This window comes from Corynebacterium sp. NML98-0116 (assembly GCF_001767255.1).
GTDB classification, from domain to species: Bacteria; Actinomycetota; Actinomycetes; order Mycobacteriales; family Mycobacteriaceae; genus Corynebacterium; species Corynebacterium pseudogenitalium.
Genome location: NZ_CP017639.1, coordinates 634,386 through 691,342 on the forward strand (window position 1 = coordinate 634,386; position 56,957 = coordinate 691,342).

At 61.9% G+C, this 56,957-nt stretch carries 54 protein-coding genes (2 of these 54 cut by a window edge); 39 read left to right on the forward strand and 15 right to left on the reverse strand.

Features of this window, described 5'->3' with window-relative positions; translation table 11 throughout:
• Positions 1-371, reverse strand: the 5' portion of a protein-coding gene (locus tag BJP05_RS11115; RefSeq protein ID WP_070362072.1) for a MalY/PatB family protein. The gene continues 751 nt to the left of window position 1, outside the view; only the first 371 of its 1,122 coding nucleotides appear in the window; its start codon is at positions 369-371; its stop codon lies off the left edge, out of view.
• Between the two features lie 52 nt (positions 372-423).
• Positions 424-2,286: an ABC transporter ATP-binding protein gene (locus BJP05_RS02730; RefSeq protein WP_070362073.1), complete on the reverse strand. Its 1,863-nt coding sequence runs from the start codon at positions 2,284-2,286 to the stop codon at positions 424-426.
• Between the two features lie 149 nt (positions 2,287-2,435).
• Here BJP05_RS02730 and BJP05_RS02735 point away from each other — a divergent pair, with 149 nt between their 5' ends.
• Both BJP05_RS02735 and idi read left to right on the forward strand, forming a co-directional pair.
• Entirely contained in the window at positions 2,436-2,906 is a 471-nt protein-coding gene (locus BJP05_RS02735) for a hypothetical protein (protein ID WP_240492791.1), read from the forward strand.
• Positions 2,906-3,463, forward strand: a complete 558-nt coding sequence (idi, locus tag BJP05_RS02740) for an isopentenyl-diphosphate Delta-isomerase (protein ID WP_070362075.1) — start codon at positions 2,906-2,908, stop codon at positions 3,461-3,463. The genes BJP05_RS02735 and idi overlap by 1 nt, the downstream gene beginning before the upstream one ends.
• 1 nt (position 3,464) lies before the next feature.
• Here the strand turns inward: idi and BJP05_RS02745 are convergent, their stop codons facing one another.
• Positions 3,465-4,709, reverse strand: coding sequence for an alpha/beta fold hydrolase (locus BJP05_RS02745; RefSeq protein ID WP_070362076.1), 1,245 nt, complete (start codon positions 4,707-4,709; stop codon positions 3,465-3,467).
• 107 nt (positions 4,710-4,816) lie between these two features.
• Between BJP05_RS02745 and BJP05_RS02750 the strand changes: the two genes are divergently transcribed.
• From BJP05_RS02750 to BJP05_RS11270, 4 genes are read left to right on the forward strand one after another with little or no spacing between them, the layout of a single operon-like run.
• The gene (locus BJP05_RS02750; RefSeq protein WP_070362077.1) at positions 4,817-5,557 is read left to right on the forward strand and encodes a class I SAM-dependent methyltransferase; all 741 of its coding nucleotides are present in this window, start codon (positions 4,817-4,819) and stop codon (positions 5,555-5,557) included.
• 27 nt (positions 5,558-5,584) lie between these two features.
• Positions 5,585-7,552, forward strand: coding sequence for a M3 family metallopeptidase (locus BJP05_RS02755; protein WP_070362078.1), 1,968 nt, complete (start codon positions 5,585-5,587; stop codon positions 7,550-7,552).
• A complete protein-coding gene (locus tag BJP05_RS11525) occupies positions 7,545-7,673 on the forward strand; it encodes a hypothetical protein (protein WP_255364707.1) in 129 nt (42 codons plus the stop codon). The genes BJP05_RS02755 and BJP05_RS11525 overlap by 8 nt, the downstream gene beginning before the upstream one ends.
• An 11-nt stretch (positions 7,674-7,684) precedes the next feature.
• Entirely contained in the window at positions 7,685-7,825 is a 141-nt protein-coding gene (locus BJP05_RS11270) for a hypothetical protein (protein WP_168156168.1), read from the forward strand.
• A 4-nt stretch (positions 7,826-7,829) separates the two neighbouring features.
• On the opposite strand, the gene malQ is transcribed toward BJP05_RS11270, so the two are convergent.
• Positions 7,830-9,968 (reverse strand): 4-alpha-glucanotransferase, encoded by a 2,139-nt coding sequence (gene malQ / locus BJP05_RS02760; RefSeq protein ID WP_205634843.1) that lies wholly within the window; start codon positions 9,966-9,968, stop codon positions 7,830-7,832.
• Positions 9,969-10,052: 84 nt separating this feature from the next.
• Between malQ and BJP05_RS02765 the strand changes: the two genes are divergently transcribed.
• The 14 genes from BJP05_RS02765 (at position 10,053) to BJP05_RS02830 (ending at position 25,031) form a co-directional block, all read left to right on the forward strand.
• The gene (locus tag BJP05_RS02765) at positions 10,053-11,891 is read left to right on the forward strand and encodes a long-chain fatty acid--CoA ligase (RefSeq protein WP_070362080.1); all 1,839 of its coding nucleotides are present in this window, start codon (positions 10,053-10,055) and stop codon (positions 11,889-11,891) included.
• 96 nt (positions 11,892-11,987) lie between these two features.
• On the forward strand, positions 11,988-12,656 hold the full coding sequence (locus BJP05_RS02770) for a hypothetical protein (protein ID WP_083290858.1): 669 nt from the start codon (positions 11,988-11,990) through the stop codon (positions 12,654-12,656).
• Between the two features lie 259 nt (positions 12,657-12,915).
• Entirely contained in the window at positions 12,916-14,067 is a 1,152-nt protein-coding gene (gene hemW, locus BJP05_RS02775; RefSeq protein WP_070362082.1) for a radical SAM family heme chaperone HemW, read from the forward strand.
• Between the two features lie 32 nt (positions 14,068-14,099).
• Positions 14,100-15,116: a heat-inducible transcriptional repressor HrcA gene (gene hrcA / locus BJP05_RS02780; protein ID WP_070362083.1), complete on the forward strand. Its 1,017-nt coding sequence runs from the start codon at positions 14,100-14,102 to the stop codon at positions 15,114-15,116.
• Between the two features lie 28 nt (positions 15,117-15,144).
• Complete coding sequence (gene dnaJ / locus BJP05_RS02785) at positions 15,145-16,275, forward strand: molecular chaperone DnaJ (RefSeq protein ID WP_070362084.1); 1,131 nt, start codon at positions 15,145-15,147, stop codon at positions 16,273-16,275.
• The gene (locus BJP05_RS02790; protein WP_070362085.1) at positions 16,276-16,995 is read left to right on the forward strand and encodes a 16S rRNA (uracil(1498)-N(3))-methyltransferase; all 720 of its coding nucleotides are present in this window, start codon (positions 16,276-16,278) and stop codon (positions 16,993-16,995) included.
• 11 nt (positions 16,996-17,006) lie between these two features.
• Positions 17,007-18,011, forward strand: coding sequence for a PhoH family protein (locus tag BJP05_RS02795; RefSeq protein ID WP_070362086.1), 1,005 nt, complete (start codon positions 17,007-17,009; stop codon positions 18,009-18,011).
• Positions 18,008-18,574 (forward strand): rRNA maturation RNase YbeY, encoded by a 567-nt coding sequence (gene ybeY / locus BJP05_RS02800; protein ID WP_070362087.1) that lies wholly within the window; start codon positions 18,008-18,010, stop codon positions 18,572-18,574. The genes BJP05_RS02795 and ybeY overlap by 4 nt, the downstream gene beginning before the upstream one ends.
• Positions 18,575-19,915 (forward strand): hemolysin family protein, encoded by a 1,341-nt coding sequence (locus tag BJP05_RS02805; RefSeq protein WP_070362088.1) that lies wholly within the window; start codon positions 18,575-18,577, stop codon positions 19,913-19,915.
• A 25-nt stretch (positions 19,916-19,940) separates the two neighbouring features.
• Positions 19,941-20,792, forward strand: a complete 852-nt coding sequence (gene pdxY, locus BJP05_RS02810) for a pyridoxal kinase PdxY (RefSeq protein WP_070362089.1) — start codon at positions 19,941-19,943, stop codon at positions 20,790-20,792.
• Between the two features lie 328 nt (positions 20,793-21,120).
• On the forward strand, positions 21,121-22,035 hold the full coding sequence (locus BJP05_RS02815; RefSeq protein ID WP_168156169.1) for a DUF559 domain-containing protein: 915 nt from the start codon (positions 21,121-21,123) through the stop codon (positions 22,033-22,035).
• 527 nt (positions 22,036-22,562) lie between these two features.
• Positions 22,563-23,555, forward strand: a complete 993-nt coding sequence (gene era, locus BJP05_RS02820) for a GTPase Era (protein WP_084028550.1) — start codon at positions 22,563-22,565, stop codon at positions 23,553-23,555.
• Positions 23,545-24,282 (forward strand): DNA repair protein RecO, encoded by a 738-nt coding sequence (gene recO / locus BJP05_RS02825; RefSeq protein ID WP_070362091.1) that lies wholly within the window; start codon positions 23,545-23,547, stop codon positions 24,280-24,282. Before era ends, recO begins: the two co-directional genes overlap by 11 nt.
• Positions 24,283-24,290: 8 nt before the next feature.
• Positions 24,291-25,031 carry an isoprenyl transferase gene (locus tag BJP05_RS02830; protein WP_240492792.1) on the forward strand — a complete coding sequence of 247 codons (741 nt, stop codon included), beginning with the start codon at positions 24,291-24,293 and terminating at the stop codon, positions 25,029-25,031.
• Here BJP05_RS02830 and BJP05_RS02835 read toward each other — a convergent pair.
• A complete protein-coding gene (locus tag BJP05_RS02835) occupies positions 25,028-25,444 on the reverse strand; it encodes a Fur family transcriptional regulator (protein WP_070362093.1) in 417 nt (138 codons plus the stop codon). The two genes, BJP05_RS02830 and BJP05_RS02835, sit on opposite strands and share 4 nt — an antisense overlap.
• A 114-nt stretch (positions 25,445-25,558) precedes the next feature.
• Between BJP05_RS02835 and BJP05_RS02840 the strand changes: the two genes are divergently transcribed.
• From BJP05_RS02840 to BJP05_RS02850, 3 genes are read left to right on the forward strand one after another with little or no spacing between them, the layout of a single operon-like run.
• Positions 25,559-26,941 carry a glycine--tRNA ligase gene (locus BJP05_RS02840; RefSeq protein WP_070362094.1) on the forward strand — a complete coding sequence of 461 codons (1,383 nt, stop codon included), beginning with the start codon at positions 25,559-25,561 and terminating at the stop codon, positions 26,939-26,941.
• 12 nt (positions 26,942-26,953) lie between these two features.
• Entirely contained in the window at positions 26,954-27,460 is a 507-nt protein-coding gene (locus tag BJP05_RS02845) for a hypothetical protein (RefSeq protein WP_070362095.1), read from the forward strand.
• Positions 27,460-27,885, forward strand: coding sequence for a hypothetical protein (locus tag BJP05_RS02850; RefSeq protein WP_070362096.1), 426 nt, complete (start codon positions 27,460-27,462; stop codon positions 27,883-27,885). Before BJP05_RS02845 ends, BJP05_RS02850 begins: the two co-directional genes overlap by 1 nt.
• A gap of 4 nt (positions 27,886-27,889) precedes the next feature.
• On the opposite strand, the gene BJP05_RS02855 is transcribed toward BJP05_RS02850, so the two are convergent.
• Positions 27,890-29,911, reverse strand: coding sequence for a TPM domain-containing protein (locus BJP05_RS02855; protein ID WP_070362097.1), 2,022 nt, complete (start codon positions 29,909-29,911; stop codon positions 27,890-27,892).
• 4 nt (positions 29,912-29,915) lie between these two features.
• On the opposite strand from BJP05_RS02855, the gene BJP05_RS02860 reads away from it, so the two are divergent.
• Positions 29,916-31,229 carry a deoxyguanosinetriphosphate triphosphohydrolase gene (locus BJP05_RS02860; RefSeq protein ID WP_145945237.1) on the forward strand — a complete coding sequence of 438 codons (1,314 nt, stop codon included), beginning with the start codon at positions 29,916-29,918 and terminating at the stop codon, positions 31,227-31,229.
• A gap of 119 nt (positions 31,230-31,348) precedes the next feature.
• Here the strand turns inward: BJP05_RS02860 and BJP05_RS02865 are convergent, their stop codons facing one another.
• The 5 genes from BJP05_RS02865 to BJP05_RS02885 all read right to left on the reverse strand — a co-directional run bounded on the left by BJP05_RS02865 (position 31,349) and on the right by BJP05_RS02885 (position 35,941).
• Positions 31,349-32,290 carry an ArsA family ATPase gene (locus BJP05_RS02865; protein ID WP_205634844.1) on the reverse strand — a complete coding sequence of 314 codons (942 nt, stop codon included), beginning with the start codon at positions 32,288-32,290 and terminating at the stop codon, positions 31,349-31,351.
• A complete protein-coding gene (locus BJP05_RS02870) occupies positions 32,281-32,544 on the reverse strand; it encodes a cory-CC-star protein (RefSeq protein ID WP_070362099.1) in 264 nt (87 codons plus the stop codon). Before BJP05_RS02870 ends, BJP05_RS02865 begins: the two co-directional genes overlap by 10 nt.
• Positions 32,528-34,222 (reverse strand): carbon starvation protein A, encoded by a 1,695-nt coding sequence (locus BJP05_RS02875; RefSeq protein ID WP_070362100.1) that lies wholly within the window; start codon positions 34,220-34,222, stop codon positions 32,528-32,530. Before BJP05_RS02875 ends, BJP05_RS02870 begins: the two co-directional genes overlap by 17 nt.
• A 250-nt stretch (positions 34,223-34,472) precedes the next feature.
• The gene (locus BJP05_RS02880) at positions 34,473-35,474 is read right to left on the reverse strand and encodes a hypothetical protein (RefSeq protein WP_145945238.1); all 1,002 of its coding nucleotides are present in this window, start codon (positions 35,472-35,474) and stop codon (positions 34,473-34,475) included.
• A gap of 71 nt (positions 35,475-35,545) precedes the next feature.
• Positions 35,546-35,941 carry a ribonuclease domain-containing protein gene (locus tag BJP05_RS02885; RefSeq protein WP_083329387.1) on the reverse strand — a complete coding sequence of 132 codons (396 nt, stop codon included), beginning with the start codon at positions 35,939-35,941 and terminating at the stop codon, positions 35,546-35,548.
• Between the two features lie 36 nt (positions 35,942-35,977).
• Here BJP05_RS02885 and dnaG point away from each other — a divergent pair, with 36 nt between their 5' ends.
• On the forward strand, positions 35,978-37,891 hold the full coding sequence (gene dnaG, locus BJP05_RS02890; RefSeq protein ID WP_070362102.1) for a DNA primase: 1,914 nt from the start codon (positions 35,978-35,980) through the stop codon (positions 37,889-37,891).
• On the opposite strand, the gene BJP05_RS02895 is transcribed toward dnaG, so the two are convergent.
• Positions 37,888-38,487, reverse strand: coding sequence for a MazG nucleotide pyrophosphohydrolase domain-containing protein (locus BJP05_RS02895; RefSeq protein WP_070362103.1), 600 nt, complete (start codon positions 38,485-38,487; stop codon positions 37,888-37,890). The two genes, dnaG and BJP05_RS02895, sit on opposite strands and share 4 nt — an antisense overlap.
• A 20-nt stretch (positions 38,488-38,507) precedes the next feature.
• Here BJP05_RS02895 and BJP05_RS02900 point away from each other — a divergent pair, with 20 nt between their 5' ends.
• A complete protein-coding gene (locus tag BJP05_RS02900) occupies positions 38,508-39,161 on the forward strand; it encodes a hypothetical protein (protein ID WP_070362104.1) in 654 nt (217 codons plus the stop codon).
• A 9-nt stretch (positions 39,162-39,170) separates the two neighbouring features.
• On the forward strand, positions 39,171-39,635 hold the full coding sequence (locus tag BJP05_RS02905) for a hypothetical protein (RefSeq protein ID WP_070362105.1): 465 nt from the start codon (positions 39,171-39,173) through the stop codon (positions 39,633-39,635).
• Positions 39,636-39,868: 233 nt separating this feature from the next.
• On the opposite strand, the gene BJP05_RS02910 is transcribed toward BJP05_RS02905, so the two are convergent.
• On the reverse strand, positions 39,869-40,297 hold the full coding sequence (locus BJP05_RS02910; RefSeq protein ID WP_070362106.1) for a hypothetical protein: 429 nt from the start codon (positions 40,295-40,297) through the stop codon (positions 39,869-39,871).
• Between the two features lie 122 nt (positions 40,298-40,419).
• On the opposite strand from BJP05_RS02910, the gene BJP05_RS02915 reads away from it, so the two are divergent.
• From BJP05_RS02915 to BJP05_RS02945, 7 genes are all read left to right on the forward strand, one after another.
• Positions 40,420-41,232, forward strand: coding sequence for a lytic transglycosylase domain-containing protein (locus tag BJP05_RS02915; RefSeq protein WP_070362107.1), 813 nt, complete (start codon positions 40,420-40,422; stop codon positions 41,230-41,232).
• 239 nt (positions 41,233-41,471) lie between these two features.
• A complete protein-coding gene (gene eno / locus BJP05_RS02920) occupies positions 41,472-42,746 on the forward strand; it encodes a phosphopyruvate hydratase (protein WP_070362108.1) in 1,275 nt (424 codons plus the stop codon).
• Between the two features lie 90 nt (positions 42,747-42,836).
• Positions 42,837-43,436, forward strand: a complete 600-nt coding sequence (locus tag BJP05_RS02925) for a septum formation initiator family protein (protein WP_070362109.1) — start codon at positions 42,837-42,839, stop codon at positions 43,434-43,436.
• A gap of 509 nt (positions 43,437-43,945) precedes the next feature.
• Positions 43,946-45,130, forward strand: coding sequence for an ImmA/IrrE family metallo-endopeptidase (locus BJP05_RS02930; RefSeq protein WP_070362110.1), 1,185 nt, complete (start codon positions 43,946-43,948; stop codon positions 45,128-45,130).
• A gap of 96 nt (positions 45,131-45,226) precedes the next feature.
• Entirely contained in the window at positions 45,227-46,243 is a 1,017-nt protein-coding gene (locus BJP05_RS02935) for a DUF3644 domain-containing protein (protein WP_070362111.1), read from the forward strand.
• A gap of 252 nt (positions 46,244-46,495) precedes the next feature.
• Positions 46,496-47,041: a DUF501 domain-containing protein gene (locus BJP05_RS02940; RefSeq protein ID WP_070363454.1), complete on the forward strand. Its 546-nt coding sequence runs from the start codon at positions 46,496-46,498 to the stop codon at positions 47,039-47,041.
• Positions 47,038-48,003: a Ppx/GppA phosphatase family protein gene (locus tag BJP05_RS02945; RefSeq protein WP_070362112.1), complete on the forward strand. Its 966-nt coding sequence runs from the start codon at positions 47,038-47,040 to the stop codon at positions 48,001-48,003. Before BJP05_RS02940 ends, BJP05_RS02945 begins: the two co-directional genes overlap by 4 nt.
• A gap of 21 nt (positions 48,004-48,024) precedes the next feature.
• Here the strand turns inward: BJP05_RS02945 and BJP05_RS02950 are convergent, their stop codons facing one another.
• Positions 48,025-48,273, reverse strand: coding sequence for a hypothetical protein (locus tag BJP05_RS02950; protein ID WP_070363455.1), 249 nt, complete (start codon positions 48,271-48,273; stop codon positions 48,025-48,027).
• A gap of 137 nt (positions 48,274-48,410) precedes the next feature.
• Between BJP05_RS02950 and BJP05_RS02955 the strand changes: the two genes are divergently transcribed.
• From BJP05_RS02955 to BJP05_RS10925, 5 genes are all read left to right on the forward strand, one after another.
• Entirely contained in the window at positions 48,411-49,751 is a 1,341-nt protein-coding gene (locus BJP05_RS02955; RefSeq protein WP_070362113.1) for a glycosyltransferase family 4 protein, read from the forward strand.
• A 9-nt stretch (positions 49,752-49,760) separates the two neighbouring features.
• Positions 49,761-51,284: a glycosyltransferase family 4 protein gene (locus tag BJP05_RS02960; protein ID WP_145945239.1), complete on the forward strand. Its 1,524-nt coding sequence runs from the start codon at positions 49,761-49,763 to the stop codon at positions 51,282-51,284.
• 96 nt (positions 51,285-51,380) lie between these two features.
• Positions 51,381-52,274 (forward strand): ABC transporter permease, encoded by an 894-nt coding sequence (locus BJP05_RS02965; RefSeq protein ID WP_070362115.1) that lies wholly within the window; start codon positions 51,381-51,383, stop codon positions 52,272-52,274.
• Complete coding sequence (locus BJP05_RS02970) at positions 52,258-53,067, forward strand: ABC transporter ATP-binding protein (protein ID WP_168156170.1); 810 nt, start codon at positions 52,258-52,260, stop codon at positions 53,065-53,067. Before BJP05_RS02965 ends, BJP05_RS02970 begins: the two co-directional genes overlap by 17 nt.
• Positions 53,068-53,166: 99 nt before the next feature.
• Positions 53,167-56,487 (forward strand): CDP-glycerol glycerophosphotransferase family protein, encoded by a 3,321-nt coding sequence (locus tag BJP05_RS10925; RefSeq protein ID WP_168156171.1) that lies wholly within the window; start codon positions 53,167-53,169, stop codon positions 56,485-56,487.
• Here the strand turns inward: BJP05_RS10925 and BJP05_RS02980 are convergent.
• Positions 56,484-56,957 carry the end of a glycosyltransferase gene (locus BJP05_RS02980; RefSeq protein WP_084028555.1) on the reverse strand. The gene runs 1,581 nt beyond the window's last position, so only the last 474 of its 2,055 coding nucleotides appear in the window; its start codon lies off the right edge, out of view; the stop codon is at positions 56,484-56,486. The genes BJP05_RS10925 and BJP05_RS02980 overlap by 4 nt on opposite strands.

A 56,957-nucleotide genomic window follows, 5' to 3' on the forward strand; every position in this document is an offset into this window, starting at 1 on the left:
GCGGTTGAGGCGATCTCGAGGAAGGGGAAGTACGCCGGCACGGGCACGATGACGTCGCCTTCGGTGAAGTGCTCGATGGCCAGCAACACGCCGCGCACCACGTCGGGGACAGTAAAGATGCGTGCAGGGTCCGGGCGCCAGCCGTAGCGCTGGACGTAAAACTCGGAGACGTTCTTTGCCAGGCACTGCGCGCGAGGTGCGGGCGTGTAGCCGAGGCATTCGCGCTCTACGGCGTCGAGCACCGCAGCTTTGACAGGCGGGGCGGTGGGGAAGTCGCTTTCGGCGATAAACAGCGGCAGCACGTGCTCGTCGTGCACGGTCCACTTGCGGGTACGGCGGTCGCGGAGGGTGGAAAGGTCTGGGAACTTCATGTCCCACGACTGTAGTCAGGCCACCCTCACACGCCACAGGCCCGCGAGGTTGCTACTCCTCGTCGCTGTCGTCGGTGTGGAAGCCGAAGGCCTGTAACCTGGCACGATCCGCCGCCGAGGAGGACGCGGTGAGCCGCAGTAGCTCTGAATAAATACCGCCGGAGACCGCAAGCTCCGCAGGGGTGCCAATTTCGTCGATGCGGCCGTCGCGCAGGGTGATAATGGTATCGACCTCCGCGATGGTGGATAGTCGGTGCGCGATCATGATGGTGGTGCGGTCCTCCATCAGCGCGTCGAGTCCTGCCTGCACGGCGCGCTCCGCCTTGGTGTCGAGGGCGGAGGTTGCTTCGTCGAGAATCAAGATCGGCGCGTCCTTCAACATCGCGCGCGCGACCGCGACGCGCTGGCGCTGCCCGCCGGACAGGCGCAGGCCGCGCTCGCCGATGACGGTGTCATAGCCTTCGGTGAACTTCATGATGAAGTCGTGCGCGTTGGCGCGCTTAGCCACCGCGACCACCTCGTCCATCGTCGCGTCTGGCTTGCCGTAGGCGATGTTCTCAAACACCGTGCCCGAGAACAGCGCCGCCTCCTGGAACACCACGCCCGTGGTCGCGCGCAGCTTTTCGACGCCCAGCTCCGCCAGATCCTGCCCGCACACCTTCAGGGTGCCTTCCTGGATGGGGTAGAGGCCCAGCAGCAGGTTCACGATGGTGGACTTGCCACCGCCGGACTCTCCGACCAGGGCGACCTTCTCCCCAGCGTGGGCGCGAAAGCTCATGTCGTGGATGACGGGCTCGCCAGGCTCGTACTCGAAGGTGACCGAGTCGAACTCCACGACGGGTTCCTGGACCGGCAGCGGGCGGTGCTCTTGAACGGTGAGTTCCGGCACGCCTGAGGTTTGGGTCGCCGCAACGAGTTCGCGGTTCGCGGTTGGCTCTACCATCTCGTCCATGACATGGAAGTAGTCGCGGGAACCTGCGACGGCTCGCTGGGCGCTGTCGACGATCCAGCTCAGCATCATGACCGGCTGGCGGGCCATCGTGACTAGCTGAATGAGCATGACCATGTCACCGATACTGAAGTGGCCCTGAATGGTGCGCACGAACAGGATCATGTAGATGCCCATGAAAATCAGCGACATCGCCAGCCCGCGCAGGGCGTCCATGGAGTGCCACCAGCGCGACTGCGGGCGGGTGATGCTCACCGTGTTGTTGTAGTGGTTGCCGAACTTGTCCAGCTCGCGGACCTCCGCCACGTATGACTTGGTCACCTTGACCTGGCCGACGACCTCCGCGAAGCGCCCGTTCGCTTCGTCGATCTGCGCGTTCTTCTCCGCCTCCCACTTCTGCCACCGCTTCGAGGTCAGCGCCGTCAGCCACGTGTAGATGGGGAAGAGCGCCAGCAGCAGCAGGGTCAGCGGCCAGTAATAAAAGGAGGTGATGATGAGGATGGCGATGATCTGGATGATCATCGGCAAGAAGTTGTTGGAGAAAGACTGGATGAACTGTGTCACCGAGGCAATCGAACGATCCAGCCTGGCAATGATGGTGCCGGTGACCTGGGTGTCGAAGTAGCGCTGCGGCAGCGAAAGCAGTTTGGCGAAGTAGCGGGTGGACAGGATCTGCCGGATCCTCGCCGCCATGACGTCGCCGAGGTAGCCGGAGACATTTTTCGCCAGCCCGCTGAGCGAGGTCGCAATAAACAGCGCGAACGCGAGCCACAGCACGGTGCGCACTGGGTCGGCGGGCGCGTTGTCGGAGTTATTGATGGCGTCGACAATTGTGTCGGTTGCCTCGCGGACGATAAATGGCGAAATGAGCCCGAGGCCTGCCACAACCGTCGAGATCACAACGATGGCGAGGTAGAACGGCCACAGGGCGGAAGCGCTTTGTAAAACACGGGTGAGAGATTGCATAGGTGGCCCAGCGTAGCGCGGCCGGGTGAAACTCGTACAATAGTGACCAATTGTTTTCGCTTGAACCATATGAAAGGGCACCGATGCGCCACCACACACTGTCAGCTGCGGTCTTGCTGCTCGTTACTACTCTCACGCTGGGCGGGTGCGTGTCTGAGGATGACACCGCAACATCCACTGACATCGAGGTGACGACGCCCACTGGCGCCCCACAGCCGGAGTTCCACCAAGAGCAGGTGGACCCGGTGACCTCCACGGAGATCACCGGCGAGCGCGTCGATGACCCGAAGATGGAGCTGTCCTACAAGTGGCAGGGCAGCAGCTACGGCACCGGCGCCGGCAGCATTATCGTCGTGGCAGTGACGAACAAGAGCGACGTGCCAATGCCCGTTGACGTGCTCAAGCCGAAGCTGCGCTACAACACCGGCAACAACAAGTTTGTCGACGCCAACCCGATCAGCGCCGAGCAGGCAGGGGTAGACATCCTCGGCGTGGACCGCCCGCTGGGTCCGGGGGCAACCACGAACGCGAAGTATGCCTTCGACGTGACCCCGGATGGCCTGTGGGATGCGGAGTTTACGATCGGCAACGTGAAGTTCAAGGGGAACCTGAATAACTAATGCGCGAAGAAGTAATCCTGCTCAGTGAGGACGGCGCGCCGATCGGCTCCGCGGACAAGGCCGCAGTTCACACCGGGGACACCCCGCTGCACCTGGCGTTTTCCTGCTGGCTGTTCAACGAGGACGGCCAGCTGCTGCTCACCCGGCGCGCGTTGGGGAAGAAGACGTGGCCCGGTGTGTGGACCAACTCCTTCTGCGGCCACCCCGGCCCCGGAGAGGACGTGCCGGCGGCGATCCTGCGCCGCTCGGTCGAGGAACTGCGCTTGCCGGAGGGGGCTGTGCTGGACGTGACGCCGGTGCTGCCGGAGTTCCGCTACCGTGCGGTGGATTCCTCCGGCATCGTTGAGTACGAAGTCTGCCCGGTGTACTCCGCGCGCCTGGCGCCGGGCCACGAGGCTGTGGACCCGAACCCGGACGAGGTGGACTCGTTGCACTGGGCGGACCCCGCCGACGTTGTTCGCGCGGCGGACGCGACCCCGTTCGCGTTTTCGCCGTGGCTGGTCGAAGAGCTGGCGGATAAGCGGCTGCGTGCTGTGCTGGAGCGCGCCGGGCGCTAGCCTACTGGTTGAACGCCTCCCGAACGCTGCGCAGCGGATCCTCCACGACCGTCGTCGTGTCGGCGTTGAGCGAGGCGCGCAGGACGTTTCGGCCCGGGCGGTAGGTGGGCCAGTCGGCCTGCCCGCTGCAGATGTAGCCGTAGATGAGCTGGCCGATGTAGGTCGTGGGCTCCCCGAAGAGTGCCTCGAGCTCGTAGCTGTGGCCGAGCGGGGTGTCCGCGCAGAACTCGATCTGGCGGATGTCGGCGGGGCCGTGCTCGCAGGCGTCGTCGACCCAGCGGCGGACCAGCGCGTCCGAGAAGAACCTGCCCGCGAGTTTGCCGGGGTCCGTGGTTCGTGCGGCCTCGATGTAGTTGCGCCGGGCTGCCGCGCTTTTGGCGCCGAAGAATCGGCCGAAGCAGCGGATGAACGTGGCGCCAAAGGCGTTGAAGCCCTCGCCGGACTGGTGGAACTCCTCGCGGGTGGAGGTGACCACGATTGGTACCTCGGCGAGCTCCGCAGGCTCGAAGGGTGCCGGGCCAAGCGCGATGTCGTGGAAGTACTGGGTGCGGAAGCGCTGGTAGGCGCGCTCGATGGCGTCCGGGCGGCGCTCGGCCAACCAGTTGAGGTCGAGGCGCGTCAGCGGCGTGCCGAGCGCCCCGCGCGCCGCCCACTTGCGCTGCGCAAAGGGCACGCGCGGAAACGCGGGGGACAGCGCCAGCACGCGCCGGAACGCTCCCTGGTAGTGGTCGCGGCGCGCCAACCAGAGCGCCAGCGCCGCCCCCGCCGAGTGCCCGACCAGCGTGACGTTGGTTGGGTCGCCGCCGAAGTGCTCGATGTTGCGCAGCACCCACCGCAGCGCCTCCTGGCAGTCCTCCACCGCGCGGAACGACGTGTCATTGGTGAAGGGGAGCAGTCCAGGGAATTTTCGACGGTACCCCACCCGCACCTGCACGACGCCTTGCTTCGCGAACGCCTCCGGCTGGGAGGTGGTCTCGCAGTGGTTGCCCTCCTCGAAGCGGCCGCCGTGCAGGTAGACCATCACCGGGTAGTCATCCAGGGCCCGCGCTGTTGCCGGGGTGGTGATGCTCAGCCCGATGGTGTCTGGGTGCGGCGTGGTGGCGTCGATGAGATGGCCCTCGGGGGCGGGACGTGGGGGATCGAAGGGGACGTCGATACGCGAGTAGGGGATGGAGTAGAACTCGCGGGTGGCTGTGGTGGCGGTGCCGGTGATCGCGCCGGCGGGGCAGGTGATGGTGACGTCCATGACAGGCCAGTGTAAACGCTCCCGCCAAGTTCCTCGACGAGCTGCCGAAGGTGACTTATGCTAGTGAGTGATTATTGTCTTTCTTCTGTAGGAATGAGTTGTCCCAAATGACAGATACCCAAGCACGCATCACCGAGTACTGGGCAGGCCGGGCTGAGGCATACCACCGCGAACACAGGACAGCAGAGCGCGCCAAGGCAGACCGCGCAGCGTGGACTGACATCTTCAAGCGCTACATGCCGCAGGACGCGGTTCGCGTGTTGGACATGGGCACGGGTGACGGCTACATTGCCCACATCATTGCGGAGCTCGGCTACGCGGTTGTTGGCGTGGATGCGTGCGAGCCGATGCTCGACGAGGCCCGCGACGAAGCGGAGCTTCGCCAGGAAGAAGGCATTAATACCCCACTGTTCGCCGAAGTCGACGTGACGGACCTGCCTCCGTCCTTCTTCGACTTCGACGTCGTTGTGAGCCGCTACCTGCTGTGGACGCTGCGCGAGCCGACGGAAGCGATCCGTGGCTGGGCCGAGGCGCTGAAGCCTGGCGGTCTGATCATCGCCGCGGACGCGACCTGGTTCCCGAACGGGATCTCGAAGGACACGCAGGTCATCTCCGATAACGGTCCGGACTCCTTCGTGCTGACCTACACCGACGACGTACTCGAGGAGCTGCCACTCGCGACGGCCGACTCCCCGGAGGCATACGCAGAGGTCTTCCGCGCCGCTGGCCTGGAGGACGTCGAGGTTGTTGAGCTGCCGGAGATTACCAAGATCGACGAGGAGTTCGGCGCGCCGCAGGGACATGAGTCGCGCCCGACCTTCCTGGTGATTGGCCGCAAGCCAGCCTAACTCACACCCCAAGTAGGATGGGGTGCCATGACTGACAATCCGTTGTTGCACCCGTCCGAACTGCCTTACGGGCTGCCTGATTTCCAGGCGATCCGCCTTGAACACGTACTGCCCGCTTTCGAGCGGGCGCTCGTGCTGCATGAAGAAGAAATTGCCCGCATTTGCGCCGAGGACACCCCGACGTGGGAGAACACCGTCGAGGCGCTGGAGCGCGCGGGCAGCGACTTAGAGCGAGTCTTGGCATGGTTTTTCAACCTGCAGGGCACCGACGGTTCGCCTGAGTTTGACCAGGTCGCGGACGCGATCGTGCCGCGCCTGTCCGCGCATACGGACGCGATCTACCAGAACCAAGAACTTTATGGCCGCCTGCGTGCAGTGGAGGCCCCGGCGGACGAGGAGTCGCGCCGCCTCTACGACCTGCTGCTGCGCCGGTTCACCCGCCGTGGCGCGGAGCTCGACGAGGCAGGCAAACAGCGCCTGCGCGAGCTGAATCAGCGCCTCTCGGAGCTTTCCGAGCAGTTCGGCCGCAACCTACTCGCGGACACGACGAAGCTCGCGGTGCGCATGACCCGTGAGGAGCTCGCGGGCTTGAGCGAGGAGGAGCTCGCAGCCTACCGCGACGCCGATGACCCCGGTGTTTACGTCGTGCCGATCGAGCTGCCGACGACCCAGTCGCTGCAGGCCGAGCTCGAGTCCAGCAGCGCGCGCCACAAGCTGTTCGACGCCTCCCGCCAGCGCGGCCGTGACACCAACAGTGCGCTCGTGGTCGAGTCGGTGCGGCTGCGCCAGGAGCGCGCGAAGCTGCTCGGCTTCGACACGCACGCCGATTACGTCATCGCGGAGGAAACCGCGGGCAGCGCTGCCGCGGCCCGCAAGCTCATCAGTGACCTCGCGCCCGCGGCCGCGTCGAACGCCGCCGCGGAACGCAAGCTCGCAGGTGAGCTGGCCGGGATGGAACTGGACGGCGCTGACTGGCCGTACTGGGAAGCGCGCCGCAGGGAGGAGGCCTTCGCGGTGAACGACGCCGAGCTGCGCAAGTACTTCCCGCTGCAGCAGGTGCTGCGCGACGGCGTCTTCTACGCTGCGAACCTGCTCTACGGCATCACGGTTACTCAGCGCGAGGACCTGCACGGCTACCGCGACGACGTACACGTGTGGGAGGTCAAGGAGGAAGACGGCACCGGCATTGGCCTGCTGCTGACGGATTACGGGGCGCGGCCGTCGAAACGCGGGGGAGCCTGGATGAGCTCCTTCGTGGACCAGTCGACGCTGACCGGCACGAAGCCCGTCGTGGTGAACGTGATGTCGCTGACCTCCGACCTGCTGACGATCGACGAGGTTACGACCGTGTTCCACGAGTTCGGCCACGCGTTGCACGGACTGCTGTCCAACGTGCGCTACCCGACGCTCTCCGGCACCAACGTGCCGCGCGACTGGGTGGAGTTCCCCTCCCAGATCAACGAGAACTACGCGTTCGCGCCGGAGATCATCCGTAACTACGCGCGCCACGTGGACACCGGCGAGGTCATCCCGGATGCGCTGCTGGAGGCCGTGCGCCAGTCCCGGACGTTCGGGCAGGGCTTCGCCACCGCGGAGTACCTGGCGGCCTGCGCGATTGACCTGGCGTGGCACTCGCTCGACGGCGAGGTGCCCGAGGACATTGACGCCTTCGAGCAGCGGGCACTCGAGAAGGTTGGCCTGGACGTCGAAGGCCTCGAGCCGCGCTACCGCTCCACGTGGTTTAACCACATCTTCGCGGGCGGCTACTCAGCGGGCTACTACTCCTACCTGTGGGCGGAGGCGTTGGACGCCGACGGCTACCAGTTCATCGAGGAATCCGGTATCAACCGGGACAGCGGCCAGCGGTTCCGGGACACGGTGCTCTCGGTTGGTGCCGCGCGCGACTACGCCGAGGCCTACCGCGCCTTCCGCGGCCGCGACAAGGACACCCGCGCTCTGCTGGTCCGCCGCGGGCTCGAGGGCAGCGATGTTTGATCTGTCGCCATGGCTGCAGACGCCACTGATCCTGCTGGTGGCGCTGCCGCTCGCGGGGGTGGCCTCGTGGGCGATGCTGCGTTTGAGTGACTGGATCGCGTACAAAATTTCGAAGAAGTAAGGTGGTCAACTATGGCCAACCCTGAAGAACTCCGCAAGCGCGATCAGCAGCTTCCGAAGCAGAAACGCAAATACCCACAGTCCCGTGTCACACAGGCACTGTGGGTGATGATTGCGCTGGTCATCGTCGCGGCCCTGGCCGGGCTGCTCTAGCGCGCTAGCGTTTCGACGCCTCCGCGACCCGACCGAACAGCTCGATACTCGGCAGGTCCTCGATGAGGACCGCCTTGCCGTTGTTGTCCGTCAGCGGGATGCACCAGTTGGAGTACTGCTCCGCGTTGGTGCCCGGCTGGTTCTGGATGCGGGTATCGCCGACCATGTCCACCAGGTTCGTCACCGTCATCGCCGATGGGGTGGCGGCGATGAAGCGGGTAAGGCCGACGAGCAGGTCCTCCACGTCGACGTCGCGGGCGAACTCCTCGGCGCTCAGCTGCGTGAACTCGGTGTGCTCAAGGGAAGTGCCGTGGAAGTGGCCGTCCTCGCGCACGCGGTCAAGCACGCGGGCCTGCCACTGGTGGTCCTGCTCGTTGAGCTCCTCGAGCGGCTCCTCGATCAGGCCGAGCTCGTCGCGCAGGATGTTGTGCGCGAACCGCAGGTAGCCAGCGGTCGGCGGCAGGTCATGCGTGCCGACGGCCGACAACGCCAAGCGGCGGTAATCCCAGGTGTGGAGCGGGGAGCCGTCGTCGTACGACTCGAACCACAGCACCGTCGTGCCAAGGATGCCCTTGTCCTGCAGGACGTCCTGGACCCACGGCTCAAACGTGCCCAGGTCTTCGCCCACCACCACGGCGTTCGCACGCTGCGCCTCGAGCACCAGGGTGCCCACCATGGCCTCGTGGTCGTAATTCATGTAGGTGCCGAACATCGGGGAGACGTTTCGTGGCATCCAGAACAGGCGGAAGAGACCAAGGATGTGGTCGACGCGGATACCGCCGGAGTGGCGCAGCACGGTGCGCAGCAGCTCACGCCACGGCTCGTAGCCGGCCTCGGCGAGCGCCTGCGGGTGCCATGGCGGCTGCGACCAGTCCTGGCCCTGCTGGGAGTACTGGTCCGGCGGGGCACCGACGGACGCCTCGGGGACGAGCACGTTGGCAAGCGTGTTGGCGTCGGCACCATCGGGGTGGATCCCCACCGCGAGGTCGGTCATGATGCCGACCTTCATGCCCGCTGCCAGCGCCTTGTCCTGGGCGCGGCGGCGCTGCTCGTCGGTGATGAACTGCAGCCACATGTAGAAGCGTGTGAGTTCCTCGAGTTCCTCGTCGAGCTCGTGGCGCGACGGCGCGGTCTCCATTGCCTCCACTGCGCACCAGCGGGCGAACTCCTCGAGGCCTTCGCCCTCGTCGAGGCAGAAGAGCTCGAAGTCGTGGGTGCGGCGCTCGTCGGCGCAGGCGATGAAGAACAGCTCGCGAAGTACGGCGAGCTTCGTCTCGAAGATTTCGTTGCGACGCAGCGGCTCCGCACTGCGGTTGAGCGCCTTCAGCGGAGCGACCATGCGCTCAATCTGGGCCTTCGCGTCCTTGTCCAGCTTGTAGTACTCATCAACCGCCTCGACAGAGATGTAGATCGGGTTGACGAAGCGGCGCGACGTCGGCAGGTACGGCGAGTCCTCCACCGGCGGGATTGGCTGTGCCGCGTGCACCGGATTGATCAGCAGGTAATCAGCGCCCTGCTCAGCCAGCAGCACCGCGAGCGTGCCGAGATCCTCGAAGTCGCCGATGCCCCAGGACTGCTCGGAACGCACCGAGTACAGCTGCGCCATCACACCGAAGACCGGGTTATCGATGTAGCGCTGGTTGCTCTCCAGACGCGCCGGGACCACCAGCAGCGGGCAGGAGTCCTTGAAGTTATCGGACTCCAGGTGCAGCGTGTGGTAGCCCGGGGGCAGGTTGCCCGGCACGTGGAAGGTGGCCTCGCCCCAGACCACGCCGGCGACGTCGGCAGTTGGTGGCGCCCAGTTTTCGTCCTGGTAGGTCTCGCGCGGGGTGCCGTCCTCAAGCTGGATCCAGGTGTGGGCCGGGTGTCCGTCGTGCACGTGGACGTTGAAGTGGCGCTCCTGCCCGGCCGTGGCCACAACGCAGGGCGGCAGCGGGCGGGTTGCCCAGTACTGGTGCCTGGCGTGAATCAGGTGGTGCAACTCCTCGTCGGAGGGGGCGTCGCTAATGTTGACGCCCAGGGCCTGCAGCAGGGAGATGAATGATTCCGGCGGCGGGGTGGTCATCGCACCGTTGGAAGCGCGGTAGCTCGTGCCGAACCCGTACGCGGAAGCTAATGAATGGAGCAGTTCTACGTTGGTCACATCAACCCATTGTGCCAAAGAACTGATGTTTTGCAGAGTGGAGCTCACGCAAAAGGTAGTTTCTGTCAGGTAACCTTGCCAACCATGGCTTCAGAAACGTACACAACTCCGCTCGGATTCAAGCTGAGTCCCACTGACACTTGCCTGTCGGCGCTCGTGGATATCTGCACGAAAAAGCCTCACATCGTGCTGTTTTCCCGCCCACGTAATTACGACTGGGTCAATGTGACCGCGGGGGAGTTCCTCGAAGAGGTCTACGAAACGGCCAAGGGGCTCATCGCAAACGGCGTCGAGCCGGGCGACCGCATCGCGGTGCTTTCCTCCACCCGTTATGAGTGGTCCCTCGTTGACTTCGCCATCTGGGCAGCCGGGGCGGTCAGCGTCCCGATCTACCCGTCGAGCTCCATGCACCAGATCCAGTGGATCCTCGAGGACTCCGGCGCCGAGATCGCCTTCACCGAGTCGCGCGACCACACCCAGCTGATGAGCGCCTTCCTCCTCCAGGAAGACGGCAAGCCGCGCCTGAAGGACTCGAGCTCGAAGCTGCGCAAGATCTACGAATTCAACGCCGCCGGGGTCGAAACCGTCAAGTTCGAGGGCAGGGATGTCGAGCAGTCGCTTGTCGACGCCCGCTCCGCCTCCCTCACCCACGACGACCTCGGGTCCATCGTGTACACCTCCGGCACCACCGGCCGCCCGAAGGGCGTGGCCTTAACCCACGGCAACTGGGCACACCAGACCTGGGCGCTGATCAAGAACGACATCGGTGAGGTGGCCCGCCCCGGCAAGCGCGTCGTTACTTTCTTGCCGCTGGCGCACGTGCTGCAGCGCGCAGTCAGCCTCGCACTGACGATGGCGGGCGCCACCCAGTCCCACTGGGCCGATACCCACACCCTGACCGTGGAGCTGCAGCGCGCCCAGCCGAACATGGTGCTCGGCGTGCCGCGCGTCTTCGAGAAGGTCCGCAATGCGGCCTATAACAAGGCCGCGGACGGCTCCGCCATCGGCAAGGCTGCGTTCCTTGAGGCGGAGAAGACCGCCATCGAGTACTCCAAGGCCATGGACACCCCCGAGGGGCCGAGCCGGATACTCAAGGCGAAGCGCCGCGTCTTCGAGCGCGTCGTCTACTCCAAGATTAAGGAGGCCATCGGCGGCTCCGTGAAGTACGGCATCACCGGCGGCTCCGCCATGAGCGCCGACTTGCTGCACTTCTTCCGCGGCATCGGCATCCCAATCTACGAGGGCTACGGGCTCACCGAAACCTGCGCCGCATCCTGCGTCAATAACAAGAACGCCAACAAGATTGGCACCGTCGGGCGCCCGGTCAACGGCTACCAAGTCCGCACCAACGACGACGGCGAAATCGAGTTCAAGGGCCCCGGCGTCTTCGACCGCTACTGGAACAACAAAGCCGCCACCGAAGAAGCCTTCACCGAAGGCTGGTTCAACACCGGTGACCTCGGCGAGGTTGACGACGAAGGCTACGTGCGCATCACCGGCCGCAAGAAAGACCTCATCGTCACCGCCGGCGGCAAGAACATCTCACCGGGGCCGATGGAGGACATCATCCGCCAGGACCCGCTGATCTCCAACGCGCTCGTCGTCGGCGACGGCAAGCCGTTCGTCGGCGTACTGGTGACCCTCGACGAGGAAGAGCTGCAGCGCTGGAAGTCCACCCACAACATCCCGGAGAACCGCAAACTCAGCGAGCTCGCCGGCGACCCCGTCCTGCGCGCCGAGGTGCAAGACGCCATCAACGTTGCCAACGGGACCGTCTCGCACGCCGAGGCGATCAAGAAGTTCCGCATCCTCGACCGCGACCTGAGCGAGCAGGCAAACGAGATGACGCCAACCCTCAAGGTGAAGCGCAATGTGGTGTTCGAGCGTTTCCGCGAGGACATCGACAAGCTCTACGAGCGCTAGGCCCCCGGCGCGCCTCAACCCGTGGGGCGCGCCCATGGCTTAACATTTCCATCGACTTTTGATCCGTACTTCCTGTGAGCCAGAAGGGGGCTATTCGTGCATAAAACTGCAGCGATGCTACGCCACCGTGAGCTGACACAGGAGATTTACAACATCGGCGACGAAGTTGCTGAATACACGGAGCACCTCGCCGAAGCAGTCGCAGACTACGACGGCGAACTTACCGACGACTGCCTCGCTGAATTCGTCGAAATCGTCGACGATGCCCGCAACGACGCCCGCCGCATCGTCGGCGAACTCATCGGGCTTCGCCAGGCGCTGACCACCGGGATGCGCGCCGGGGTGCTCTCCGCCTCCTACCGGCCGGAGGAAAAGATCCCCGAGCCCGAACTTCTTGACGCCGCCGGCCTCGAAGACCTCTTCCCACTCCAAGCGCCGTTCTCCGTGCAGACCATGCAGGATGCGCTTGCCGGCCGCACCGACCTGACCGTGCAGCACCTCGGCGAGATCGTGCAGTACACGCTCGAGCAGACCGAGATGGTCGCAAGGGAACTGGGTGCCGTGAGCCTGCCGCACCTGTATGCGCGGGTCGGCGAGCTGGTCGAGGCCGCCGTCGACGGCTGGATGGAAACCGTCTGCATCGACCACCCCGCGTTCGTGCGCACGATGCGCGGTGTCGCCCCGCCACAGTTTCTCGAGGAGCGCGCCCGGGTGGACGCCATAGTGGCGAAGGTGGCCGCGAAGCGCCGCCGCCGCGGGGCGTAGGTCTGTGGCACGAGGGGGTGCGCACCAAATTCCTTCATTTGAGGGCGGGGGTTTGCGTCTGCCCAGTTCGCTGATGGTTTGTGAGGGAATTTGGTGCTTGTCCTCATGTAGCAGTGCCAAAGGACGCACTTCTTGTTGGGGGAGGAGGCAAAAGCCCAGGTCGTGAAAAAGGGGTTGCGTCTTTTGGCACTGGCCGGCCAGGGAGCACGCCTCGAATGCAATTCGCAAACTCGGCCCCGGTCTGCTGCAATTGCGAGGTATGAACACAGCGCAGCAATCACAGCCCGACTTTGGCGTCTATATCCACGTGCCGTTTTGCGCGACACGGTGTGGGTACTGTGACTTCAATACCTATACGCCGACGGAGGTGGAGAGCTCCCACGCGGAGTACCTAGAGTCGCTGGAAAAGGAGCTGCAGCTGGCGGCACACCAGCCGGGCGTGGCTGAGGCGAGCACAGTGTTTATCGGGGGTGGGACCCCCTCGCTGTTGGGGGCGGATGGACTGGGCAGGGTGTTGTCGATGGTGCGGGACACCTTCGGCATCCGGGCGGGGGCGGAGGTGACGACGGAGTCGAACCCGGAGTCGACGGATCCGGCGTACTTCGCGGGGCTGCTGGAGCACGGCTTTACGAGGGTGTCGTTGGGGATGCAGTCGGCGTCGGCGTCGGTGCTCAAGGTGTTGGACCGGAAGCACACGCCGGGCAGGGCGGTCGCGGCGGCCAAGGAGGCCCTCGACGCCGGCTTCGAGCACGTGAACCTGGACATGATCTACGGCACGCCGACGGAAACGGACGACGACGTACGCCGCACCCTCGACGCCATCCTGTCGACGGGCGTCGACCATGTGAGTGCTTATTCGCTGATCGTGGAGGATGGCACCGCCATGGCGCGCAAGATCCGCCGCGGTGAGCTGCCCGAGCCGCAGGAGGACGTGTACGCGGACCGCTACGAGATGATCGCTGAGACCTTGGAGGCGGCCGGGTTCGGCTGGTACGAGGTGTCCAACTGGGCGCGGCCAGGTGGGGAGTGCCAGCACAACCTGTTGTACTGGCGTGGCGCGCACTGGTGGGGCGCGGGCCCGGGGGCGCACTCGTTTATTGGGGACCGCCGGTTCTGGAACGTGAAGCGGCCGGAGCGCTACAACCAGTTGCTCGCCGACAGCACGCTGCCGATTGACGGCGGGGAGACGCTCACGCCGCAGGAGCGGCACGAGGAGCAGGTGATGCTGGGGTTGCGTCTGAAGGAGGGTGTGCCTCGGGGGATGATTGGTTCGGGGGCGGAGGGGGTCGTCGAGAAGTATGTGGCGGCGGGCCTGTTGACTGCGGGTGAGAGCGTGGCCGTGACTGATGCGGGGCGCTTGCTGGCAGACGGGATTGTGACGGACATTTTGGCTGCCGAGGAGGCAGAGTAGTATGAGTTAGCAGTCGACGAAGGAGAGTGCTAATGAGTGCAGCGAATGATCGCAGACAGCGGGTGCTGCGCGCAATCGTCGCCGACTATATTGCGCGGCAGGAACCCGTCGGATCGAAGATGCTGGTGGAGCGCCACGGGCTGAAGGTCAGCTCGGCGACCATCCGCAACGACATGAGCGTGCTGGAGCGCGAGGGCTACATCACGCAGACGCACGCGTCCTCGGGGCGCATCCCGACGGAGGCCGGGTACCGCGCGTTTGTCGACGCCCTCCACGACGTCAAACCGCTGTCCACAGCGGAGCGCCACGCCATTTTGGACTTCCTTGAGCACGGCGTGGACATGGAGGACGTGCTGCGCCGCAGCGTGCAGCTGCTGGCCCAGCTGACGAACCAGGCGGCGGTGGTGCAGCTGCCGACGCTGAACGTGTCTCGCGTGAAGCACTGCGAGGTGGTGGCGCTGGCTCCAACGCGACTGCTGCTGGTGCTGATCACGGACACCGGGCGCGTGGACCAGCGCAACGTGGAGCTCGCCGCGCCGCTGGGCACCGACGGGGTGTTCCTGCTGCGGGACCTGCTCAATACGGTGCTGGTGGGCAAGACGATGCGCGATGCCTCCGCCGCGCTGAAGATGCTGCACGCGCAGGCGCCGCCGGTTATCGCGGATGCGGTGGAGCGGGCGACGGCGGTGCTCATCGAGACGCTGGTGGAGACCACAACCGACCGGCTGCTCATCGCGGGCGCCGGGAACTTGAGCGTGAACCGGATGGTGGATCTGCACAGCGTGATTGAGGCGCTGGAGCAGCAGGTGATCGTGCTGAAGCTGTTGGCGAACGCGCAGCAGCTGGAGCACGTCTCGGTCAGTATTGGCAATGAGAATGAGGAAAAGGAATTTTCTCAGGCCTCCATTGTTAGTACTGCATATGGAGCTGGCGACGAGGCGCTCGGCGGCCTTGGGGTGGTCGGTCCGACACATATGGACTATCCGGGTACCATGCAAAAGGTTGCCACCGTGGCTCAGTACATCAGTCGCATTTTGCGGGGCGAATAACTTCGAAGTGTTGAAAGGGAACTAACTAGTGGCTCGTGATTATTACGGCATCCTCGGCGTTGACCGAGAGGCGACCGAGCAGGAAATTAAGAGGGCGTACCGGAAGCTCGCCCGCAAGTACCACCCGGATGTGAACCCGTCTGATGAGGCGGCTGAGAAGTTCGCCGAGATCTCGCTGGCGCAGGAGGTGCTGCTGGACCCGGCGAAGCGCAGCATCGTGGACCGCGGCGGCGACCCGATGGAGCAGGGCGGCATGGGCGGCGCCGGTGGCGGCGGCTTCGGGGGCTTCGGCGACATTTTCGATGCCTTCTTCGGCGGAGGCGGGCGCAGCCACGAGCCTCGCTCGCGCGTTCAGCCGGGCAATGACGCCCTGCTTCGCACCCAGATCACGCTGGAGGACGCCTACGCGGGCGTGACGAAGGAGGTGACCGTCGATACAGCAGTGCTGTGCCAGAAGTGCCACGGTACCGGCTCCGAGTCTGAGGCGAAGCCCGTGCAGTGTGACTACTGCGCGGGCCAGGGCGTGGTGCAGGAAGTGCAGCAGTCCTTCCTGGGCAACGTGATGACCACGCACGACTGCCCGAAGTGCCACGGCTACGGCGAAGTGATCCAGGATCCGTGCCGCCAGTGCGCCGGCGACGGTCGGGTGCGCGCCACCCGCGACCTGAAGGTGAAGATCCCGGCGGGTATCGCCAACGGGATGCGCATCCGCATGGCGGGGCAGGGCGAGGTCGGCCACGGTGGCGGTCCCGCCGGTGACCTCTACGTGGAGGTGCAGACCGCGCCGCACTCGACGTTCGTGCGCGACGGCAACGACTTGCACCTGCGCCTGAACGTGCCGATGTACGACGCCGCGCTGGGCACCAGCATCGACGTCGAAAACCTTGCCGGTGACACGACCACCATCGAGATCCCGGCCGGCACCCAGCCCGGCGACGAGGTCCGCCTCGAGGGCGAGGGCATGCCACGCCTGCGCGCCGAGGGCCACGGCGACATGATCGCCCACATCCAGGTCGTCGTGCCGACGCACCTCAGTGGCGAGGAGCGCCGCAGCCTCGAGCAGCTTCGCGACGCCCGCGGCGACGCCACCGGCGTCCACCACGACGACGAGCGCGACGAAGGCTTCTTCTCCCGCATGCGCGACAGGTTCCGCCGCTAAATGAGCGTTCCGTACTTCCTCACCCCGAACCCCGCCAGCGGCACCCTCGACGGCGACGAGGCGAAGCACGCCTTCGTCAAACGCATCGAGCCCGGCGAGCGCATCGCGCTGACCGACGGCGCCGGCACCGTCGCGGACGTCATTGTCCGTCACAGCGACAAGCAGCAGCTGCGCGGCGACGTCACTGAGGTACGCACCGTGCCCGCGCCCGAGCAGCGCGTCACCCTGGTGCAGGCAGTGCCGAAGTCGGAACGCGCGGAGCTCGCCGTCGATCTCGCCGTGCAAGGAGGTGTCGACGCCATCGTCCCCTGGATCTCGCACCGCACCATCGCGCGCTGGCCCGCCGCCAAGCAGGCCAAGCAGGTGGAGAAGTGGCAGCACCAGGCGATCGCGTCCGCGAAGCAGGCGCGCCGGGCCTGGGTGCCGCAGGTCGCAGATCCGGTGACCACGAACCAGCTGAAGGACCTGCTTGCCGAGGTGGGCGAAGGGGGCGTCGAAAAGCAGGCGTTGGTGCTTCACGAAGACGCGGCCGTGCCGCTGACCACCGTCGAGTTCGGACGGGACATCTGGCTCATCGTGGGGCCTGAGGGAGGCATCGGCGAGGATGAGCTCGAGCTCATCGGCGCCCGCGCTGTCACCCTCGGGCCGGAAGTGTTGCGCACCGCCAGCGCCGGTTTTGCTGCACTATGCGCAATCGGCGCGCTAACGACGCGCTGGTAGGGTTAGGCGACATGGAACCTTTGGTCACGCGCAACATTGAGCTTGACTCTGTATACACCCAGGACGTGCTCGGTATTAATGACACGAACCTGCGGGTGCTCAACCAACACTTCGGCGCCGACGTGCACGCCCGCGGCAACGCGGTGACCGTGCGGGGCCCGGCCGTGGTGGTCGCGCACGCGCTGCGGGTGCTCGACGAGCTCGAGTCGATGGCGCGGCGCGGCGTTCCCATTACCGCGGATACCGTCACGCACGCGATTTCGCTGATGGAGGTGGAGTCACCGGAGTCGGTGGCGGAGCTGCTCGGCGCGGAGATCATCTCGCGGCGCGGCAAGGTCATCCGGCCGAAGACGGCAGGCCAGCGGGCCTACGTCGACGCGATCGACGACAACACCATCACGTTCGGCATCGGCCCGGCCGGCTCCGGCAAGACGTACCTGGCCGTGGCGAAGGCCGTGCAGGCGCTGCACAATAAAGAGGTCAAGCGCATCATTTTGACCCGCCCCGCCGTCGAGGCAGGGGAGAAGCTCGGCTTCCTGCCGGGCACGCTCAGCGACAAGATCGACCCTTACCTGCGCCCGCTCTACGACGCGCTGCGCGACATGATGGACCCGGAAGCCATCCCGAAGCTCATCGAGGCCGGCATCATTGAGGTCGCCCCGCTGGCGTACATGCGCGGGCGCACCCTCTCGGATGCGTTCGTCATCCTCGACGAGGCCCAGAACACCTCCGGCTCCCAGATGAAGATGTTCCTCACCCGTCTGGGATTCGGCTCGAAGATGGTGGTCACGGGCGATATTTCCCAGGTTGACTTGCCGCGCGGTACGGTCTCCGGCCTGCGCGTCGCCCGCCGCATCCTCGGCGACATCGAGGGCATTTCCTTCCAGGACCTGCGCGCAGAAGACGTCGTGCGCCACCACCTGATCTCCCGGATCGTCGCGGCCTACGACGAGCACGACGCGCGCAACGCCGCACGCTACGAACGAAAACAACGCGAAGAAGAGGCAAGACAGTGAGTATTGAAGTCCTCAACGAATCGGGGGAGGCGGACGTCAACGAGGAAATGCTCGTCGATGTCTGCTCCTTCGCCCTGCAAGCCATGGATGTGCACCCGGACACGGAGGCAACCATCACGCTTGTCGACGAAGCCACCATGGCTGACCTCCACGTTCGGTGGATGGATCTGGAAGGGCCCACGGACGTCATGAGCTTCCCGATGGACGAGCTCACCCCAGGCGGCGGACGCCCGGACGCGTCCCCGTTCGGCGCGGCGATGCTCGGCGATATCATCCTGTGCCCATCCTTTGACCGCAAGCAGGCGGAGATGGCAGGCCACAACCTCGGCCACGAGCTCGCCCTGCTCACCGTCCACGGTGTGCTGCACCTGCTCGGCTACGACCACGTCATGCCGGACGAGGAACGCGAGATGTTCTCGCTGCAAAACGAGCTGCTCGCGGACTGGTACGACTCGCTGGCGGCACGCGGCATCGAGTACCAGCCTAAGCCGACCGGCGCCCATGCATTTCCCTCAGCCGCCGACCGCGAGGAGCTCGACCGCATGATGAAGGGCCGCGACTAAATGGAGTTCACCGTTGCCTACGGCGTCGTCGCCGTGATTGCGCTGCTACTTTCCGGCCTGTTCGGATCGGTTGAATCGGCGCTGACCCCGATTTCGCGCGCCCGCGTAGAAACCATGGTCAAGGACGAAGTCTCCGGGGCCAAGGCGCTCGCCCGAGTTGTCGACGCCCGCGCCAACCAAATCAACATGCTGGTTATGCTGCGCACCGTCCTCGACGCCGTTGCAGCCGTCTTCGCCGCCATGCTGGCGATGGACCTGCTCTCCTCCGACGCGTGGGCGATCATCGCCGCAGTCGCGTCGGTGACGCTGCTGCAGTTCAGCATCATCGGCGTATTTGCGCGCACCGCGGGGCGCCGCAACCCCTACACGATCTCGTTGAAGGCGGCGCCGTGGCTGGTCATTGTCAACCGGGTCCTCGGTCCAGTTTCACGCCTGCTCATCTGGGTGGGCAACCTGTTCCACCCCGGCGAGGACTTCCGCGACGGCCCGTACTCCACCGAAGTGGAGCTGCGCGAGATGGTCGACATCGCCCAGGAGAAAGGCGTGGTGGAAACCGCCGAGGGCCGCATGATCCAAAACATCTTCGACCTCGCCTCCACCCACGCCCGCCAAATCATGGTGCCGCGCCCCGAAATGATCTGGATTGAAGGGGAGAAGTCCGCCCGCCAGGCAACCACGCTGATGGTGCGCTCCGGGCACTCCCGCGTGCCCGTCATCGGGGAGAACGTCGATGAGATTGTGGGCGTCGCATATTTGAAGGACATGTTCGGCCCCACCGGCACCCCAGTGGCGCCGGACACCGTGCTGTCCACCCTGATGCGCGACCCGCTGTTCATCCCGGACTCCAAGCCACTCGACGTGCTGCTGCAAGAGATGCAGCGGGTGAACACGCACATCGCCATCGTGATCGACGAGTTCGGCAACGTCGCCGGCTTGCTCACGATGGAGGACCTCCTGGAGGAAATCGTCGGCGAAATCACCGACGAATACGACGACGACGAAGACGCCCCAATCGAGTTCGTCGCCGCGCGCACCCTGCGCGCCCAGGCACGCCTGCCTCTCGACGACCTCGTCGACTTCCTCGCCGACAACCTCGACTACGAGCTCGCCTTCGAGGAGGACGTCACCGACTCCGTCGATACTGTGGCAGGCCTGCTGTCCTACGAGCTGGGCCGCGTGCCGCTGCCGGGGTCCGCCATCGTCCACGACGGCCTACGCTATACCGCGGAAGGCGGCCGCGACCGGCGCGGACGCATTAAGACCCGTAGCGTGCTCATCGAGGTCCCCGAACCCGCCGAAGCACCCATGGAAGATTCAGACGGGGGTTCTGAAGACAAGTAGCCGTCAGGTTTGTACGCTTATCCCCATGAGCAATATCTTGTCGATCCAGTCCGCCGTCTCCTACGGCCACGTAGGCAACTCCGCCGCCGTCTTCCCACTGCAGCGCATCGGCCACGAAGTGTGGCCCGTCTACACCGTCAACTACTCCAACCACACCGGGTACGGCTCCTGGAAAGGCCCAATGATCCCAGCCACGGAGGTTGCGGCCATCATCGACGGCATCGAGGAGCGCGGGGCCCTCCCGCGTGTCGACGCCATCCTCTCCGGCTACCAAGGCGGCGACGACATCGCCGACGTCATCATCGACACCGTCGCCCGCGTCAAAGCCGTCAACCCCGACGCCATCTACGCCTGCGACCCAGTCATGGGCAGCGCCAAATCCGGCTGCTTCGTCTCCGACAACATCCCGCCCCTCCTACGCGACCGCGTCGTCCCCGTCGCCGACCTCATCACCCCCAACCAGTTCGAACTCGGCTACCTCGTAGAACAAGACGTCACCGACCTGGACTCCACCCTCTGCGCCGTCGATGCCGCCCGCGAGATGGGCCCCTCCACCGTCCTCGTCACCTCCGTCGAACGCGCCGACGCCCCCGCCGACACCATCGAAATGATCGCCGTCGACGACCACGGCAAGTGGATCGTGCGCACCCCACGCCTGCCATTCAAGCGCAACGGCTCCGGCGACGTCACCGCAGCCCTCTTCACCGGCCACTACCTGCGCGGCGGCAACGCCGCCGACGCCTTGGCCAAGACTGCCAGCTCCGTCTACGACCTGCTCAAGCGCACCTACGACGCCGACTCCGCCGAGCTCCTACTCGTCGAGTCCCAGGACGCCTACGCCAACCCTCAGCTGCAGTTCGAGGTCGAGGCGCTGTAGCCTTTGGCGCCGGCTGTTCCGCCTGCGTTTTCGCGCTCTTTTCGCGCCGTTTTCGTGCCTTTTTTGCGCCTTTTTTGCGCCCGTTTTGCTCAAAGCGTGCGCTTAGAAGCGTGCGATGCAGGTCGCGTGTTTTCACCCTGCCGGGCCGATTCTCGGCGACCAGCGTCGCACTCCTTTAACACCTCCACCGGAACGTTTTCGAGGTGGTATTTGAGGCGTTTTCGAGGCAGCGCTCGCGGCCAGGTCGGGTGCCCCCGGATGCACACCATGGTGTGCAAAGCCGAAAAACCCTGGCGCCGGTGACCACATACCTGCCACAATGAGGCGCATGGATACGGGGGACTGGAAAACACGGTTGCGCTCAGAGTTCGTTGACGTTCGGAGCTGCGTGAATGTGAGTAGAGAGGTGCGGGAGCGCTTGGACTCTGGCGAGTTAGTGAGGTTGTCGTCGGGGGTGGCGGTGCCGGCGTCGATAATTGAGGAGGTCCCGCAGTACCAGCGTGACTGGGCGCGGAGCTTCGCTGTCGGTGCGGTTGCGCAGACTGCGGTGGTGACGGGGCGGGCGGCGGCGCACCTGCTGGGGATGTGGACGGTCAATCAGCCGATGCCGCAGGTCTCGATGTTGACGCACAACCCGCCGCCGAAGCCGACTCGGCAGCCGGATGTACGCTACGTGCGGTCGCGATTTCGGCCGGATGAGGTGGTGCAAGGCCAGCATCTGAGCACAACAACTCCGTACCGGACCTTTTTGGAGATTGCCCGCGAGGCAGGGTTCAAGCACGCACTCGTAGCCGCGGACTGGCTGCTCTTTTCGCGCACGCTCATCGCGCCACAGCTGCAGTATTTAATGCGCACGACTCCCCGGTTTCATGGGATTGGGGCAGCTCGGAAGGCTGTTCAGTATGCGGTGCTCGGTCCGGAGTCTGCGCCGGAGTCCTATACTACGGCAGTGCTACTGGACGCGGGCTTCAGGAATGTGTTGTCCAACGTATGGATAGACTCGACGCGCTACCGTGTAGACCTTCTCGTGGAAAACGCACTGATCATCGAAATCGATGGGAACATGAAGTACATTGGCCCCGACGTGGATACGGCAGATGTGCTGCTGAAGGAGAAGCGCCGCGCCGATACTCTGCGCAATCTCGGCTATGAGCTGATCCGTTTTTCTCCCCACGATGTGGAAAGCAACCCTGCCTCCTTCTTATCGACGGTCCACTCCGCCCTGAACCGCGCCCGCCGGTAGCTCGCGTCCGTTTCGTTCCACGTTTCGCTCTGGTTTTCGCCACGTGTTTCGCGCCCGTTTTGCGCCGCTTTCGCAACCTGTTTCGCGCCGCTTTCGCGCTCAAATTGCGCCCGTTTTCGCGCTCATTTTGCTAAAAGCGTGCGCTTAGAAGCGTGCGATGCAGGTCGCGTGTTTTCACCCTGCCGGGCCGATTTTCAGCGACCAGCGTCGCACTCCTTTAACACCTCCACCGGAGTGAAAGCGGCACGAGAGTCACGCGAATTCAGATGGCAGCACGCCATTTCCGCACCGTCGTAGACACCCAGCAGCGCTACAACTTGCCTCCAGCGCACCCCAAATTGCTAAAAGCGTGCGCTTAGAAGCGTGCGATGCAGGTCGCGTGTTTTCACCCTGCCGGGCTGATTTTCAGCGACCAGCGTCGCTCACTCCTTTAACACCTCCACCGGAGCTAAAACGAAACGAAAACGGCCCGAGCTAAAACAGCGACAACACCGTACTGCCAACCGCGCAGGGTAGACTTCTGCACCATGAGCGAAAACTTCCCGGAGTTCCCAGATCTGTCCAACGCACCAGCAGACGCAAACGCGAGCACTCCCGACTACGCCGGCTTCACGCAGACCCCGGAGGGGTTTCGGTCGGGCTTTGTCAGCTTTGTGGGCAGGCCGAATACGGGCAAGTCGACGCTGATGAATGCGTTGGTAGGGGAGAAGATTGCGATTATGGCGGATCAGCCGGAGACGACGCGTCGGCCGATTCGTGGGGTGGTGAATCGGGAGGATGCGCAGGTGATTGTGGTGGATACGCCGGGGGTGCACCGGCCGCGGACGTTGTTGGGGCAGCGGCTGAATGAGATCGTGAAGGATACGTACCAGGATGTGGACGTGATTGGGTTTACGGTGCCTGCGGATGAGAAGTTGGGGCCGGGGGATCGCTACATTTTGGAGGAGATTCGGGCGGCGAAGCCGAAGACGCCGATTGTGGGCATCGTGACGAAGTTGGACAAGGTGCCGAAGGACGTGGTGGGGGAGCGTCTGTTGGAGATGCACGAGTACTTGGGTAAGGACGTGGAGTTGGTGCCGGTGTCTGCGAAGGACCGGGTGCAGCTGGACGTGCTGATGGATGTGTTGGTGAGCAAGCTTCCGGAGGGCCCGCGGTTTTATCCGGTTGATCAGGTGACGGATGAGGGCGTTGAGGCGCGGATTGAGGAGTTGATCCGTGAGGAGGCGCTGAGTGGGCTGCGTGAGGAGTTGCCGCACTCGGTGGCGGTGCAGATTGATGAGATGCATCCGGATCCGGAGCGTCCGGATCGGATGATGATTTACGCGGTGATGTTTTTGGAGCGCCCGGGCCAGAAGCGGATTATTGAGGGGCCTGGTGGGCGTCGTTTGAGCGGGATTGTGCACCGTTCGCGGAAGCAGATTATGGAGCTTGTGGGTCAGAATGTGTACCTGGATGTGCGTTTGAAGGTGTTGAAGAATTGGCAGGAGGACCCGAAGGCGTTGGGGCGTCTTGGCTTCTAGGAGAGGTCGCGGCACGGGGAGGCCGTCGTGGCGTGATCGTGCGTTTGTGGTGCGCACGTACGATTTCGGGGAGGCGGATCGCGTTGTTGTGTTGTTGACGCGCGATCATGGCTTGGTGCGGGGTGTGGCGAAGGGGGTGCGCAAGGCGCGGTCGCGGTTCGGGTCGCGCTTGCAGCCGTTCGTCGAGGTGGATGTGCAGGTTTATCCGGGCAGAGGCTTATCGACGATCACTAGCGCCGATACCGTCGCGTTTTATGGTCACGCGATCATTGATGACTTCGATAGGTACGCGGCGGGTTGCGCGATGTTGGAGGCTGCCGAGAAGCTGTCCTTTGATCAGGGGGATCCGGAGTTATTTGCGCTGCTGCAGGAGGGCTTCGAGCGTCTGCAGTCGCCGACGCACCCGACCTTGGTGCTGGACGCGTTTTTGTTGAAGGCGGCGGCGCACGCGGGCTGGAGGATGAGCCTGTTTAACTGCGCGAACTGTCAGGCGCCGGGGCCGCATAAGGCGTTTCACGCGGCGGCGGGTGGAGCGGTGTGCACGCTGTGCAGGCCGCCGGGGGCGATGGATGTGGACCCGGAGGTGCTGCATTTGATGTGGCTGTTGGAGCATGACCATGTGTGTTCGGAGGAGTTCGCGGAGCAGGTGCACCGGGCGACGTCTGCTCACCTGCAGTTTTATTTGGGGGCGGGGTTAACAAGTTTGCGAGTGATGAAGCAGGCATAATGTTTCCCATGAGCAGACCGCAGATTTCCCCGGAGTTTATTCCTCGTCATATCGCGTTGGTGATGGACGGTAACGGCAGGTGGGCGCAGGAGCGTGGCATGAAGCGCACCGAGGGCCACAAGCGTGGTGAGGCGGTGCTGCTGGACTGCGTGGATGCCTGCATTGAGATGGGGTCGGTGGAGTGGCTGTCGGCGTATGCGTTCTCGACGGAGAACTGGCGCCGCGCGGCCTCGGAGGTGCGGTTCATCATGGGCTTTTCGCGCGATGTGTTGCACCGCCAGCGCGAGGAACTGCACGAGAAGAACGTGCGCATCGTGTGGGCGGGGCGCCGCCCGCGGCTGTGGCGCTCGGTGCTTCGCGAGCTCGAGGCCGCCGAGGAGCTCACCCAGGACAACACGGGGCTCACACTTGCGATGTGCATCAATTACGGTGGTCGCGCCGAGATTATCGACGGCGCCCGCCAGCTGGCCAAGGACGCTCGGGACGGCAAGATTGCGCCTGGGGATATTACGGAGAAGACGTTCGCGAAGTACATGTACCGCCCGGATATGCCGGACGTGGACCTGTTTTTGCGGCCGAGTGGGGAGAAGCGGACGTCGAACTTTTTGCTGTGGCAGTCAGCGTACGCGGAGATGGTCTACCAGGACAAGCTCTTCCCGGACTTCACCAAGGACGACATGTTCGACGCCGTCTACGAGTATGCGAAGCGGGACAGGAGGTTCGGAGGGGCCGTCGATAAGTTTGATTAGGCCTGGCAGTTGCTGCAGACGCCGTAGATTTCGGCCTCGTGGGCGACGAGTGTGAAGCCGTGCTCTTTGGCCGTGGCTTCGGCCCAGGACTCGACGGGGCCGCCTTCGATCTCCTCGCTGGTGCCGCACTTGACGCACACGAGGTGATGGTGGTGGTGCTCGGTGAGGCAGTGCCGGTAGAGGGTTTCGCCCTCTGGGCTTTGGATGACGTCGACGGCGCCGATTTCCGCGAGCCCCTGCAACGTGCGGTAGACGGTGGTGAGACCGACTTGCTCGTCGCGGTCGATCAGCGCTGCGTGGATGTCTTTGGCGGGGCTGAACTTGTCAATGTCTTTCAGCGCGTCCACGACGGCCTGGCGCTGGCGGGTCATGCGTGGGCCGAGTTTCCTGACGGGGTTATTCGAGCTTGGCATAGTGCGTCCCAGAGTAGCGGACGGCGCCAATGTGGTGGGGTAGATGCTAAGTGTCTGGGGGATTGGCTACACTAAGCGGGTAGTTTTTGCATCACCCATATATGAGGAGTGTTCATGTCAGCCAGCAAGATCGATACCGTTGTTAACCTTTGCAAGCGCCGTGGCCTTGTGTACCCGGCCGGTGAAATTTACGGCGGTACGCGTTCTGCATGGGACTACGGTCCGCTCGGTGTCGAGCTGAAGGAAAACATCAAGCGCCAGTGGTGGAAGCACATGGTGCAGTCCCGGAAGGATACGGTCGGCGTGGATACGTCGATTATCCTGCCGCGTCAGGTGTGGGAGGCATCGGGCCACGTGGAGGTGTTCACGGACCCGCTGGTGGAGTCGCTGTACACCAACAAGCGCTACCGCGCTGACCACCTGCTGGAGGCCTACGAGGAGAAGCACGGCCACCCGCCAGTAAACGGTTTGGCTGACATCAAGGACCCGGAGACGGGCCAGCCGGGCAACTGGACTGAGCCGCGTGAGTTCTCGGGCCTGATGAAGACGTACCTCGGCCCGGTCGACGACAAGGAGGGCCTGCACTACATGCGCCCGGAGACGGCGCAGGGCATCTTTGTGAACTTCAAGAACGTGATGACGTCGGCGCGTCTGAAGCCGCCGTTCGGTATCGCGAACATCGGCAAGTCCTTCCGCAACGAGATCACGCCGGGCAACTTCATTTTCCGTACCCGTGAGTTTGAGCAGATGGAGATGGAGTTCTTCGTCAAGCCGGGTGAGGACGAAGAGTGGCACCAGTACTGGATTGACAACCGTCTGCAGTGGTACATTGACCTGGGGGTTAACCCGGATAACCTGCGCCTGTACGAGCACCCGAAGGAGAAGCTGTCGCACTACTCGAAGCGCACCGTCGACATCGAGTACGCCTACAACTTCACCGGCTCCAAGTGGGGCGAGCTCGAGGGCATCGCGAACCGCACGGACTACGACCTGCGCACGCACTCCGAGAAGTCCGGCGAGGACCTGTCCTACTTCGACCAGGCAGCAAACGAGCGCTGGACGCCGTACTGCATCGAGCCTGCAGCAGGCCTTGGCCGCGCACTGATGGCCTTCCTTGTCGACGCCTACCACGAGGAAGAGGCCCCGAACGCCAAGGGCGGCACGGATACCCGCGTGGTGCTGAAGCTGGATCGACGCCTGGCGCCGGTGAAGGTTGCTGTGCTGCCGCTGTCCAAGAAGTCCGAGCTTGCCGAGCCCGCTGAGGAGCTCGCCGCGAAGCTGCGCCAGCACTGGAACGTCGACTTCGACACCTCCGGCGCGATCGGCCGTCGCTACCGCCGCCAGGACGAGACCGGTACGCCGTTCTGCGTGACCTTCGACTTCGACTCGCTTGAGGATGGCGCCGTGACCGTCCGCGAGCGTGACACGATGGAGCAGGAGCGCGTCAAGATCGACGAGCTCGAGGCATACCTGGCTACCCGCCTAATCGGCTGCTAGGAGGCACTCGCCATGCATTACGTAAGCTGGGACCGCACGCAGCGCGACGCCCCGAAGCTGTTGGCTGAGGCCGGCCCGGAGGTACTCGGCGAATTCACGCACGAGTCCGCAACGGTGGGCGGGCAGCAGTGGGACCTGCTGGTCGCCCCTGAGTCCGGCGCGGTGGCGAAGTGTAACGGTGAGACAGTGGTGGAAGCCACCGCTTCCTTGGCACGCGCGAAGGAGATCCCTGTGCACATCGGGGAGCGCTCCTACGTGCTGGTCAACGAGTGGGGCAAGAACTGGGTGGTCAACGACGCCGCCGGCGAGAAGGTCGCGCAGTTCACCCAGGACCACAACGGGGTGCGCAAGGCAATCCTCGAGTTCGAGGGCGAGACCACCCTGCCTGCCACCGACGTGGCCGGCCTGGCGTGGGTAAGCCGCGAGGTCCTGGAGGCGAAGAAGCTCGGGATTTCGAATGCGTTGATCGGCACGCTGTTGCTGTTCTCGGGAATCATCGTGCTGGTGATGTTCCTCTAATGACCACGGTGTGGTGGCGCGGTGCGGCGCTCGAAGGAACCGATGCGGCGGTGGCAACCGTGGAGGGCGCCACGATCACCGCGGACGGCCACCGCATCACGATGGTGTCGACGTCCCCTGCGTCGCTGCGCGGGGTCGACGAGCGCGGCCAGCGCTATCTGCTACGCAAGACGAGCCTGACGGTGGCGCGCTACGCCGCCGAGTGCGGCGGCAGGCCGTACACGGTGCGCAGAACCCGGGGGCGCTGCCGCGACATTATCGACGCCCGCGGTATCACCGTCGCAACAACAAACGGCCACCTCAACGGTGAGTTGGAGGTGACCGTTCAGGGGGACTGCGCCTCCGAGGCGCTCGTGGGGGACCTGCTGTTTATAACGTGGGCGCTCACGTACGTGGATACGCCCACGCGCAGGCTGCGCTACTAGCCGGTTAGAAAGTGCCGCCGCGGGTGTTCATCCCGCCACCGCCGCCACCGGAGAAGCCGCCGCCTCCACCGAATCCTCCGCCCCCGAAGCCGCCCCCGCGGTTGCCGCCGCCGGACAGGATCGAGCCCCACAGCACGGCCTGCGCCATGGAGTTCGCGGTATCGCGGGCTTGGGCGCGGCGGTACTGATCCAGATCGTCCTTGGCGGCCTGGATCGCGCGACGCGCGGTGGTGGTTGCCTGGCGGGCGTACTCGATGGCCTCGCGGGTGTTGCTGGTGCGGCGCTGCTGGGCCTCCGCGTACTCGCGCTGTGCCTGGGCCAGCAGCGTGCGCGGCTGCGAGCTGATGATGCGGCCGCGGGAACGAATCATGTCCTCGGCGGACTGGATCTGGGTGGTGGCTACCTGCATCTGCTGGTCGAACATGGTCAGCGCCCGTGACTGGTCGTGGGCGGCGCCCTCGGCGCGTTCGATCTCGGCGTCGAGCTGGGCGTCGACGTCGCTCAAGTCGGCGTACAGGCTCAGCGGGTCGGTGGTGTCGCGGTCGCCGATGTTGGCGATGGCCTCGCGGGCGGTCGCGGTGACGCGGTCGAGGGCGGCCACGTCGATGTCAGCGCCCTGCGCGCGTGCACCCTCGAGCTGCCCGATCTGCTCGATCTCGTCGCGGATTTCCTGAATGAGCGACGAGAGGTTCTCCTTCGCCGTCCGGATATTTGCGTCCGCATGCTCGATGGCGGACAGGTTGTGGTCGGAAAGTTCGACGGCGCGGGTGGCGGCGGAGAGGACGTCGAGAAGCGGGCCTTGCTCACCTGCCGGGCGTGCGGCAAGTCCGCGAGCCTTGTCCAGCTGTGCCTCGGCCTCGTCGAGGGACTCGGCGGCGAGCTCGACGTTGCCGTCGATGGAGTGCAGCATCTGGGCAGGGTACTGCTCCCGCAGCGCGGCGAGCTGCTGCTTCGCCGGCTCCAGGCGGGAGCGCAGATCCACGGTGCGCTGCATGACCTTCTCGATCTCCTCCGGCGCGCGCATCAGCACATCGCGCATCGAGTTGAACTCCTCCGTCTTCGCGCGCAGCGACGCCTCGGCGGTGCGGGCAGACGTAATGATGTCGATGAGCATGGCACGGCGTTCCGGCTCGGTCTCCGGGATGGCGTCGTGCAGCGCCTGCTGGGTGCAAAACGCGCGCTGCAAGGCGGTGGTCGCCGAGTTCATCGCGGCAGTAAACGGCCGCACGCGGTCCGCGCCGAACTCGGAGGTAGCCAGGCGCAGCTCCTCCTGACCCTGCTGTACGGATTCGTCAGCGGTGACGAGCGTCTCCTGCGCCACCGCGTCCAGGGTGGCGGTAGGCAGGCGGTTCAACGAATCCGCATCGCCGGGTGCCAGCTCGCGTGCCGACGCCACCTGTGCCTCCCGGTGCTGCTTGTTCTTACGACGCGACACAGCCCAGTACCCGCCACCAGCAACCGCGGCGAGCCCGGCACCGCCAGCAATCAGGCCGGTTGCCTCGCCACTACCTGAACCCGAACCAGTGCCACTCGAGCCCGCGCCTGAGCTGCCTGCCGCCTCAACCGCGGCCAACGCCGCACCGGCCCAGTCGGATTGCACCAACTTCGCGTACGCCGCCTGGTCAATCGCGTCCGCCTCCGCAGACGACCACTGCTCCCCAGTAGTCACGCTGTAGGCGCGCTCATCCGGCGAAATCGCGATGACTGCCGTGTTCGGCCCGTTGGCCCGCACCGCATCCTCCGTCCACTGCGACGGCGGTGTGCCCGCAAAAGAATCGAGGAACACCACCCGCACCGAACGGCCCTTCTGCGCGCTGACCTGCGCGATAGCGTCCTCAACCTGGGAAATTTCCCCAGGAGTCAGGACGCTAGCTTCGTCGGTGACTGGCGTCGTCAACAAGCTGGGCTGAAGTGCCTGCACAGACACGGACGGCGCTGCAGCCTGCGCCACCGGAGCGACAGCCAGCAACGCGCCCCCAACGAACAGCGGGGCAGCGGCCAAGAGACGGTAATTGCGCTTAGTCATGCCAATGAGGGTAGTCGCTCACACAGAAACGTGCCGGAACCGTTTACGCTCAGAAGGCGTGTACACCTATAACGCCGCAGACGTCGAACGCCGCGCCCCCGAAGCCGCCAAAGGGGCCCAAACCGCGCCCCAGGCCGACACCCGCGACGCCTTCGCCCGCGACCGTGCCCGCGTTCTCCACTCCGCCGCGCTACGACGCCTCGCCGACAAAACCCAAGTCGTCGGACCCCGCGACGGCGACACACCACGCACACGCCTGACCCACTCGCTGGAAGTCGCGCAGATCGCACGCGGTATCGGCACCGGACTCGGCCTCCACCCCGACTTGTGCGAAATGGCCGGCCTCACCCACGACATCGGCCACCCGCCCTACGGCCACAACGGCGAAAACGCCCTCAACGAAGTCGCCCCCTGCGGCTTCGAAGGCAACGCACAAACACTGCGCATCCTCGCGCGCCTCGAACCAAAAATAATTATCGACGCCACCACCTACGGCCTCAACCTCACCCGGGCCAGCCTCGACGCCGCCACCAAATACCCGTGGACCCGCACCAACCCCGACGGCACAGTCAACCGCAAATACTCCGCCTACGACGAAGACGCCGACATCCTCGCCTGGGCACGCGCCGGACACACCGATTCGCGCCCACCCATGGAAGCCCAAGTCATGGACTTTTCCGACGACATCGCCTACTCCGTCCACGACGTCGAGGACGGCATCGTCTCCTCGCGCGTGTCACTGCAGGTCCTTTGGGACTTCGTTGAGCTCGCAGCCCTCGCCGAGAAAGGTGCCGCCGCGTTCGGCGGCACCGCCGACTCCCTCATCGACGCCGCCGACCGCCTCCGGGCCCTGCCCGCCATCGCCGCAGCCGCCGACTTCGACTTCACTCTCCAGTCCTGGACCCAACTCAAAGCGCTGACCTCCCAGCTGGTCGGGCGCTACGTCGGTGGGGTCACGCAGGCCACGCTCACCGACGAAGCAAACAACGTGCTGGGCAGACAGCACGGCAACCTCGTGGTCCCGCCTGACGTGGAGGCAGAGGTCCGTCTTCTCAAGACCGTCGCCGTGCTCTATGTGATGGACGAGCCCGCGCACCTCGCGCGCCAGGACCGGCAGCGCGACCGCATCTTCCACGTCCACGAGTACCTGCGCGCCGGCGCGCCGGGCACCCTGGACACGATGTTCCAGCAGTGGTTCGAGGCCGCCGAGACAGATCTGGAGCGCGAGCGCGTCATCGTGGACCAGATCGCTTCGATGACGGAGTCGCGCCTCGAGCGCACCGCGAAGAAGGCCGCCGCATTCGACGGCTTCTACTAGAGGTATGCCTCGCGAGATTATTCGGGAAATCGTGAACAAAAGTGCAGTTTTTGTGACTCAGAACACAAGCAAATCTGTTCACAAAATTCCGACTCCGCTCGAGACGACACCTTCTACCTCTACGTGGAGAGGAATCCAGCGATTTGCTCGAGCGCATCCCGCGTGCCAATTTCGCCCGGAAGCCACGGAAGCTCAAGGATCGGCACCGGCAGGTCCAGCAGCTCCAGCGCTCGCGTTTCTACCGCGCGGCGTCCCGCCAAAAAAGAGCCGGCCTCATCTGGCGTGCGGCGATTCACCACAGCCCCGCCGACGTGCACGCCGTGGGACGTGAGCTCCTCGTAGAACTCCATCGACTCCATGACCGGCAGGCGCTCCGCGGTCAGCACGATGTGGAAGACGCACTGGGCGGGATCGGTGAGCACGGCGCGGAGGCGCTCGAACTTGCGGCGGCGCTTCAGTAGCGTGGAGCGGATCTGCTGATTGCGGCGGTCGACGGGGGAGCCGCTGTTCCCGGAAGTGCCGCCCATCCCGCGGACGAGCTCGCTGAACTTGTCTGACTTGTCGCGCCGGGCCAAGAGGCCGTCGGTGTAGGCGGCCATGACCTCGGGGAGTGCCATGAGGCGGGAGGTGTGGCCGGAGGGGGCGGTGTCGAAGATGATGTGGTCGTAGTCGCCGCGGTCGGCGACAAGGTCGGCGATGCGCTCCAGGAGCGCGGCTTCGTGCATGCCGGGGGAGTGCCGTGACATCTCCAGGTGGCGGTCCACTTCGCGGTGGAGGCGTTCGGGCATCATGGCGCGCATCGATTCGCCGACGGCACGCAGGTGCTGGTCGGTGATGGTTGCTGGGTCGAGCTCGATGGCGTGGAGGTTCGGTTCGAGGGCGGTGGGGGCGTCGTGAAGCGAGGTGTTCCAAATGTGCCCGAGGTTGTGTGCGGGGTCCGTCGAAACTAAGAGGACGCGGCCGCCGCGCGCGGCGAGGCGCACGGCTGTGGCGGCGGAGATCGTCGTCTTGCCGACGCCACCTTTCCCGCCGAAGAACATGACTGGGGCGTCTAGCAACATGAGATTCCGTCGAGTGGTGAGTATTCCATGCCCATGCGGGTGTGCCAGGCGTGGAAGTCGTCGTAAAGCAGGGGGAGGAGTTCGAGTGTGTAGTAGCTGGCGGGGTTCGGGATGCCGAGCATTTCGGAGGCAACCAGCAGGGTGAACAGGTCGTCCTCCTCGCGTGCGGCGCGGGCGAATTCGCGGCGGTAGGGCGCCTGGTAGAACTCGCTGAGGCCCGCGCCGAGCGCGGCCAGCTTACTGCGCAGGCTCATGGACCGGCGTGTCCTCCCACTCGACGGCTGGCTCGCGGCGCGCCTTGCTGATCGCGGTGATCGCCTCAACGATGACCCAGATCGCGCAGATAATAATGACGACGTCGATAGCGAGCAGCAGCCAGTTGCCCGCCTCGAAGAGGGTGCGCAGCTGCAGCACCGCCGCCCACAGTGACATGAGCGTCACGAACGCCAGCGGGATCAGCAGTGGCAGCGTCGGGCGACGAAGCCTGGTCAGGATGACCACCAGGACTGCCAGGGTCAGCCCGGCCATCAGCTGGTTCGTGGTGCCGAACAGCGGCCAGATGATCATGCCGCCGGACCCGTCGAGGCCCGTCGAGAACGTCAATCCCAGTGCCGCACCCACCGCGATGATCGTGGCTGCCAGGCCGGAGAGCTTCACGCCCATAATCTGGCCAATTTCGCCGACCACCATGCGCTGCAGACGCACACCAGAGTCCATCGTGGTCGCAGCGAAGAGGACAGCCATGGTGGCCAGAATCGTGGCCGACAGGGACGTCGGGATGCCCAGGCCCTGGTTCATCAACGCACCGCCGCCTTCGACGAAGGCGTTGACGCCACCGGCGTTCCACTCGTTGTACACGTTTTCCCAATCCGCGATCGTCTTGTAGCCGCCCGTCGTCGCCACAATCGTGCCGAGCGCCAGCAGGCCCTCACCAACCGCACCGAAGTACCCGACGAAGCGCGCGTCCGTCTCCTTATCCAACTGCTTCGCCGACGTACCCGAAGCAACAATGCCGTGGAAGCCAGACACCGCACCACACGCAATCGTCACGAAGAGCAGCGGGAAGATACTCGGCGTGCCCTCCGGCACCGCCTCATTAATCGACGGCGCCACAATCTCCGGACGCACAATAAAGAACGAAGCGTACAGAATAATCAGACCAACAAACAGCTGCAGACCATTGATGTAATCACGCGGCTGCAACAGCACCCACACCGGCAGCATCGACGCAATGAACGCGTACACGAACAGCAAAATGATCCAGATACCGCGATCCGGAATACCCATCACCGTCTCCGGCAGCGCGAGCGGCACGCGGTCACCAATCACCATCAGCGCGTACAGCGCCACAACACCAACCACCGACACCAGCGGCAGATTCCACTTCAGTCGGTAAATCGCCTGCCCAATCAGCACCGCGACCAGGATCGCGCCCCACGTCGGAATCACCGCCGACGGCGTCGCGATCAGCAGGTTCGAAATCACCACCGCGAACGCAGTATTCACCATCAGCAGCAGCAGGAAAATCACCACGAGGAAGAGATTGCGCCCACGCGCGCCGATGTAGCGCCCCGACAACGTACCAATCGACTGCCCCTTATGCCTTTGCGACGCCCACAACGCCCCCAAGTCGTGCATCCCCGCAAAGAACACCGTTCCCAAGGTCACCCACAGGAATGCGGGCAGCCAACCCCAAATCACAGCGACTGCCGGGCCGATAATCGGCGCGGCGCCCGCCACGGAAGTGAAGTGGTGGCCCCACAGCACGTACTTGTTGGTGGGCACGTAGTCCACACCGTCTTCCATAGTGTGCGCCGGGGTCTCATAGCTCTCAGAGAGCTTATAGACCCGCTGGCCCAGGAACTTTGAATAGAGCAGGTACCCGGTGAGCAGCATCGCCAGCCCGATGAGTACGAGGAAGAGCGAGTTCATGCGGTCGCCTTTCTGTCAGTGTCTTGAGTCACAACTGCGGAAAGTATGCCACACCTCACAGCTCATTTCCGGCGTTTTCTGAACCCTCCCGGAGGTTCTCCTCGGCGACGGCTCGTGTGGGGTGGGGATATGCCTCGCGAGATTGTTCGGAAAATCGTGAATAGAATTGCGTATTTTGTGACTCCAGCCACAAGCAATTTTGTTCACAAATTCCCGACTCCGCTCGAGAGCACACATGCCACCCCCAAAATCACCACGCGGGAAGGAGGCCTTCGGGCCGCTCCTCGTCGGGGAATCGGGTCAATTTTGCGATGAAAGCTTCAATGCTCGTGTCGCAAAGGAGGTCGTCGGGGTATTGGAGTGGTTCGCGCGGCCCACGGCAGATGTCGCAATGCGGGCGGCCGCGGTAGGTGGCGCGCACGGTGTCGGCGATGAGGTTGATCGTGCCGCGGAGGTCTCGGTGGAGTGCTTCCACGGGGACGTGCAATGTGCGGACCCAGCTGGTTTCGGTGGGGGCGCAGTGGTCGTCGAAAAGTGGGGCGTCGGTGAGTGCGAGGGCGAAGTGGGTGCCGTACATGACGCGGTGCGGTTGGGTGTGCCAGTAGTGCGCGGGGAGTGCGTGGTGGGAGAGGAGGGCGGTGGCGAGGTAGCTGAGCTCGAGCGCGATTGGGTGGTGGGAGGCGCGCTCCCAGCAGAGTTGGAGGGTGTTGCGGTCGCGTTGGTGGGGCAGGGCCCAGATGGCTGCGGTGATGGTGTCCTCGTGGCCGCCGATGTGTTTGAGGTGGTTGAGGACGGGGTAGAGCTGCGCGCGTGGCTCCCATTTGAAGATGCCCGCGATGGTTTCGGGCAGGGGTGCGACGCGGATTCCGGCGATGGTGTCGGTGGTGTGGAGGATTTGGCGTCGATAGTGGAGGCCGGGGCGCCATTTGCTGCGGGTGATGGAGGTGCCGTTGGGCAGCGCGACTTCGGTGAGTTCGGGCTGTCGGCCGAGGTGCGGCACGGGGAGGCGGTGGAGGCGCGCGGCGGTGCGCCCAACGATGGCGGCTTTGCGGTTTTCGCGGCCGTGGATGAGGGCTCGTGCGATGCGGCGGGTGTCGGGGTCTAGCGTGCCCCACCACTGCTTTTCGACGGCCCCATACCTCCCAATCTGCACCATAGTCCCGCTCGCGACGGCTCGTTTGAGCCGCTGAGCTTGTACTGTGCGTCCCCGAAGGCTGTGAATGTGTGCGCGCAGCGCTGCAAATTCCCCCATGCGTTGGCAGTGTAGTAATTTTGTTCACAAATTCCCGAGTGCGCTCGAGACGCCACCTTCCCCCCAGTTGGTTACCTCGGCTGCACCTCGCAGAAGGTGTCGTAGTGGTTGTCGGTGTAGTACCACTCGTCGACGACGCCGTCGGCTCCGCCGCCGGTGACGATGCGCCGCAGCCCGCGGTGGTGCACGCCCGGAGTGTCCACGGTGTACTCGCGGTAGTAGCCGAGTGGCTCCTCGGGGAGGGTGCGCTCGTAGTTACCGAAGCGCGAGTCGTCCTCCGGGTGCGGGTAGGGTCCGCCGGATTCGATGAGGTTGATGGTGTCCCAGGCCTCTGCGGGGAGGTTCGGGCAGGAGGTGGGGTCTCCCGACGCGGCGCCCTCGTCCTTGTTGGGCAGGAACGTGTTGATCAGGAGCGCAGCGGCGACAACGACGGCGCCGACGGCGGTGTTCTTCGATTTTCGGCTCACGCTGAGTCATTGTGGCACAGGCGCTACGATGTGCGTATGGATAGGGGCAGAATTCCGGATAGTGACATTGAGGCTATTCGTGAGCGGGCGGCGATCGAGGACATCGTTGGCGAGTACGTGCAGCTCAAACCGGCTGGGTATGACTCGCTGAAGGGCTTGAGCCCGTTTAAGGATGAGAAGACGCCGTCTTTCCACGTCCGGCCGGCGCGCGGGTACTACCACTGCTTTTCCACGGGCAAGGGCGGGGACGTCTTTTCCTTCCTGATGGAGATGGAGCAGATGTCCTTCCCGGAGGCGGTGGAGGCGGTTGCTCAGGAGATTGGCTACCACATTAACTACCAGGGCGGGACGACTGGTGGGCGTGATGTGAAGCCGGGGACTCGGGCGCGCTTGTTGGCGGCGAATAAGGCGGCCCACGAGTTTTACCGTGAGCAGTTGGAGACTCCGGAGGCGGAGGTCGGTAGGAATTTTTTGCTGGAGCGTGGGTTTTCGAAGGAGCTGATTTATCACTTCGAGTGCGGGTACGCCCCGGATGGTTGGGATACGTTGACGAAGCACTTGCTTCGCAAGGGTTTCGACGCCCAGGAGCTCCAGGACGCCGGGATTTCGAGTATGGGGCGTCGTGGGCCGATTGATAAGTTTCGGCGCCGTTTGATTTGGCCGATTAAGGACGTGGCCGGCAACGTGATCGGGTTTGGGGCCCGCAAGCTCTTTGATGATGACCCGATGGGTAAGTACATGAACACTGCGGACACGATGTTGTACCACAAGTCGAAGGTGCTCTTCGGGCTGGATTTGGCCAAGAAGCACATTGCTACGGATCACCAGACGGTGGTGGTGGAGGGCTACACGGACGTGATGGCGATGCACGCTGCGGGGGTGAAGACGGCGGTGGCGTCGTGTGGTACGGCGTTCGGTAAGGATCACATGGCGGTGATCCGCCGCCTCATGTTGGATGACAACTATTTCCGCGGCGAGCTGATTTACACGTTCGACGGCGACGAGGCCGGCCAGAAGGCGGCGATGCGCGCGTTCCAGGGGGATCAGCAGTTTTCGGGGCAGTCGTTTGTGGCGGTCGCCCCCGACGGCCTGGACCCTTGTGACCTGCGCCTTGAGCGTGGGGATTCCGCGTTGCGGGACTTGGTGGCGTCGAGAATCCCGATTTTTGAGTTCGTGATCGAGTCCCTGCTGAAGGACTATTCGCTAGACACGGCGGAGGGGCGCCTGCAGGCGTTGCGACGCACCGTTCCCGTCGTTGCCGGTATCAGCGACAAGGTGCTGCAGACGGAGTACGCACGCAGGCTCGCCGGCTGGGTGGGCTGGCCGAACCCGGACGAGGTGCTCCAGCAGGTCCGCGAGGAGGCGCGTCGGCCGAAGAAGCAGCAGCGCACCTGGCAGAAACCACAGCGCAACCAGCAGCAGGCCGCGCCGGGCCAGCCGCCCGCGTTGGTGCCGCCGAACCCGCAGGATCCGCTGCTGTGGCCGCAGCGCGAGGCGCTCAAGATTGCGTTGCAGTACCCGGAGAAGGCCGGTAGCTACTTTGAGGGTATTTCGCCGGAGGCGTTTACCAACCCGGCGTATCGCCAGGTGCGTGACGCGATCGAGAAGGCTGGTGGTGTGACCGGCGCGCATGTGGGACCGCAGTTTTTGGCGAAGGTGGCGCAGGAGATGCTGGACCTGGTGGGCCGCAACTTCGTGTCCGAGTTGGCTGTTGAGCCGATGCACCCGGACGATATTGACCGTTACGTGGACTCGGTGCTCTCACGCCTGCAGGAGACACGCGTGGGGGATCAGATTGCGCTGCTGAAAGCGCAGTTGCAGCGCATGCGCCCCTCCGACGACGAGGCCGCCTACAACGCGCTGTTTTCCGACTTGGTGGCGTTGGAGCAGGCGCGCCGCGAGCTCAACGACCGCGCCCTGCGCGGCGGGGCCTACGGGCCGCAAGGCTAGTTGCCTTTGGCTTTGGCCTCCTGCCACAGGCGGTCTTGGGTTTCGGCGTCGATGGTGCCGGTGCTGCCGTCGAAAAGGTAGGGGGAGCGCGCCTTCATCTTATCGACGAACCCCTGCGCCACCTCCGCGAACCCGAACGCGCCGCGCTCTGCCGCGATTTCGGCGTGGAAAAGGACTTGCAACAGGACGTCGGAAAGTTCGTTGCGCAGGGCTTCGTCGCCCTCGTTGTCGGTGATGGCGGCGGCGAGCTCCTCGGTTTCCTCGTGGAGGTAGGGCAGCAACGTTTCGTGTGTCATGGAGCGCTCCCACTGCCCGCGGGTGCGCGCCGCGTGCATGACGGATACTGCCTGGTGGACGGGGTCCTCGAGCGAAGGCACCCGCTCGACGTGCTCGCCCTTCGCGATGCGGTCGCGCACGAGCTCGTCCTCCTCGTTCGTGGTGAGCAGCCAGGGGGAGGGGCCGTCGGGGGCGTCGGCAAGGTCCCAACGCACGGAGACGGGCACTTCCATGGTGAACTCCACTGGTCCGCGGATGCGCTGCGCAACTGAAACGGGCAGCATGTCGGGCCAACGAGGGTCAAGCACGAGGATGGTCATAGTGTGTAACAATAGTCCGCATGACAAACCAGATTGCAGAAGCCATCAAGGCCGTTTCCCCAACCGCGGAGGCCGTCGCGCAAGAAACCGTCAGCTTTTCCCCGATCCGCTGGAAGACCGGCTGGCCGCATAACCTGCGCCGCGTCCCACCCTTCCGCGACGACGCCACCGCGACCCTGACCCGCCGCGAAGTCTTCGCCTTCGCGCAGGACGTCGTGGATTCCGAGTTCGCCCGCGACCAGATCATCGACTTTCTGGGTGCGTCCTTCGCATTCCAGGGCGGCAAGAACGCGCAGGCGCAGCTGAAGCTGCAGCAGTTCCTGCGCAACAAGGGCAAGGCGAACGCGCTGCTGCAGGCGCTGCGCAAGGTCGGCTCCGGTGAGCTCACGCCGGTCCAGCAGTACGAGGCCGTCGTTGCCACGGGCCTGCCTGCGAAGTTCGCCTCCGGCCTGATCTATTTCCTGGCCGGCCCGCAGGAGGCCGCCGACGAGAAGCCGCTCATCATCTGCTCCAACCGCGCGAAGGGCGCCGGCCTGGACGTAACCAGCGACTGGTCCGCCGACGAATACGGCACCTACCTGGCAGCCATCAAGGCCGGGCGCGACGAGCACGCCCCCGACCTCCCACTCGACGCGGTAGAATTCGCACTACGCGAGCACGCCCGCCAAGGATAGGAGACCATCATGAAGGCGCGTACAACGGTTCTTGCTGGACTTGCCCTCGGCTGTGTGGCGCTAGCCGGGTGTTCGACAGAGAAGTCGACGGACCTGGGATTCGCAGCCGCAGCGCAGGAGGGCACACCGTTTACGGTGTCGCAGGTTGCCGGCGAGCACGCCGAGCGCGCCTATCTCTTCTGCCCATACACAGACAAGGCGCAGGCTGAGGCCCTGGGCTTCGACCCCGACGATGTCTACAGCATCAACGACGACTCACAACGCTGGGAGACCTGGAGCGGCATCGGCGTCATCTTCAGCGATGATCGAAAGCCCGCCATCGAGTGGTTCGACCCCTCAATTATCGACGCCTGCCCCGGCGTCACCACCGGCGATCCCGTCGATGTGAACGCCCCGATTACCCCCACCGTCCAGCCCGTCGAGTTCGCGGGCGACGAAGGCCCCACCGACGTGATCAAGTTGGTGGTGGAGTAGGGGGGGCTTCTTGGGATTGTGCGCTAGCGGGGGTGCGCACCACATTCCCTCACAGGTTTTGTCCGACCTGGGCTTTTGCCGCGCTCGCCGATCGGAATCGTGGAATGTGGTGCGCGTGCTGCTTGGACTGACACCACATTCCCTCCCGTGCTTTACGTGACCTGGGGAAACGCAAAAGTCGGCGAAGAAAAACGGGAATGTGGTGCGCAAGCAACGGGGCGAGCGCCTAATACCTAGCGTGCCAGGAGCTGGCCCAGGTCCAGGTTGGAGGACAGCTGCTGCAGCTGCGGCGGGATGTTGGTCTGGGAGCTGCCAAGGAGCTTCGCCCAGTCCTGTACTGGGTCCGGCTTCACGATGCCGCACTCCAGCGCACGGTCCGCAACTGCCTGGACGGTGCCGCCGGACATGACGCGAAGGGCAATGGAGTCGCCGATCTTGCCATTGAGGTTGTTGACCAGCTGCTGGCGGGTGGTGTCCTTGCCGGCGACGCCGGTGCCGTTGAGGGTGACGCGCAGGGTGTTGCAGTTCATGGTCTTGACGTTGCCGTTGACCAGCTGCAGGAGCGAGGTGGCGTCCTGTGCCTGTGCTGCTGGTGCTGCGAGGCCTGCCAGGCCGGTCAGGGCTGCGACGCCGATGGCTGCGATACGGGTGGAAATGCGCATAGGGTGCTCACTTTCAGGTTGTAAATAGGTGCTTGAAAAACAGAACGGGATACACCATACCTGTTACTGGTGTGACGCAAGTGAAAATTGGGGATTACGGGGGTAGTGTAGGATCTTCTGCCATGACGTTTTCTGGCCGTCCCGGCAGGCGTGCGCGCGGGTGTGGGTGTGTGGCGCTGCTTGTCGTTGTCGGCGCGGTGGTGATGGTTGTTGCGTTGGTGGCCTTCCTGCTCAGCGCGCTTGGCGGCCCCGAGCAGTTCGTGCAGCGCCAACCCGTCCCGGAAGACGTACCCCCGGCCGCTGCCACGCCACCACCTGCTATTGACGTCCACGCGCCCGGCCGAACCGCCAACGAACTCCACGCGTGGGCTGCCCCTATTGCGGAGGAAATCGGGGTGGACCCGCAGGCAGTGCGTGCTTACGGCAACGCCGCCTTGATCGCGGCGGAGGCCTGGCCTGCCTGCAATCTGCAGTGGAATACGCTCGCCGGCATCGGTTGGGTGGAGACCCGCCACGGCACCTACACGGGCAAGAAGTTCGACGCTCGCCGCCTCGGCGAAAACGGGGTGGCCCAGCCGCCGATTATCGGCCCGGCGCTCGACGGCACGGGCAACTTCGCGCTCATTACGGACACGGACGGCGGCGCCCTCGACAGCGATACCGAGTTCGACCGTGCGGTGGGGCCGATGCAGTTTATCCCCGGCTCGTGGGCGATCTATGGCCGCGACGCCGACGGCGATGGGGTAGCAAACCCGCAGCAAATTGACGACGCCGCCCTGAGCGCCGCGAACCTCCTCTGTGCGAACGGACGTGACCTGTCCACGGCGGAGGGGTGGTCGGACGCGGTGCTGACATATAACCGCTCGCGCGAGTATCTTGACAACGTTCGCGATGCCGCCGCGAACTACGCGCTCACCCAGAGGGCCTCCCGGTAACTCGACGCGAAACGTCGACAAAAGCCACAAAAGTGGGCAAAACCGGGCATGGGCAAAAAGTTTGACCAAGATCACATTTCAAATGGTGTGACCTTAAATGGCGTGGTTGGGGGCCTATCGTTACACGGAAATGCAGGCAAAGCGCGAGTGTGACGAACGCCAACAAGCATTTTTTGGCGCGATCTGGAACAATCGGTAAAGGAAATTTGGTTTGGCCAATCTCAAGGAGATGAACTGTAGTGGCTGATATTATGCACGTCTTTGCTCGTGAAATTTTGGACTCTCGCGGTAACCCAACCGTTGAGGCTGAGGTTTTCCTCGACGATGGTGCGCACGGCATTGCGGGTGTTCCTTCCGGTGCGTCCACTGGTGCGCACGAGGCACACGAGCTGCGTGACGGTGGCGATCGCTACGGCGGCAAGGGTGTTCAGAAGGCTGTCAAGAACGTCAACGAGGAGATCGCTGACGCTCTGGCTGGCATCGAAGCTGACGATCAGCGTCTGCTCGACCAGGCAATGATCAAGCTTGACGGCACGGACAACAAGTCCCGCCTGGGCGCGAACGCAATCCTGGGCGTGTCCATCGCTGCGGCGAAGGCTGCTGCTGAGTCCGCTGGTCTGCCGCTGTACCGCTACATTGGCGGCCCGAACGCTCACATCCTGCCTGTTCCGATGATGAACATCGTCAACGGTGGCGAGCACGCTGACTCCGGCGTTGACGTCCAGGAGTTCATGATTGCTCCGCTGAGCGCTGAGTCCTTCGCTGAGGCTCTGCGCATGGGTGCAGAGGTCTACCACTCCCTGAAGTCCGTTATTAACGCGAAGGGCCTGTCCACCGGCCTTGGTGACGAGGGCGGCTTCGCTCCTTCCGTCGACTCCACCCGCGCAGCGCTTGACCTGATCGTTGAGGCCATCGAGAAGGCTGGTTTCAAGCCTGGCGAGGACGTCGCACTGGCTCTCGACGTTGCTTCCTCCGAGTTCTTCGAGGACGGCGTGTACAAGTTCGAGGGCGGCGAGCACACCGCTGAGGAGATGGCCAAGGTCTACGAGGAGCTCATCGCTGAGTACCCAATCGTCTCCATCGAGGACCCACTGCAGGAAGATGACTGGGAGGGCTACGCAAACCTGACCAAGACCATCGGCGACAAGGTCCAGATTGTTGGCGACGACTTCTTCGTCACCAACCCTGAGCGCCTCGCACGCGGCATCAAGGAGCACGCTGCGAACGCACTGCTGGTGAAGGTCAACCAGATCGGTACCCTGACCGAGACCTTCGACGCTGTGGACATGGCTCACCGCGCTGGCTACCGCACCATGATGTCCCACCGCTCCGGCGAGACCGAGGACACCACCATTGCGGACCTCGCAGTGGCTCTGGGCTGCGGCCAGATCAAGACTGGTGCACCGGCTCGTTCCGAGCGCGTTGCTAAGTACAACCAGCTGCTGCGCATCGAGCAGGAGCTCGGCGACGCCGCTGTTTACGCTGGTCGTTCCGCATTCCCACGCTTCAAGTAATCGCTTGATTCGTACACACCCCCTGCCCATCGCGCGCTCGCGCGTGGCAGGGGGTGTCGTGTTTTTCCCTGCTGTACACTAATGAGCACTATGAGCACTGGCACGCCCCAAGACAAGCACACAGCGAAGCGCCGCAGGAAGCGGCTGGCTCGCACTGTGCCCGTGGCGTCCCGCGAGCAGCGCAAGCAGCAGCTCGCCGAGCAGAAGGCAAACAGGGAGTCGCGCTTCGCCGCCCCCAACTTAGCGACGCTCGCCCTGCTCATCATCGTGCTCATCGCCGTACTCGTGGCAGTAGCAGCCCCACTTCGTAATTTCTACGAGGGCCGCAACGAGATCGCGCGCGCCCAGGCAAATATCGAGCACTTGGAGCGCCGCCAGGCGGACCTTGAACGCGAAATCGCGAAGTACGAGGACCCCGAGTATCTCAACCAGGTCGCCCGCCGCCGCCTCGGCGTGATGGAGCCCGGCGAGTCCGCCTGGCGAGTCATCGACCCCCGCATGACCCACGGCACCACCATCACCTCCGACGAGACCCCGGACGACCGCGGCTGGGCCGTATTCCTCTGGGATTCCCTACGCGAGGTCCCCGAGGACGTCCCCGCTGACGCTCCTGAAGAATCGCCCGCCCCGGCAGAATCGCCTGCTCCCGAAGCGCCCGCGGAAGCACCTGCGGCGCCTGAAGCGCAGTAGCCCGAAGCTAAAAGGTAGCAACAGGATTACTGCAATCCACTTTTTGCGCGCTCCCACCTGGATTATTCCAATCCTTTTACTCCCATTTGGAGAATCACCAGGCTTCCACCGACGCCACCCCGAGCGCTCCCGTCGACCGATTAGCAGCGTGCTATTAGCAGCGTGTGATTAATGGAGTGCGACGCTGGTCGCCGAAAATCACCAAGCCCGGGGCAAACAGCGCGACCTGCATCGCACGACATCTAGCACACGCTTTTTACGCCCACGCTGGGGTCCAACAAGCGCAATCAAGAACCAGAACTGTGTAGCCTGAAACCAACCCAACGGCTTGCGACAACGAGAGGAGCAGTGGCTGGTTGATTACCTCACGCTTCCGAAGAGAAAGAAGCGCTCGAAGCTCACTGAGTTCTTCGGCTGGGTCCTTGGGTTTTAACGTTTAACCAGGCAAGTTAAAGTATTCTCAATTCTGTTGTGCCGTTTGCATTACCAAGGTTGAAAGGAGGGAAGCGATGGGGGTTCTGCGTATTGATATTGAGCCGTCCGTATTGGACTGGGCACTGCGACGTACGGGACTCAGTGACGAAAAGCTCCGTGCCACGTTTCCCAAGGTAAACGATTGGCGCTCAGGGGAGGAGCGTCCGACGCTCAACCAAGCGGAAGAGCTAGCGAAGAAAGCTCGTATCCCATTTGGACGGCTCCTTCTACAGGCGCCTTCTGGCGAAGAGACTGATTTACCTGATTTTCGTACTGTCAGAAATGAGCGTCTCGATGGGTTGAGTCCTGACCTGCAGGAAGTTATTCACTCCGCCGAGGCGCGCTTGGGGTGGTACGCGGATTACGCAGAGGAAGTTGGAATTCCCGGTCCTGAAATTCTGCGCTCTGCCCAAGATTCCACCAGTCCCGTCCTGGCCGCTCGCCAGGCTCGCATCGCTCTGGATCTTGATGAGACTTCTCCTATTGCTGGGCCAGAAAAAGTTACGACACTAACGCACCACATGGAAGATACAGGGATTCTAGTATCCCGGAATGCCATTGTTGGAAACTCTACTCAACGTCATCTGAGTATTGATGAGTTCCGTGGATTCACCCTGATTGATGGGGAATACTGCCTGGTGTTTGTGAATACAAGTGACGCTAAAACTGCGCAGCTCTTCAGTCTCGCCCACGAGTTGGGTCATGTTGCTTTGGCGAAGGCTGGTATTTCTGACCACAGCGACCACCTGCGGGTAGAGCGCTGGTGTAACGAGTTTGCAGCGGCATTCATCGCCCCAGAGACTGCAGTGAAGGAACGGTACAACAAGAAGTGTTCTTTGCTCGACAACGTCACGTCTCTGGCAAGCGTGTTTGGCATCAGTAGGGAAGCGATGCTGTTGCGCTTGAAAGATATTTTCCTGATCGAGCAACAAGAGTTCGACGAAGTTATGCGATTGGTCCGTGTCAGGAAAGAAAAGAAAGCCACACAAGAGGGCGGCGGCGGTCCTTCGTTCCATGTTCTCGTTCGGTCTCGAGTCGGCGGACGATTCTTTGAGACGATCACCTTTGCCGCAAAGTCCGGACAAATTCCTGAGAGAGATGCTGCGCGGCTTCTTGGTGCTGCCTCGTATAAGTCCTTTGAGAACTTGGTGAAGAAAAGCGATTGGGCTAGCAGGGAGGCAGAGTACTTAGGAAGCAAATTTCAGCTGATCGGGGATTAGGTTTTAGAAAGCGCAGGCAGGACAGGGTGCGCAGCGAAACCAAAGGGATCGATATTAGAACGTCTTTGCGCATCGATTCGAGTAAACTTTGGTGATATGTGTATCGATGAAGGAAACGAGCAGACAATTACCCGCTTGCTGGATAAGAGTGAGGAGGCGTTTGTTCTTGCTGTCGAACTGTACAATCGACCGAGCTTAAAATACGGTGCGGAAAGTTGTTCGATTTTGTTGTGCAATGCTTGGGAGCTGATGCTGAAAGCTCACATGATCAGAAAGTGGGGCATTGATTCAATTTACTTCAAAGATGATCCTAGTAGGACTCTTGCTCTTTCCGATTGTTTGAAGAGGGTTTTTACGAATGAGAAGGATCCTCTTCGGGTAAACATGAAGAATGTGATGGAGTTTCGTAATACGAACACGCACTTCATTACAGACGAGTACGACTTGTTTTATGGGCCCTTCTTGCAGTCGTGCGTGGAAAACTATGCGGACAAGCTTTGGGAATTGCATAACCGTTCGGTAAGCGAGCTCATCCCAGACAATCGGTTGGCCTTGGCAATGAGAAGAGGTGCAATCGTTCCTGACGTTATTCGGACAAAGTATGACGCTGCAGTTGCGCAGGAACTACTTGCCCGGCGGAAAGATGTTGCGGATGCTATCGGGGCTGAAGGAAATCAGAGGATCGCGGCGACTTACGAGACCTCGTTGAGGCTGGTTAAAAAGAAGAATGATGCAGATTTGAATGTTTACATTCAAAACGGATCGGAGCATGGCATCGCCATCGTCAAGGATGTGAAAGATGCCGTTAGCTTTTATCCTTATACTGCTGGTAACGCGACTAAAAAGATCGATTCTTTGTTAAAGAAAAGAGGCATTACTTTTTGCTTCAATGGTTCAGTGAAAGAGAAGTTTACTACGTATGCTTTCCAGCTCTTTACCAAAGCGTACGAGATGAAAGGCGATGAGCGCTTCTCCTACGACCGTAAGACTGCGGGAGAGAAAACGAGCAATTGGATATATTCCGAGGCAGCAGTCGAATTTATCGCGCATCAAGTTGAAAAAGACCCTGGTCACTGTCTTGATCAGTTAAGAAGGAAAATTAATACAAAATAACTGAGCCGCAAATCGCCTTCGAAAAGTAAAACACCAACCCTTGGAGCAAAGGAATTCTCAGGTCGTTTGACCCTACTCCCATTCGGGAACCCAGCTGTATCCTTCTCGGGTTGGTGCTGTGATACACATTCTACGCAACCTTAGCCAGTTAGGCAATGCTCCATGACTGATTGTGCAAGAAGCAGCTGAAGCCTTAACCCATCCCACCGCACCGTTCCACCACCGCCCACCTCGTGTGGAACAATGTTGCTCATGCAACCGACTCAAGAGGATCTCAATATCATTCAGGAGCAGCTCGGCCGCGCGCCTCGCGGTGTGCTGGAAATTTCCTACCGCACGCCGGATGGCCAGCCTGCGGTGGTCAAGACTGCACCCAAGCTTGACGACGGCACTCCGTTCCCCACGCTCTACTATCTGACGGACCGCCGTCTCACGGCCGAGGCTTCGCGTTTGGAGGGCGCTCAGGTGATGAAGTGGATGGAGGCCCGCCTGGCCGAGGACGAGGACTTGCAGAAGGATTACCGCCGTGCCCACGAGTACTTTTTGGCGAAGCGCAACGAGATTGAGGATTTGGGTACGGACTTCTCTGGCGGCGGCATGCCGGATCGCGTGAAGTGCCTGCACGTGCTGATTGCGTACGCGTTGGCGGAGGGCCCGGAGCACTTCCGTTTCGGTACGGAGGCTGTGGCGCTCGCTGCTGAGCACGGCAACCTGCGCGGCACCGCGATCCCTGCCGACTGGCCGACGCTCGAAGACCTCGGCATCACGCTCGCGGAGGCGGGGGAGCGCCTCGCATGAGCCAGCCGGTAACACTCGCCGCGGTCGACTGCGGCACGAACTCCATTCGCCTCCTGATCACCCGTTTCGGCCCCGAGACGAACACGTTCGAGGAGGTCTGCCGCGACAACATCATCGTGCGCTTGGGGCAGGGCGTGGACGAGACGGGCGCGTTTAACCCGGAGGCGATTGAGCGCACCCGCAAGGCGCTCGCCACCTACACTGAGCGCATGCTCGCCGAGGGTGCGCAGCGTGTGCGCATGGTCGCCACCTCCGCGACTCGCGACGCTTCCAACCGTGACGTCTTCTTCGACATGACCCGCGAGCTGCTCAGCCAGATCCAGCCCGGCGCACAGGCGGAGGTGATCACGGGGGAGGAGGAAGCCCAGCTTTCCTTCATCGGTGCCACGATGGACCTTCCTGCCGACGACGGCCCCTTCTGCGTCATCGACTTAGGCGGCGGCTCTACCGAGTTCGTTGTGGGCAACGGCGACACCATCGAGGGCCGCATCTCCACCCAGATGGGATGTGTGCGCCTCACGGAGCGTTTCTTGTGCTCGGATCCGCCAGCACCCGAGGAGCTGCGCGCGGCCCGCGATTACGCGCGCGAGCAGGTCCAGCACGCGGCAGCGGTGGTCAACATGGCGAAGGCACGCACGATCGTCGGCTGCGCCGGCACCTTTACGACGCTCTCCGCCCTCACCCAGCGCCTTCCCGAGTACGACCCAACGCGCATCCACCTCTCACGGCTCACCTTCCAAGACTTGCGCGCCACCATCGCGGAGATCCAGGCGTTGAGCGTGCAGGAACGCAAGGACCACCCGGTGATCCACCCCGGGCGTGCCGACGTCATCCCCGCTGGCACCGCCGTCGTCGAGGAAATATTAAAAGCCGCCGAGGATCTCACTGGTCTTGACTCGATTGTGATCAGTGAGAAAGACATCCTCGACGGCATCGTGGCCTCGTTGGTAAGCCACAAATAGTAACTTTAACGCAAGTAAACGCTAGTCCTCGTCCGGTTCCAGGATTTGGTCTTGGTGCCCCCGCTTACCGCGTAAGTCTTTGATCTCGCGCATGCGGGGTTCCGGATCAATCTTGTTCGCAATGGCCTTACGGGTGGAGGTCACCACCTGTTTGGCCACCGGCGAGTTCACCGCTTTCTGCGTGGCGTTGACAATCTGGTGATAGCGCTTGCGCCCGGCTTTCGTGCCGAACACGTACCCGGCGGCTGCTCCGACAACGAATTGAATCATGGGTGCCATAGTACAGAGGATTACGATCTTGCTTCAGTACTGCCACAATTAAGGTTTTAAGAAAGCTAACCGTTATCCTGGATGCCAAGGCACACGCCGATATTGCGATGACTGTTGGTGCACTCTGTGAGAAGGGAATGAAGTTGGCTCGTATTTTGGTGCTATCGCATTATTGGGCGCCAGAAAATGGGGTCCCACAGCGGAGGTGGACGTGGCTCACTGAGATGCTGCACGAGCAGGGGCATTCCGTCAGTGTCATCGCGCCACCGCCGCATTACAATCGCGTGAATGATTGGGCGGAACGCGCCAAGGATGCAAGAGTGCGCACTCGGCGCCGCATTCGGGGGGTGAACAAAGTCGAGTGGGGTCCATCGGGGGAGCGGATCTTTCGGACACAGTATCTAACTGGTGGCTCCGGGCTGACAGCGAAGGCTTTGAACCAAGGATTTGTTGCGCTCTCGACGCTGCTGAAAGTCGCCAAACAGCGCTATAAGGCGGAGGAGGCGACGCCTGATCTCGTCATCGGCACGGTTCCGGCGCTGCCTACTGCTTTTATTACTCCGCTTGCTGCGAAGTTGCTTGGGGTGCTGTACGTGATTGATTTGCGGGATGCCTGGCCGGACTTGTTGAAGTACTCGAATGACTGGAACTCTGGACTGGGTGAATCTTCGTGGCGGGAACGAATCTTTGGTAAGGGGCCAAAGCAGGTTGTGATCGCGCTCGTTTCGCACCTGCTGAAAAAGTCGCTGCGCAACGCCGCCGGTGTGATTGTTACCGCCGATGATTTGGGGGAACAGCTCCAGACAAAGCTAGCTCGCAGAGGCGCAGGCGTTCCGGTGAACGTTTGTACCGTGCGAAATGTGTTTCCAGTCAAAAGCGCATATTCAAGGGAACATGCAACCCATGTGCATCATGTGCAGAGCGACCGCCCGTATCTCAATGTGTTGTACGCCGGCACGTTAGGTCGAGCCCAGAAACTTGGCAATGCGATCGAGGCAGCAGAATTAGCCCACCGACAAGGCGTTGATGTGCACTTGAAGCTTATCGGTGCTGGGGTGACCAAAGAAGCTCTACAAAACCAAGCACGGGAACTCGACGCCGATATCGAAATTTTGCCTAGAACCTCAGCAGATGCGCTCGAGCAGTACTACGCCTGGGCTGATACTGCCCTGGTGCATCTTGCTGATTGGGCGCCACTACAGCGTGCAGTGCCTTCGAAAACATACGAGCTTATGGAAGCTGGGATTCATATCAGTGGGGCAGTGGAGGGTGAACCTGCGCGCTTGATTGAACAGTTGCACGCAGGGCATACAGTGCCCGCGGAAGACCCACAGGCGCTGGCACAACTCTGGGTACGGCTGGCTCATAATCGGGAGCAATTGGAAGTCCCGAGTACTGCGGCTCAGTGGGTGGTTCACGAACGAGACGTTGCGAGTCCAGCTGCGCTACAGAAGTTTCTCGACGCCCTCTCGAACTAAGGCAGTACCGTGAAATCATTGTTCAAAGGTGTGTATCTGCGCCAGGTCGTATTTACTGCGGGATTTATCGCGCAGCAGTGCAGAACTGACGCTGATGCGTTTGCGCGCAACGTGGCGCAGCGACTCAAACATGTTCAGTTCGTGGGTCCTGCGCTGCAGCGTCGTGTGCTTTCGAACCAGGACGATGATCTACAAGACACCGCGAAGGCTGCTCGGCGTGCCTTCGAATCTGGTAATTTTTCGGAAGCCATTGACGTGCTCGCAGGCAGTCGGCGTCACCGGCTGACACGCCAACGTTATGAGTTTGAGCGGGCGAAGCTGTACCAGGACATTGAACGATCTTTGCCGCTGCACGGAGCGAAACGTGTTTTTCACTACCTCACAAACTCGTTGCCGCACACGAGCGCGGGATATTCGCTGCGAAGCCACGCTGTGCTGGAATGTATGCAGTCCGCGGGCATTCAGGTAGCAGCTGCGACGCGGTATGGCTATCCAAATGTTGTCGGCAAGCTTGCTACGGATGAATGTGAGTGTGTCGATGGCATTGATTATTTTCGGATGCTGCCCTTGTGGCCATCGAACTCCTTTTTTACACAGCAAGACCGAGCTGTAAGACAGCTAGTACGGTATGCAGGGAAGTTCGGTGCTGAAGCACTGCACACTACGACGGGATTTGAAAATGCCTTGATCGTCAGTCGCGCAGCAAAACGGCTCGGCATCCCGTGGGTGTACGAGATGCGGGGCGCACCGGAACAAACATGGCTTTCAAAGCAACCAACGGACAAACGCGAGACTGCGAAGCAATCTGAGTACTATCAAGCGGCACACCGCCAGGAACTCGAGGCGGCTCGTCAGGCAGCTGCAGTGGTGGTACTGAGCGAGATTACAAAACGGTCTCTGATTGAGCGCGGAATTAGTGCTGAAAAGATTGTGGTTGCGCCGAACGGTGTGCCCGATGACGCGTTCCAGCGCCGCGATTCGAAGCTTGAACTACGCCGGGAGCTACGCCTTCCCGAGGGCAAGACGCTTGTGGGAGCCATCACCGCAGTTGTCGACTACGAAGGCCTGGAGTACTTCCTCGAGGCACTCACAAAGCTCGATGAGTCTTTCTTTGGTGTCGTAGTGGGAGATGGGGTAGCGCTGGAGCGGCTGAAGGAACAGGCTCAAGCGCTAGGCATTGAACAGCGAGTGCGTTTCGTCGGCCGACAGCCTGCGAGCAGCATTCACAAATGGTACGGGGCGCTCGACGTATTCGTAGTGCCGCGCAAGGACACTGTCGTGTGTAGGAACGTGACTCCTATTAAATCGGTGATGGCACAAGCACTCGACATTCCTGTTGTTGCTTCTGATCTACCCGCGCTCCGCGAAGTAACAGGTGGCATAGAAACGTACGTGGAACCGGAGAATACGATGTCGTTGGCGGAGGGAATCCGCGTCGCGGCAAGCCTCGAACATGACGAAAGGCGTACATTATGGGCGCGAACGAGGGCGTGGTCCGCTGTAGCGCAGGAATACGCCGCGCTATACAGGTAGTGAACAAAATAGCGTTGCTACTGCGTGCTTACTAAGCTGTAACAGTTAGGCTTTGAATGACGGAGAGTTGTTGCACCGCCAGTGGAAGGATTGTTGATGAGTCTTGATACGAACAGTGACGAAGAGAATCACCAGCCTTCCAACACTGTCGTTGTAGATACGTCGTCGTTGAAAAAGCTCTCAGCGCGGCCGCCTATCGGGCAGTACATTGCTGAGATCTGGCAGCGACGCTACTTCCTGCACGCAGATGCCACCGCGAAGGCGTTTCGCACGCCGCGTGACGTCTGGATGGGCAAAGTCTGGCTTATCATTTCGCCGTTGATTGATGCGATGATGTACGCCGTAATTTTCGGTTTAATCATTCGCACGAGTAACGGTATTCAGAATTTCCCTGGGTATGTGGTGCTTGGGGTCACGGTTTTCCAGATTTTCCAGAAATACATCACTGACGGTAATGATTTGGTGAAGAAGCAGCAGAATCTGATCAAGTCGTTCATGTTTCCACGTGCGGCGCTGGTGTTTTCGCAGAGCTTGCGGCTTTTCTATTCGACGATGCTACCTGTGGGAGTTGCGACGGTCTTTACCTTGCTAACGCAGATCCATGAGCCGCTGCACTGGACGATCATCTTTCTCATTCCGCTTTTCTTCCTGGCGCACATTTTCGGTACGGGCATCATGTTCATCGTTGCACGTGTCACCGCCTTTTATCCGGACGCAGAAATTATCTTCCGCCTGGGTCAGCGTTTCTGGTTCTACAGTTCCGGTGTGTTCTTCTCCGTTGAACGTTTTGTCCACCAACCGGTGCTGAAAGAAGTCATGGAAAATAATCCTGGGTACCAGTTCCTGATGGCCGCTCGCAATTGCGTCATGTATGGTCAAGTGCCGTCGATGGATCTCTGGGGGCCGATCATTATATGGTCGTTTGCTACCTTCGCGGTTGGATTCCTTTTCTTCTGGAGGGCGGAAGAGCGCTATGTCACAGTCAAATAGCAATGACAGCGCGATGGTTCCGTCGATCGTGCTTCAGAACATCACCATGGACTACCCAGTGAAGTCTGAGGAAAAGCGTTTCGGTTGGGACACAGTTCGCGCACTCGATGGCATCAACCTCGTGATGTATGAAGGTCAGTCGGTTGGGTTCTTCGGCCAAAACGGCTCTGGGAAGTCGACCATGATGCGGATCATCGCTGGGGCTGAGCGGCCGTCGAGCGGTGAAGTACGTGTGAAATCTCAACCGACGCTCATGGGCGTGCGTGCTGCGCTGCAGCCTCGCCTGTCGGGTGCAAAGAACATTCGGATCGGCTGCCTTGCAATGGGGATGACGCCTGAAGAAACCGAGGCTGCATTCCCTGGGATCATCGAGCTTGCTGATATCGGAGATGCGATCGACCGTCCGATGAACACGTATTCCTCTGGACAGGGAGCACGCCTTGGATTCTCGATTGGACTTGCAACGAACCCCGAAATTCTCATCGTTGATGAGACACTTTCTACTGGCGATGCGGCGTTCGCACAACGCGCAGAAGCCAAAATGCAGTCACTGATCGATAGTGCCGGCACCGTCTTGCTTGTTTCGCATTCACCGAAACAGCTGGAGACAATGTGTGATCGGGGAGTGTGGATTCACGAAGGAAAGATCATTGCTGATGGTGACGTGGAGGGGGTTTCGGCGAAGTACCAAGAGTGGGTCACACTGAAAGGGGCGAATGATTTCGCTGCCGCGGACGAAGTTATCGAACAGGTTCGGTTGGGATATTCTAGCCCCAACATTGTTTTTAAGTAGCGGAGAACACGAGTGGGATTGGGAAACATCCGGACAGCGCTTTCGTATGCGCATGATGCGCGCGCGTGGCTGAAGCAAGCTCGCCACGCGGGTACTTGGGTGCATACGAAGGCGGCAAAGGCTCCGATCCTCAGCGTGGTTATCCCTTGTCACAATGCTGCTCGCTGGATTGCAACCTTGGTGCACTCAATTCAGTCCCAGGGCATCGATGAACTAGAAATCTTGGTAGTCGATGATGCATCGACCGATGCTTCCAGAGCTATCTTGAATTCGCTTGCGCTGCTCGACAAGCGGATCAAGATCATCGATGGTGAAGGGCGGGGCCCCGGTGCGGCTCGCAATCTCGCGATACAGCAAGCACAGGGAGAGTTTCTCACTTTCGCCGATGCTGATGACGTCGTGCTTCCAGGTGCGTACTCTTCAATGCTTGATTCGTTGAAAACAACAGGAAGTGACTTTGTCTTTGGTGGGTACGTCCGCCATAAGGGCAGCTCGGTTTCGCGCCCCCAGATTGTTGAGGCGACGCACCGAGAAGACCTACCAAGGGTGACTGCGAAAACATTTCCTCAGGTGTTTGAGGAACCAGTGCTGTGGAACAAGATTTTCCGCACCGACTTCTGGAATACACGCGTCGGACCAATTCCCGAGGATGTGAATTATGAGGACCAACCTCCAGTGCTGCGAGCGATCTGTGCAGCAACTTCATTTGATGTGCTGAAGCGGGATGTGTATTCGTGGAGGATGTCTGAAGTAGGTACATCACGCTCTAACGCCAAGGCTTCTCTCCAAGATATTGAGGATAGAGCGATTGTTACTCGGCAAATGTGGGTTGAGGCTTTTCAGCTAGGAGCGCCTGGTGAGCTCCTAGAGTTCATGTTGGAGCGGTTTATCGCACGGGACATGTATTTGTTCGCTGTTCATCTGCCACACAAAGCTCCTGGGGATCCGTACAGAGAAGTCATGCGAAACTTAACCAGCGAGATGGATGGGTGGTCTCGGGACTTTCCCGGAGTGTTTAGTCGAATCCCCATACAGCGGCGCACACTGTTCTGGGCTTTGGCTCACGGAACGGATGCGGATGTCATTGAAGAGTTAGGTTTGCGTCTGGATCTCAAACACAGGTATGCATTCGGTCCAGATGGGGCATTACTTTCATCTTGTACTCCAGACATTGAGGGTCTTCCTAAGGAATTGCTCCAGGCAGAACCGATAGATGTACCGGTACATGCTGTAGTCCAAGAATTGCGCTGGACAGGGCCATACGACGTGTCTGTTCAGATCAGAGCTTTCATGGCGGGTGTTGACAGCGCGGAAACAGAGATTGCCATTTATGCGCTTGAAAACAAAGGAGAGTTACCTCCCGTTCCGCGGATTGAGGATTTGGACGGAGCGATACGGCTGGATACTCGGCGAACTGCCGATACCCGTAACAATGCTGAAACCCAAGACCCTTGGTTTGATCGGGAACGCGATTCGTTTGAGTTTTCTCTAGATCTTCGGCAGCACCAACATCTTGGAATCGTAGTGGTTGCCCGATGGAATGGAATTGTTTCGATTGATTATGTAAAGCAGAGTAGAGAACCAGCTACAAGGGGCGCTGGACCAGTTGGAAACCAAGAACGGTGGTATGTCCAGTCTGAGCGTGCACCCGGAGGACCACGATTTGAACTGTGTCGTCGCCAAGTACAACCTGATGCACTGCTGCTTAAGAAGTGGCGTGCAAGTCTTTTAGCGCTTCATGGGGCGACCACAGGCTTCGGGACTGCTAGTTCGGAAGTGACTGATTTTGTACGTTATTTGAGACCAACCGGTTGTCGTGCCCTGTTGGGGTGGTCGAGAAGGACGCCATTACAGATCGGAAGGCGAACTACTGAGTATGTATCTATATCCGAAGACAATGCAGATGACTTTGCCGGCACTGTTATTCGCTCGACGCCGGATGGGCATGCATACATCGATCAGAAATTAATCCGAGTCGTTGCTGATTCTGCAAGTCTGCATGATGGAGTATTGATAGTTGAAGGCCGGTGTACTTCATCTTCAATAAAACCCACTATTTGGCTTCGCTCGTCTCGCGATGTACTTCTAGGGACGACAACTTGGAATCGTCAAAAGTTCAGGACTCATTTCAAGGTACAAGATGCCCAGGATCGAGCATATTTTCTCAGGTTTTCACTCGTACCGAAAAATCGATCGTCACGTTTCGCTATCGAAGCAGGCGAATTGAGAAGCAACACATTCCTGAATGGTTCTGTGCGCTCAATACGTATCGAACCACGCGAGAATGGTACTACAGCGGTCTACTTTCTCCCTCCGACTACGCTTGCGCATTCAACATCATGGGAAACGTATCAAGGCATTCCAGAACAAACTAAGCCATTGTTGGCCGGAGTATTCTTCGAATCATTCAGCGGGAAAAACACTGCCGATAATCCGGGCGCTATATGCGAATACCTGCTTTCCATGAATTCTGACTTTCCGATTTGGGTGTCCGTACGCGATGACAGGGTTGTGGTCCCCGACGGCGCTATTCCTGTGATCACTGGCAGTGATGCGTGGTACGACAAACTTACTCGAGCCAAAGTTATTGTCGGAAACGACAACTTCCCACTGTGGTTTCGGAAGCGACCGGGTCAGTATTGGTTGCAAACGTGGCATGGTTGGCCTATCAAGCGGCTGCTCTTTGACGCACACCCTAATTTTGTTGGTCTTTCATATAGGCGGTTGATGAAGCGCCAGGCAAGTGACTGGGACTTGTTGCTTGCACAGTCCGATGAAGCAGCTCAACGAATTGCAGGTTCTGCGTACTACACAGGCCCGGTACTGAAAGGAGAGTACCCGAGGAACCTTGCTCTAGCTCGGGCGATGCAAAAAACAGCAAGCATCAAGGCGAAGCTGGGGATTCCTCCGGGCAAGCGAGTGATTTTATGGGCTCCTACATGGCGTTATTTAAGTGAGGATCTAGCTTTTCCAGCGGATAGGATTGCGAAAGATAATGATGCGGTAGTGCTTGTTCGCGGCCATCATATGAAGGCAGTGCACAAAAAGGGCGAGAACGTGAAAAATGTCAGCTCCTACCCGTGTGTGGAGGAGCTTCTTGCCATTGCAGATCTACTAGTTTCGGACTACTCTTCGATCTTCTTTGACTACGCGCTCACTGGTAAGCCATCGATTGTGTATGCACCGGATTTAGAGGCGTACAAGACTCAAGAGCGCGGGTTCTATAGCGATTGGCCTTATGACTCTGGGCGACCAGTTGCACTCACCACCAAGGAGCTTGAATCAGAAATTACGATGGTGCTGAGGCAAACCACGCGGTTCAAATCTGATGAATCAGCTCAGCAAGCTGCGATTCAAAAATCTGTGCTTGAGAATCTTGAGCAGATAGAAACCTGGATAATTCAAATGTTGAAGTCCTAGGCTTCTACATGCGCTTCATTCAAACCAAATGATCGAACTTCACCTTGGGCGATGAACTCTGCATCGGAGAGTTTCCAAGTGTGGTTGTTGCCACGCACCTGGATGAAGTTAAACCGGTCTGCGGAGTAGATGTGTCCATTGGCTGCGAGTATCGATTTGAGAAAGGCGGTATCCTCCCCGGTGGTTCTATCTTCAAATGGGTGTTGCTCAAAAGTTTCGCGCGGTCCGAACAACGTTGGGCCTGCAACGAAATTTGTCCACAGATGCTCTTGGTTAGGTCGACGTAGAACAAGGGCATTTGATCCTTCTACATAGGCATATGCTGCTTGTTTCCCAACGAGATCAGCCCCGCTGTACATCACTGCATTGTGCATGTCCTCGAGGTAGTGCGGCAGATAATAGTCGTCGTCGTCGAACTTAGCTATGAAGTCTCCGCTCGACTGAGAAACTGCCGCATTCAAGCAGTTACC

Excerpts from the sequence above, each read along its gene's own strand:
- dnaG (WP_070362102.1), top strand. The coding sequence starts at position 35,978 with ATGGATAGGGGCAGAATTCCGGATAGTGACATTGAGGCTATTCGTGAG.
- BJP05_RS02745 (WP_070362076.1), bottom strand. The coding sequence starts at position 4,709 with ATGGACGTCACCATCACCTGCCCCGCCGGCGCGATCACCGGCACCGCC.
- BJP05_RS02965 (WP_070362115.1), top strand. The coding sequence starts at position 51,381 with ATGAGTCTTGATACGAACAGTGACGAAGAGAATCACCAGCCTTCCAAC.
- BJP05_RS02845 (WP_070362095.1), top strand. The coding sequence starts at position 26,954 with ATGCATTACGTAAGCTGGGACCGCACGCAGCGCGACGCCCCGAAGCTG.
- BJP05_RS02860 (WP_145945237.1), top strand. The coding sequence starts at position 29,916 with ATGAGGGTAGTCGCTCACACAGAAACGTGCCGGAACCGTTTACGCTCA.
- BJP05_RS02875 (WP_070362100.1), bottom strand. The coding sequence starts at position 34,222 with ATGAACTCGCTCTTCCTCGTACTCATCGGGCTGGCGATGCTGCTCACC.
- BJP05_RS11270 (WP_168156168.1), top strand. The coding sequence starts at position 7,685 with ATGGCCAACCCTGAAGAACTCCGCAAGCGCGATCAGCAGCTTCCGAAG.
- BJP05_RS02850 (WP_070362096.1), top strand. The coding sequence starts at position 27,460 with ATGACCACGGTGTGGTGGCGCGGTGCGGCGCTCGAAGGAACCGATGCG.
- BJP05_RS02950 (WP_070363455.1), bottom strand. The coding sequence starts at position 48,273 with ATGATTCAATTCGTTGTCGGAGCAGCCGCCGGGTACGTGTTCGGCACG.
- BJP05_RS02730 (WP_070362073.1), bottom strand. The coding sequence starts at position 2,286 with ATGCAATCTCTCACCCGTGTTTTACAAAGCGCTTCCGCCCTGTGGCCG.
- BJP05_RS02790 (WP_070362085.1), top strand. The coding sequence starts at position 16,276 with ATGAGCGTTCCGTACTTCCTCACCCCGAACCCCGCCAGCGGCACCCTC.
- BJP05_RS02925 (WP_070362109.1), top strand. The coding sequence starts at position 42,837 with ATGAGCACTGGCACGCCCCAAGACAAGCACACAGCGAAGCGCCGCAGG.
- BJP05_RS02900 (WP_070362104.1), top strand. The coding sequence starts at position 38,508 with ATGACAAACCAGATTGCAGAAGCCATCAAGGCCGTTTCCCCAACCGCG.
- idi (WP_070362075.1), top strand. The coding sequence starts at position 2,906 with ATGCGCGAAGAAGTAATCCTGCTCAGTGAGGACGGCGCGCCGATCGGC.
- BJP05_RS02855 (WP_070362097.1), bottom strand. The coding sequence starts at position 29,911 with ATGACTAAGCGCAATTACCGTCTCTTGGCCGCTGCCCCGCTGTTCGTT.
- BJP05_RS11525 (WP_255364707.1), top strand. The coding sequence starts at position 7,545 with ATGTTTGATCTGTCGCCATGGCTGCAGACGCCACTGATCCTGCTGGTG.
- BJP05_RS02870 (WP_070362099.1), bottom strand. The coding sequence starts at position 32,544 with ATGAGCCTGCGCAGTAAGCTGGCCGCGCTCGGCGCGGGCCTCAGCGAG.
- BJP05_RS02815 (WP_168156169.1), top strand. The coding sequence starts at position 21,121 with ATGGATACGGGGGACTGGAAAACACGGTTGCGCTCAGAGTTCGTTGAC.
- BJP05_RS02805 (WP_070362088.1), top strand. The coding sequence starts at position 18,575 with ATGGAGTTCACCGTTGCCTACGGCGTCGTCGCCGTGATTGCGCTGCTA.
- BJP05_RS02795 (WP_070362086.1), top strand. The coding sequence starts at position 17,007 with ATGGAACCTTTGGTCACGCGCAACATTGAGCTTGACTCTGTATACACC.
- pdxY (WP_070362089.1), top strand. The coding sequence starts at position 19,941 with ATGAGCAATATCTTGTCGATCCAGTCCGCCGTCTCCTACGGCCACGTA.
- BJP05_RS02905 (WP_070362105.1), top strand. The coding sequence starts at position 39,171 with ATGAAGGCGCGTACAACGGTTCTTGCTGGACTTGCCCTCGGCTGTGTG.
- BJP05_RS02830 (WP_240492792.1), top strand. The coding sequence starts at position 24,291 with ATGAGCAGACCGCAGATTTCCCCGGAGTTTATTCCTCGTCATATCGCG.
- hrcA (WP_070362083.1), top strand. The coding sequence starts at position 14,100 with ATGAGTGCAGCGAATGATCGCAGACAGCGGGTGCTGCGCGCAATCGTC.
- BJP05_RS02750 (WP_070362077.1), top strand. The coding sequence starts at position 4,817 with ATGACAGATACCCAAGCACGCATCACCGAGTACTGGGCAGGCCGGGCT.
- BJP05_RS02755 (WP_070362078.1), top strand. The coding sequence starts at position 5,585 with ATGACTGACAATCCGTTGTTGCACCCGTCCGAACTGCCTTACGGGCTG.
- BJP05_RS02930 (WP_070362110.1), top strand. The coding sequence starts at position 43,946 with ATGGGGGTTCTGCGTATTGATATTGAGCCGTCCGTATTGGACTGGGCA.
- BJP05_RS02935 (WP_070362111.1), top strand. The coding sequence starts at position 45,227 with ATGTGTATCGATGAAGGAAACGAGCAGACAATTACCCGCTTGCTGGAT.
- BJP05_RS02765 (WP_070362080.1), top strand. The coding sequence starts at position 10,053 with ATGGCTTCAGAAACGTACACAACTCCGCTCGGATTCAAGCTGAGTCCC.
- era (WP_084028550.1), top strand. The coding sequence starts at position 22,563 with ATGAGCGAAAACTTCCCGGAGTTCCCAGATCTGTCCAACGCACCAGCA.
- BJP05_RS02955 (WP_070362113.1), top strand. The coding sequence starts at position 48,411 with ATGAAGTTGGCTCGTATTTTGGTGCTATCGCATTATTGGGCGCCAGAA.
- BJP05_RS02865 (WP_205634844.1), bottom strand. The coding sequence starts at position 32,290 with ATGTTGCTAGACGCCCCAGTCATGTTCTTCGGCGGGAAAGGTGGCGTC.
- BJP05_RS02895 (WP_070362103.1), bottom strand. The coding sequence starts at position 38,487 with ATGACCATCCTCGTGCTTGACCCTCGTTGGCCCGACATGCTGCCCGTT.
- BJP05_RS02880 (WP_145945238.1), bottom strand. The coding sequence starts at position 35,474 with ATGGGGGAATTTGCAGCGCTGCGCGCACACATTCACAGCCTTCGGGGA.
- BJP05_RS02945 (WP_070362112.1), top strand. The coding sequence starts at position 47,038 with ATGAGCCAGCCGGTAACACTCGCCGCGGTCGACTGCGGCACGAACTCC.
- BJP05_RS02940 (WP_070363454.1), top strand. The coding sequence starts at position 46,496 with ATGCAACCGACTCAAGAGGATCTCAATATCATTCAGGAGCAGCTCGGC.
- BJP05_RS02910 (WP_070362106.1), bottom strand. The coding sequence starts at position 40,297 with ATGCGCATTTCCACCCGTATCGCAGCCATCGGCGTCGCAGCCCTGACC.
- BJP05_RS02970 (WP_168156170.1), top strand. The coding sequence starts at position 52,258 with ATGTCACAGTCAAATAGCAATGACAGCGCGATGGTTCCGTCGATCGTG.
- hemW (WP_070362082.1), top strand. The coding sequence starts at position 12,916 with ATGAACACAGCGCAGCAATCACAGCCCGACTTTGGCGTCTATATCCAC.
- BJP05_RS02840 (WP_070362094.1), top strand. The coding sequence starts at position 25,559 with ATGTCAGCCAGCAAGATCGATACCGTTGTTAACCTTTGCAAGCGCCGT.
- BJP05_RS02915 (WP_070362107.1), top strand. The coding sequence starts at position 40,420 with ATGACGTTTTCTGGCCGTCCCGGCAGGCGTGCGCGCGGGTGTGGGTGT.
- BJP05_RS02835 (WP_070362093.1), bottom strand. The coding sequence starts at position 25,444 with ATGCCAAGCTCGAATAACCCCGTCAGGAAACTCGGCCCACGCATGACC.